Below are 54923 nucleotides of genomic sequence, written 5' to 3' on the forward strand. Positions count from 1 at the left end.
ACGCCGTTCTTCACCAACTACCGGCCGCAGTTCTACTTCCGCACCACCGACGTGACCGGCATCGTGACGCTGCCGGCAGGCACCGAGATGGTGATGCCCGGCGACAACATCACCGTCGATGTCGAGCTGATCGTGCCGATCGCGATGGAAGAGAAGCTGCGCTTCGCCATCCGTGAAGGCGGCCGCACCGTCGGTGCCGGCATCGTCGTCACCATCAAAGAATAATTGGACGAAACGGATCTGTCGCGGGCGCGGGGCTGCCCGCGCCGCGCCAGAACAAGGAATTGACGCATGAACGGACAGAATATCCGCATCCGCCTTAAGGCGTTTGACCACCGGGTGCTCGACGCCTCGACGCGCGAAATCGTGTCGACCGCCAAGCGCACCGGCGCCAACGTCCGCGGCCCCATTCCGCTGCCGACGCGGATCGAAAAGTTCACGGTCAACCGGTCGCCTCACGTCGACAAGAAGAGCCGCGAGCAGTTCGAGATGCGCACCCACAAGCGGCTGCTCGACATCGTCGATCCGACCCCGCAGACGGTCGATGCTCTGATGAAGCTCGATCTGGCCGCCGGTGTCGACGTCGAGATCAAGCTCTAAGGAACAAGAGGGCGGGGCGACCCGGAACTCTGAAGGAAGCAAGAGGCGTGGAGGGGCGTCAGCCCCGACAGGGAACTCTAAAGGAATTGAACCGATGCGTTCAGGTGTGATTGCAAAGAAGGTGGGAATGACCCGCATCTATAACGATGCAGGGGAACACGTTCCCGTCACCGTTCTCCAGATGGAGAACTGCCAGGTCGTGGCGCAGCGCACGCAGGAGAAGAACGGCTACACCGCCGTCCAGCTCGGCGTTGGCCTTGCCAAGGTGAAGAACACGTCGAAGGCGATGCGCGGCCATTTCGCTGCCGCCTCCGTCGAGCCAAAGGCGAAGCTCGCCGAGTTCCGCGTCTCCGCCGACAACATGATCGACGTCGGCGCCGAGCTCACCGTCGAGCACTTCGTCGCCGGCCAGAAGGTCGACGTGACGGGCACCTCGACCGGCAAGGGTTTTCAGGGCGTGATCAAGCGGCACAACATGGGTGGCGGCCGTGCCACGCACGGTAACTCGGTCTCGCACCGCACGCACGGCTCGACCGGACAGCGCCAGGACCCCGGCAAGGTGTTCAAGGGCAAGAAGATGGCCGGCCACATGGGCGACGTTCGCGTCACCGCCCAGAATGTCGAGGTCGTCTCGACCGATGCCGACCGCGGCCTGATCCTGATCCGCGGCGCCGTCCCGGGGGTGAAGGGCGCCTGGATCCTGGTCCGTGACGCGGCCAAGGTTGCGCTGCCGGCCAACGCGCCGAAGCCAGCCGCGATCCGTGCCGCTGCCGCCAAGAACGATGCCCCGGCCAATGAGGGAGCGGAATAATGGACCTCAAGATCACAACCCTCGGCGGCAAGGACGCCGGCAAGGTAAAGCTCTCCGAGGAGATCTTCGGCCTTGACCCGCGTGAGGACATCCTGCAGCGCGTCGTGCGCTGGCAGCTGGCCAAGAAGCAGCAAGGCACGCACAAGGCCAAGGGCCGCGCCGAGATCGCGCGCACCGGCGCCAAGATGTACAAGCAGAAGGGTACGGGCCGCGCCCGTCACCATTCGGCTCGCGCTCCGCAGTTCCGCGGCGGTGGCAAGGCGCACGGCCCGGTCGTGCGCAGCCACGAGCACGAGCTGCCGAAGAAGGTGCGCGCTCTGGGCTTGAAGCACGCTCTCTCGGCCAAGGCCAAGAGCGCTTCGCTGATCATCGTCGACGAGCTGAAGCTCGCCGAAGCCAAGACCAAGGCGCTGGTTGCGAGCCTCGAGACGCTCGGGCTCACCAATGCCCTGGTGATCGGCGGCGCCGAGCTTGACCAGAACTTCAAGCTGGCGGCGACCAACATCCCCAACATCGACGTGCTGCCGATCCAGGGCATCAACGTCTACGACATTCTGCGCCGCGGCACGCTGGTCCTTTCGAAGGCCGCCGTCGAGGCTCTCGAGGAGCGCTTCAAATGACCGACCTCCGTCACTACGACGTGATCGTCTCGCCGGCGATCACCGAAAAGTCGACCATGGCTTCCGAGCAGAACCAGGTCGTCTTCAATGTCGCCAAGAAGGCGTCGAAGCCGGAAATCAAGGCCGCCGTGGAAGCTCTCTTCGGGGTCAAGGTTACGGCCGTGAACACGCTCGTCCGTAAGGGCAAGATCAAGCGCTTCCGCGGCACGGTTGGCCGCCAGGGCGACGTCAAGAAGGCGGTTGTGACGCTGGCCGACGGCCAGTCGATCGACGTCGCGACGGGTCTCTGAGCAAGGCCGCGAGGACAGGACAATGGCACTCAAGAAATTCAACCCGGTAACGCCGAGCACCCGTCAGCTGGTCATCGTCGACCGCTCGGGCCTCTACAAGGGCAAGCCCGTCAAGGGCCTGACCGAAGGCCTGACCAAGTCGGGCGGCCGCAATAATTACGGCCGCATCACGGCCCGCTTCATCGGCGGCGGTCACAAGCGTTCGTACCGCATCATCGACTTCAAGCGTAAGAAGTACGACGTCGTCGGCACGGTCGAGCGCATCGAATACGATCCGAACCGCACCGCCTTCATCGCGCTGATCAAGTATGACGACGGCGAGCTGTCCTACATCCTGGCGCCGCAGCGTCTGGCCGCCGGCGACAAGATCGTGGCCGGCGAAGCGGTCGACGTGAAGCCGGGCAACGCGATGCCGCTGGCCTCGATGCCGGTCGGCACGATCGTCCACAACATCGAGCTGAAGCCGGGCAAGGGCGGCCAGGTCGCCCGTTCGGCGGGCGGCTACGCCCAGCTCGTCGGCCGCGACCAGGGCATGGCGATCCTGCGCCTCAACTCGGGCGAGCAGCGCGTCGTGCACGGCTCCTGCATGGCCACCGTCGGCGCCGTGTCGAACCCCGACCACGGCAACATCAACGACGGCAAGGCCGGCCGCACGGTGTGGCGCGGCAAGCGCCCGCACAATCGCGGCGTGGCCATGAACCCGGTCGATCATCCGCACGGTGGTGGCGAAGGCCGCACCTCGGGTGGCCGTCACCCGGTTTCGCCCTGGGGCAAGCCGACCAAGGGCAAGAAGACGCGGTCCAACAAGGCGACCGACAAGTTCATCGTGCGCTCGCGCCATCAGCGCAAGAGCTAAGAAGAGGTAACGCCAAGTGACTCGTTCGATTTGGAAAGGCCCCTTCATCGACGGCTACCTTCTCAAGAAGGTGGACAAGGTTCGTGAAGGCGGTCGCAATGAGGTGATCAAGATGTGGAGCCGTCGCTCCACCATCCTGCCGCAGTTCGTCGGCTTCACCTTCGGTGTCTACAACGGCCAGAAGCACGTTCCCGTCTCCGTGAACGAGGACATGGTCGGCCACAAGTTCGGTGAATTCGCTCCGACCCGGACCTACTACGGTCATGGCGCGGATAAGAAGGCGAAGAGGAAATAATCATGGGCAAGGCCAAAGCTCCGCGCAGGCTTGCTGACAACGAGGCGCGCGCCGTTCTGCGCACCATCCGTATCAGCCCGCAGAAGCTGAACCTGGTTGCCGCGCTGATCCGCGGCAAGAAGGTCGCGACAGCGCTTTCCGACCTCGAATTCTCGGCCAAGCGGATTTCCGGCACGGTCAAGAAGACCCTGGAGTCGGCGATCGCCAACGCGGAAAACAACCACGACCTCGATGTCGACGCACTGATCGTATCGGAAGCCTATGTCGGCAAGTCGATCGTCATGAAGCGTTTCCACGCGCGTGGCCGTGGTCGCGCCAGCCGTATCGAAAAGCCGTTCTCGCACCTCACGATCGTCGTTCGTGAAGTCGAGGAAAAAGGGGAGGCCGCATAATGGGCCAGAAAGTCAATCCGATCGGGCTGCGTCTCGGCATCAACCGCACCTGGGATTCGCGCTGGTTCGCGAACACCGGCGAATACGGTCAGCTGCTGCATGAGGACATCAAGATCCGTAAGTATCTTGAGAAGGAACTCAAGCAGGCCGCGATCTCCAAGGTCGTGATCGAGCGTCCGCACAAGAAGTGCCGCGTCACCATCCATGCCGCGCGTCCGGGCCTGATCATCGGCAAGAAGGGCGCCGACATCGAGAAGCTCCGCAGGAAGCTGATGGAGATGACGAAGTCCGAGACGCACCTCAACATCGTTGAAGTGCGCAAGCCGGAAATCGACGCCACGCTGATCGCCCAGTCGATCGCCCAGCAGCTCGAGCGCCGCATCGCGTTCCGTCGCGCCATGAAGCGCGCCGTTCAGTCGGCCATGCGTCTTGGTGCCGAAGGCATCCGCATCAACTGCTCCGGCCGTCTCGGCGGCGCCGAAATCGCGCGCATGGAGTGGTACCGCGAAGGCCGCGTGCCGCTGCATACGCTGCGCGCCGATGTCGACTACGGCACGGCCGAGGCGAACACGGCGTATGGCATCTGCGGCGTCAAGGTGTGGGTGTTCAAGGGCGAGATCCTCGAGCACGACCCGATGGCGTCGGAGCGTCGCGCCACGGAAGGCGATCACGGCGGTCAGACCGGCGAGCGTGAGCGCGGTCGCCGTCGCGAGAACGCCTGAGAAATTTGAGAATTTGGAGTTAGAACGATGCTGCAGCCAAAGCGCACAAAGTTCCGCAAGCAGTTCAAGGGCCGTATCCACGGTACCGCCAAGGGCGGCACCAATCTGGATTTCGGCGGTTTCGGGCTGAAGGCGCTTGAGCCGAACCGCGTCACCGCGCGCGAGATCGAGGCGGCCCGCCGCGCGATCACCCGCGAGATGAAGCGCGCCGGCCGCGTCTGGATCCGGGTGTTCCCGGATCTGCCGGTCACCTCGAAGCCGACCGAAGTGCGCATGGGTAAGGGCAAGGGCGCCGTCGACTACTGGGCGGCGCGCGTCAAGCCTGGCCGCATCATGTTCGAGATCGACGGCGTCAGCGAAGAAACTGCGCGTGAGGCGCTGCGTCTCGGCGCCGCCAAGCTCTCGGTCAAGACGCGCTTCGTGCAGCGCATCGCAGAATAAGGACAGGCGATCATGAAAGCCGAAGATATCCGGACCAAGACCCAGGATCAGCTGGCCGACGACCTGGCCGCCCTCAAGAAGGAGCAGTTCAATCTGCGCTTCCAGAAGGCCACCGGCCAGCTCGAGAAGACCGCACGCGTGAAGCAGGTCCGCAGGGACATCGCGCGCATCAAGACCATCGCCGCGGAAAAAGCCGCGGCCAAGAAGGCTTAAGGACGAGAACCATGCCAAAGCGCATCCTGCAGGGCACCGTGGTCAGCGACAAGAACGAGAAGACGGTCGTCGTCAAGGTCGAGCGGCGCTTCACGCATCCCGTGATGAAGAAGACCGTGCGCCTGACCAAGAAGTACAAGGCGCATGACGAGAACAACGCCCACAAGGTCGGCGACCAGGTGTTCATCCAGGAATCGAAGCCGATCTCCAAGGACAAGCGCTGGGTCGTCATCACCGCGGATCAGGCTTGATCCGGGCGAACGAAACGAATTTTGGACAGACCGGGGAGGGGTGAAAGCCCGTCCCGTTAGAAAAGAAGAAGGCGGCCAGTCATGATTCAGATGCAAACAAACCTCGACGTCGCGGACAATTCCGGCGCCCGTCGTGTCATGTGCATCAAGGTGCTGGGCGGTTCGAAGCGGAAGTATGCCTCCGTCGGCGACATCATCGTGGTGTCGATCAAGGAAGCCATCCCGCGCGGCCGCGTTAAGAAGGGCGACGTGATGAAGGCGGTCGTGGTTCGCACGGCCAAGGACATCCGCCGTCCGGACGGCAGCGTGATCCGTTTCGACAAGAACGCGGCCGTTCTCGTCGACAACAAGAAAGAGCCGATCGGCACACGTATCTTCGGGCCGGTTCCGCGCGAGCTTCGCGCCAAGAACCACATGAAGATCATCTCGCTCGCGCCTGAAGTGCTGTAAGGAGCCGGACCCATGCAAAAGATCAGAAAAGGCGACAAGGTCGTCGTGCTTGCCGGCAAGGACAAGGGCCGTTCGGGCGAAGTCCTGTCGGTGCAGCCGAAGGAAGACACCGCGCTGGTCCGCGGCGTGAACCTCATTCGCCGTCACCAGAAGCAGACCCAGTCCCAAGAGGGCGGGATCATCACCAAGGAAGCGCCGATCCACCTGTCGAACATCGCGCTGGCCGACCCCAAGGACGGCAAGCCGACCCGCGTCGGCTTCGCCATCCAGAAGGACGGCAAGAAGGTGCGCGTCGCCAAGCGTTCGGGAGAAGTCATCAATGGCTAAGGCTGAAACCAAGCAGGCAGCTGCCAAGAACGAGCCGCGCCTCAAGAAGGTCTATCAGGAGACCATCCGCAAGGCGCTGCAGGAGCAGTTCGGCTACGACAACGAGATGCAGGTTCCGCGCATCGACAAGATCGTGCTGAACATGGGTGTCGGCGAAGCGACCGGCGATTCCAAGAAGCCCTCGGTCGCGGCCGAGGACCTCGCGCTGATCGCCGGCCAGAAGGCTGTCGTCACCCGCGCCCGCAATTCGATCGCGGGCTTCAAGGTGCGCGAGAACATGCCGATCGGCGCCAAGGTCACGCTGCGCAAGGAACGCATGTACGAGTTCCTCGACCGCCTCGTGAACATCGCGCTGCCGCGCGTTCGCGACTTTCGCGGACTGAACCCGAAGAGCTTTGACGGCCGTGGCAACTACGCCATGGGCATCAAGGAGCACATCGTGTTCCCGGAGATCAACTACGACAAGGTTGATCAGGTCTGGGGCATGGACGTCATCGTTTGTACGACGGCGAAGACGGATGACGAGGCCAGGGCGCTGCTCAAGGCCTTCAACTTCCCCTTCCGCCAGTAACGGCAGCGAAAAAGGAAAAATCTGAAATGGCAAAGACCAGCTCAGTCGAGAAGAACAACCGGCGCCGCAAGCTTGCCGGTCAGTACGCCGCCAAGCGCAAGGCGCTCAAGGACATCGTCATGGACCAGTCCAAGCCGATGGAAGAGCGTTTCCGCGCCCAGTTGAAGCTTTCGGCGCTGCCGCGCAACTCGGCCAAGATCCGCATCCGCAACCGCTGCGAAGTGACGGGGCGTCCTCGCGCCTACTATCGCAAGCTCAAGCTTTCGCGTATCGCGCTTCGCGATCTGGGCAACAACGGCCAGATCCCGGGCCTGGTCAAGTCGAGCTGGTAAGGAGACACTGAGATGTCATTGAGCGATCCTCTCGGCGATATGCTGACCCGCATCCGCAACGCCTATGGCCGCAAGAAGTCGACCGTCTCGACTCCGGCCTCGCGTCTGCGCGCCCGCGTCCTCGAAGTGCTGAAGTCGGAAGGCTATATCCGCGACTACAGCCAGACCGACTTCGAGAACGGCAAGTCGGAAATCGAGATCGAGCTGAAGTATTTCGACGGCGCTCCGGTCGTGCGCGAAATCGAGCGCGTCTCGAAGCCCGGCCGCCGCGTCTATGTCTCGGCCAAGTCGATCCCGCATGTCGCCAACGGCCTCGGCATCGCCATCCTTTCGACGCCGAAGGGCGTCATGGCCGATCACGAAGCGCGCGAGCAGAATGTCGGCGGCGAGATCCTCTGCCAGATTTTCTAAGGGTGAATGGTCAATGGTGAATAGTGAATGGTGAGACTGCACGGGACTTTGACCGCGCCGTTCGCCATTCCACCATTCACCATTCACAGCAGTAAAGGAAAGAGGAGACAACAATGTCTCGTATCGGAAAGAAACCCGTTTCGCTGCCGCAGGGCGTCTCCGCGACCGTCAACGGCCAGACCGTGACGGCGAAGGGCCCCAAGGGCGAGCTGAAGTTCGTGGTCAACGACGAAGTGCTGGTCAAGATGGAAGGCGCCGAGATTTCGGTCGAGCCGCGCGACCAGACCAAGACCGCCCGCGCCAAGTGGGGCATGTCGCGCACGCAGATCGTCAACATCCTGCAGGGCGTCAAGGACGGCTTCGAGAAGAAGCTCGAGATCACCGGCGTCGGCTATCGCGCCGCCATGCAGGGCAAGAACCTGCAGCTGGCGCTCGGCTTCAGCCACGACGTGGTCTATGAGACGCCGCAGGGCATCACGATCTCCGTGCCGAAGCCGACCGAAATCACGGTCTCCGGCATCGACAAGCAGCAGGTCGGCCAGGTCGCGGCCGAGATCCGCGAGTATCGCGGTCCCGAACCCTACAAGGGCAAGGGCGTGCGCTATGCCGACGAGCGGATTGTCCGCAAGGAAGGCAAGAAGAAGTAAGACTTTTGATCGCCGCGGGGCGCGACCGCGGGAGGCTTGGCCTACCGCACACGGTTGCCCCCGTTTTCTGAAGGCAAGGAACAGAATCATGGCTAGCCCCAAAGAAACCACCCAGCGCCGCGCGCAGCGCGTGCGCCGCCAGCTCAAGAAGGTCGCCGGCGAGCGGCCGCGGCTTTCGGTGCACCGCACCTCGAAGCACATCTACGTCCAGGTCATCGACGACGCCAAGGGCCACACGCTCGCCGCCGCCTCGACCCTGGAGAAGGACCTGAAGGGCTCGCTCAAGACCGGCGCCGACAGCGCCGCCGCTGCCGCGGTCGGCAAGCTGATCGCCGAGCGCGCGTCGAAGGCCGGCGTCAAGGAAGTCGTCTTCGACCGCGGCCCGTACATCTATCACGGCCGCGTCAAGGCGCTGGCCGAGGCTGCCCGCGAAGGCGGTCTGAGCTTCTAATGCATGATCCCGAAAAGTTGCAGACTTTTCGGACAGGATCATGCAAAGGAGAAATTCACCGCCGGTGGTCGCTAGAGGCGCCGGCAAACAGCAACCCGTGCTTCCGGAAAAGAACAAGGACTAGGATATGGCACAGGAACGTAGGGAAGGCGGCCGCGGCCGCGAGCGTGAACGCGAAGAGCGCGACGACGGCATGGTGGACAAGCTTGTCCACATCAACCGCGTCGCCAAGGTGGTGAAGGGCGGCCGTCGCTTCGGCTTTGCCGCGCTTGTCGTCGTCGGCGACCAGAAGGGCCGCGTCGGCTTCGGCCACGGCAAGGCGCGCGAAGTGCCGGAGGCGATCCGCAAGGCGACCGAATCGGCCAAGCGCGACATGATCTTCGTGCCGCTGCGTTCGGGCCGCACGCTGCATCACGACGTCGAGGGCCGCTGGGGCGCCGGACGCGTTCTGCTGCGCGCCGCCAAGCAGGGTACCGGCATCATCGCGGGCGGCCCGATGCGCGCCGTCTTCGAGACGCTCGGCATGCACGACGTGGTCGCCAAGTCGATGGGTTCGTCGAACCCCTACAACATGGTTCGCGCCACCTTCGACGCGCTGAAGAGCCAGATGCATCCGAAGGATGTGGCAGCTGCGCGCGGCATCAAGTACTCGACCCTTCAGGCCCGCCGCGGCACCGCCGTCGCGACCGAAGAATAGTCGACGCTGACCAGGGATTTCGACCATGGCCAAGAAAGCTACCAAGACCATCACCGTCGAGCAGATCGGTTCGCCGATCCGCCGGCCGAAGGAGCAGCGCGCGACGCTGGTCGGCCTCGGCCTCAACAAGATGCACAAGCGGCGTACGCTGGAAGACACCCCTTCGGTGCGCGGCATGATCGCCGCCGTCCAGCACCTCGTCCGCGTTGTGGACGAGGCCTGAACGGAAGCGCAGGAGACAGAAACATGAAACTCAACGATCTGCGTGACAAGGACGGCGCCACGCACTCCAGGAAGCGCCTCGGTCGCGGCATCGGCTCCGGCTCTGGCAAGACCGCCGGTCGCGGCGTCAAGGGCCAGAAGGCACGCTCGGGCGTTGCCATCAACGGCTTCGAGGGCGGCCAGATGCCGCTTTACCGGCGCCTGCCAAAGCGCGGCTTCAACAACCTGTTCGCCAAGAGCTTCACCGTCGTGTCGCTTGCCCGCATCCAGGCTGCCGTCGATGCCAAGAAGCTCGACGCGAAGGAGACCGTGACGGCTGAGACCCTGATCGCTGCCGGCGTCATCCGCCGCGCCAAGGACGGCGTGCGCGTGCTCTCCGACGGCGAGCTCAAGGCCAAGCTCAGCTTCGACGTCGCCGGCGCCTCCAAAGCTGCGATCGAGAAGATCGAGAAGGCCGGCGGTTCGGTGAAGCTGCCGGAAGCGGCCGCCGCCGAGTAACGGCGATTTGAAGCGCGGCCGGCGGGTATGGTTTCATTTTTGCCGCCCGTCCGCGCTTTGATCTGATCAATTAGGCGGCCGCGTCAACGCGGCCGCTTGCATGTTGACGGTCCGGAGCTTATCTCGTGAGCTTCGGTGACACGCGCCGCCTGAGCTGCGGGCATCGAGCGCGACATAGAAATCAATGAAGTAGAGCATAATCAATGAAGTAGAGGATGATGTCTTCCGAAAACCGCTTCACACTTTTCGGCATCATGCTCTAGCGGAGAAAATCAGGCATGGCTTCGGCTGCTGAACAACTAGCCTCCAATCTGAATTTTGCGGCCTTCGCCAAGGCCGAGGATCTGAAGAAGCGCATCTGGTTCACCGTCGGCGCGCTGCTCGTCTACCGCCTCGGCACCTACATCCCGCTTCCCGGGATCAATCCCGACGCTTTCGCGCAGGCCTTCTCCTCGCAGAGCAAGGGCGTGCTCGGCATGTTCAACATGTTTGCCGGCGGCGCCGTGCAGCGCATGGCGATCTTCGCGCTCGGCATCATGCCCTACATCTCCGCTTCCATCATCATGCAGCTGATGACCTCGGTCATCCCGTCGCTGGAAGCGCTGAAGAAGGAAGGCGAGCAGGGCCGCAAGATCATCAACCAGTACACGCGCTACGGCACCGTGCTGCTGGCCTTGGTGCAGGCCTACGGCATTTCGGTCGGGCTGGAGGGCGGCAACGGTATCGTCACCGATCCCGGCATGTTCTTCCGCATCTCGACCGTCGTCACGCTTGTCGGCGGGACCATGTTCCTGATGTGGCTCGGCGAGCAGATCACCGCGCGCGGCATCGGCAACGGCATTTCGCTGATCATCTTCTCGGGCATCGTCGCCGGTCTGCCGCACGCCATTTCAGGCACGCTGGAACTCGGCCGCACCGGTGCGCTGTCCACGAGCCTGATTCTCGCGATCATCGTGCTCGCCGTCGTCGTCATCGGCGTCATCGTCTTCTTCGAGCGCGCCCAGCGCCGCCTGCTCATCCAGTATCCGAAGCGGCAGGTCGGCAACCGCATGTTCCAAGGCGACACCTCGCATCTGCCGCTGAAGCTCAACACCTCGGGCGTCATCCCGCCGATCTTCGCCTCCTCGCTGCTGCTTCTCCCGGCAACGGTTGCCGGCTTCTCGCAGACCACCAACCTGCCTGCCTGGGCGAGCACGGTTCTTGCGGCGCTGGGCCACGGCCAGCCGCTCTATATGGCGTTCTATGCGGCGATGATCATTTTCTTCGCCTTCTTCTATACGGCAATCGTCTTCAACCCGAAGGACACGGCCGACCAGCTCAAGAAGCATTCCGGCTTCATCCCGGGCTATCGTCCGGGCGAGCGCACCGCCGAATATATCGACTATGTTCTGACGCGTATCACCGTCATCGGCGCCATCTACCTGGTGCTGGTGTGTCTGCTGCCTGAGTTCCTGATTTCAGCGACTGGCGTACCTTTCTATCTCGGTGGCACATCGCTTCTGATCGTGGTCAGTGTCACGCTCGACACGGTGGCGCAGGTTCAGGGTCACCTGATCGCGCACCAGTATGAGGGCCTGATCAAGAAGTCGAAGTTGCGCGGGGGTAAGAGGAGCAGATGAGGCTGATATTGCTTGGGCCGCCAGGAGCGGGCAAGGGGACGCAAGCACAGAGACTGGTAGAAAAACACGGCATACCCCAGCTTTCGACGGGAGACATGCTGCGTGCCGCCGTCCAGGCCGGAACCGAAGTCGGCAAGCGGGCCAAGGCGGTTATGGATGCCGGCGAGCTGGTATCGGACGCGATCGTCAATGCGATCGTTGCCGAGCGGATCGACCAGCCCGACTGCGCCAGGGGCTTCATCCTCGACGGTTATCCGCGCACGCTGGTGCAGGCCGATGCCGTCGAAGCCATGCTCGCCGAGCGCAACATCGCGCTCGACAGCGTCATCGAGCTCGTCGTCGACGACAAGGCGCTGGTCGGGCGCATCGTCAAGCGGGCCGAGGATGCCAAGGCGGCCGGCCAGCCGGTGCGCAAGGACGACAACCCGGCGGTGTTCGAGGAGCGCCTGCGAGAATATTACAAGAAGACGGCGCCGCTGACCGGCTACTACTATGCCAAAGGCAGGCTGAAGAGCGTTGACGGCATGGCCAGCATCGACGCGGTGACCGCGGAGATCGAGAAGGTGCTCACGGCGGCGGTGAGCTAGGCCGCTCCGACAAGCAAAGATTGCGCTTGACTGGAAGAAGCCATTGGGGTATGGCGGCCCGTCTTCCTATCAGGCATGGACTTTGCTTGCCCGCAAGGGCAGGGCATCCGTTTTGAACCAGGAAACTCCCGCAAGGGCCGGCCTCCACCGGACGCGGGGCAACTTAGATAGCGCCGGGCCTGCCTTTTGAAGGATGGCCGGCCCAAATGGAGATGAAAGAACATGGCTCGTATAGCCGGCGTCAACATTCCGACCAACAAGCGCGTCGTCATTGCGCTTCAGTACATTCACGGCATCGGCAAGAAGTTTGCCCAGGAGATCGTCGACAAGGTCGGCATCCCGGCAGACCGCCGCGTCAACCAGCTGACCGACGCGGAAGTGCTGCAGATCCGCGAGACGATCGACCGCGACTACCAGGTCGAAGGCGACCTGCGCCGCGAGGTCTCGATGAACATCAAGCGGCTGATGGACCTCGGCTGCTACCGCGGCCTGCGTCACCGCCGCTCGCTGCCGGTCCGCGGCCAGCGCACGCATACCAATGCGCGCACCCGCAAGGGCCCGGCCAAGGCGATCGCCGGCAAGAAGAAGTAATTAGGGGAATAAGGGGGTAGGGGAGTAAGGCAGTAGGGAATAGTCCGAAATCGGATCGTTCATTTCCCCACTCCCTTACTGCCCTATTCCCCTACTCCCTTACGAAGGTGGAGCCGCTGGCGTTACGGCGGTGTAGAGATCAACTGAAAGGACTACCATGGCCAAGGAAGCCGCTCGTGTTCGCCGTCGCGAACGCAAGAACATCTCGTCGGGCGTTGCCCACGTCAATTCGACCTTCAACAACACGATGATCACCATCACCGACGCGCAGGGCAATTCGATCGCCTGGTCGTCCGCCGGCGCCCAGGGCTTCAAGGGTTCGCGCAAGTCGACCCCGTTCGCCGCCCAGATGGCCGCCGAGGACGTCGCCAAGAAGGCCCAGGAACACGGCATGCGCATGCTCGAGGTCGAGGTCTGCGGACCCGGCTCCGGCCGTGAATCGGCGCTGCGCGCCCTGCAGGCGGCCGGCTTCACCATCACCTCGATCCGCGATGTGACGCCGATCCCGCACAATGGCTGCCGTCCGCGCAAGAAGCGCCGCGTCTAATATTTTTGAACGCCGCGTGAGCGCCAAGGCGCTCCTCCGCGGCAATTCCAGGCTGCCCGCCACGATTGGATGGTGGCGGGTCAAAGGAAGGAAGACACCATGATCCAGAAAAACTGGCAGGAACTGATCAAGCCGAACAAGATCGAGTTCTCGTCGAAGAAGAAGACGCTGACCACGCTCGTGGCCGAGCCGCTCGAGCGCGGCTTCGGCCTCACGCTCGGCAACGCGCTGCGGCGCGTGCTTCTGTCTTCGCTGCGCGGCGCGGCCGTCACCGCCGTGCAGATCGACGGCGTGCTGCATGAGTTCTCGTCCATCGCCGGCGTGCGCGAGGACGTGACCGACATCGTGCTCAACATCAAGGAAATCGCCATCCGCATGGAAGGCGATGGTCCCAAGCGCATGGTCGTGCGCAAGCAGGGCCCGGGCGCCGTGCTTGCCGGTGACATCCAGACCGTCGGCGACGTCGAGATCCTCAACCCCGACCACGTGATCTGCACGCTGGACGAGGGCGCGGAGATCCGCATGGAATTCACCGTCGACACCGGCAAGGGTTATGTGCCGGCTGAGCGCAACCGCGCCGAGGACGCGCCGATCGGCTTGATCCCGGTCGACAGCCTCTACTCGCCGGTCAAGAAGGTCTCCTACAAGGTCGAGAACACCCGCGAAGGCCAGGTTCTCGACTATGACAAGCTGACCATGACCATCGAGACCGACGGTTCGATCTCGGGCGAGGACGCCGTGGCTTTCGCGGCCCGCATCCTGCAGGACCAGCTCAGCCTGTTCGTCAACTTCGACGAGCCGCAGAAGGAAGTCGCCACCGAGGCCGTCACCGAGCTGGCCTTCAACCCGGCGCTGCTCAAGAAGGTCGACGAGCTCGAGCTTTCGGTGCGTTCGGCCAACTGCCTGAAGAACGACAACATCGTCTATATCGGCGACCTGATCCAGAAGACCGAAGCCGAGATGCTGCGCACTCCGAATTTCGGCCGCAAGTCGCTGAACGAGATCAAGGAAGTGCTGGCGGCGATGGGTCTGCACCTCGGCATGGAAGTGCCGGACTGGCCGCCGGAAAACATCGAAGACCTCGCCAAGCGTTACGAGGATCAGTATTGAGCATGAATTCCAAGGATCGGCGGCGCGAGCCGCTCGATCCGACGGTCATGCGGAAAACCATCAGAGGCCGTGGCCTCTTGAACAACTAAAGAAGGAAAAGAGCCATGCGCCACGGTTTCAAAGGCCGTCGCTTCGCCCGCAGCGTAAGCCACCGCAAGTCGATGTTCGCCAACCTCGCCGTGTCGCTGATCGAGCACGAGCAGATCGTCACTACCCTGCCGAAGGCGAAGGACCTGCGTCCGATCGTCGAGAAGCTGGTGACGCTCGGCAAGCGCGGCGACCTGCACGCCCGCCGCCAGGTGATCGCGCAGATCGGCAATGAAGGCGTCGTCAAGCGCCTGTTCGAAACCATCGCACCGCGCTACGCCAGCCGCAACGGCGGCTACCTGCGCATCATGAAGGCGGGCTTCCGCCACGGCGACAATGCCGCCATGGCGGTCATCGAGTTCGTCGACCGCGACACCTCGGCCAAGGGCGCCGCCGACCGCGCGCGTCTCGAGGCCGAAGGCGGCGAAGAGGAAGCCGCGGCCGCATAAGGCCAGGTTTTCAGCGAATGAATTCAAGGGGCCTTCGGGGCCCCTTTTTCGTTCTGAAACCACCGAGCAGGGCGAGCGGATTTTCGTTCTCGTTCTCACGCTTTTGCGCGACAAGCATCGTATTTCCGTGCATTAGCCTTTCATTCTGCACAATCGTCGGGACAATGGCGCCCGATCTGGAGGATTCGGAATGCACCTCAAACGGCTGTTTCTTATTGCGGTTTGCACGCTTGCCGCTTTCGCCGCGGCTCCTAGCGTCAGACAGGCATTCGCAGAAGATGCCGCCAAGCCGGCCGACCCTGGCCTTTCCGACGTGCTGACCGATCTCTTGCATGGCGTCGAGGGCGAGAACTCCACTTCCGGGCCCGACAAGCGCGTGCCGTTCGGCCGCGAGGAGGTGCAGCTTTCGTTTGCGCCGCTAGTCAAGCAGACGGCGCCGGCCGTGGTCAACGTCTATGCCTCGCAGACCGCAAAGGTGACCTCGCCGTTCGAGGGCGATCCCTTCTTCGAGGAGTTCTTCGGCCGCGCGCAGCCGCGCGCGCAGTCTTCGCTCGGTTCCGGCGTGCTGGTCGATCCGAGCGGCGTGATCGTCACCAACTACCATGTCATCAAGGATGCCGACGAGGTGAAGGTCGCGACGGCCGACGGGCGCGAGTTCACATCCAAGGTGATGCTGAAGGACGAGACACTGGATCTTGCCGTGCTCAAAATCTCCGCCGACAAGCCGTTCCCGGTGATCGCCATCGGCGATTCCGACGCGCTCGAGGTCGGCGACCTGGTGCTCGCCATCGGCAATCCCTTCGGCGTCGGCCAGACGACCACCAGCGGGATCGTTTCGGCGCTTGCCCGCAGCCATATCGGCGTTTCCGACTCCGGCTATTTCATCCAGACCGACGCCGCCATCAATCCCGGCAATTCCGGCGGCGCGCTGATCAACATGGGCGGCCAGCTGGTCGGCATCAACACGGCTATCTATAGCCGCAGCGGCGGCTCGATCGGTATCGGTTTCGCCATTCCGTCGAACATGGTCAGGGCCTTCGCCGACGCCGCCAAAGCCGGCCTGGATTTCTTCGAGCGGCCCTATATCGGCGCCGAGTTTGAAGCCGTGACACCCCAGATCGCGGAATCGCTTGGCATGGAAAAGCCGACAGGCGCGCTGGTCTCGTCGGTCGATGGGGCCGGACCGGCCGGCAAGGCGGGGCTCAAGCCTGGCGACGTCATGCTGTCGCTCAACAACACCCCGGTCGAAAGCATCGAGGCGCTGGATTACCGCATGGCGACGCTGTCGATCGGTACCAAGGCGACCTTCGCAGTGCTGAGCAAGGGCCAGCAGGCAACGCTTGAGATTGCGCTGGAGCGCGCCCCCGAAGGTGCGAAGCCGAGCGAGGTCACGCTGCATGGCCGCAGCCCCTTCGCCGGCGCCAAGGTGGCAGAGCTTTCGCCGCGCCTTGCCCAGCGTCTCGGGCTGCGCACCGACATGAAGGGGGTCACCGTGGTCGACATCAACCGCGATTCACCGGCCGCCGATTTCGGCTTCCAACCGGGCGACATCGTGCGCGAAGTGAACGGCACCAGCATCGATAAGGCGGCGACGCTGGCACAGATTGCGCAGCAGGACACGCGGTGGTGGCGGTTTACCGTCGAGCGCGGTGGGCAGATACTGCGCCAGGTGTTGCGTTACTGAGCAGGCTCTGGAAAAGGGGCCGCGTTCCAACCAAATAAAAGTGCATGGCCGATCTGTTCAGCGTCGATGAACCAGAGAAGGCGCCGCCTGGCCGGCCGCTGGCTGACCGGTTGCGCCCGAAGACCCTTGGCGAGGTTGTCGGCCAGGAGCACTTGACCGGCCCGGATGGCGCGCTGACGCGGCTGATCAATTCCGGCACGCTCGGCTCGATGATCTTCTGGGGCCCGCCCGGCACCGGCAAGACGACGGTGGCGCGGTTGCTCGCCGGCGAAACCCACCTTGCCTTCGAGCAGATATCGGCGGTGTTTTCCGGCGTCGCCGACCTGAAGAAAGTGTTCGAGGCAGCAAAACTGCGCCGGACCAATGGCCGCCAGACGCTGCTCTTCGTCGACGAGATCCATCGCTTCAATCGTGCCCAGCAGGATGGTTTTTTGCCGGTCATGGAAGACGGCACGGTGGTGCTGGTCGGCGCCACGACGGAGAACCCATCCTTCGAGCTGAACGCGGCGCTTCTGTCCCGCGCGCGGGTGCTCGTCTTCCGCTCGCTGGACGAGGACAGCATCGCCAAGCTGCTGGAGCGGGCCGAGGCGACCGAGGGCAGGGCGCTGCCGCTCGACGACGAGGCGCGGGCCATGCTGATCCGCATGAGCGATGGCGACGGTCGTGCCTCGCTGACGCTCGCCGAGGAGGTCTGGCGCGCCGCCAAGCCGGGCGAGGTGTTTGGGCCCGAAGGCCTGCAGCGCGTCATCCAGCGTCGCGCGCCGATCTACGACAAGGGCCAGGACGGCCATTACAACCTGATCTCGGCGCTGCATAAATCGGTGCGCGGCTCGGATCCGGACGCTGCGCTGTATTACCTCGCCCGCATGTTCGATGCCGGTGAGGATCCGCTCTATCTCGGCCGCCGGCTGGTGCGCATGGCGGTGGAAGATATCGGGGTTGCCGATCCGCAGGCCCTGGTCGTCGCCAATGCCGCAAAGGACGCCTACGATTATCTCGGCTCGCCCGAGGGCGAACTCGCCTTCGCCGAGGCCACCGTCTATCTCGCCACCGCGCCCAAGTCGAATGCCGTCTACACCGCCTTCAAGGCGGCGACACAAGCGGCCAAGGAATTCGGCTCGCTGCTGCCGCCCAAGCACATCCTCAACGCGCCGACCAAGCTGATGAAGGAAGAGGATTACGGCGCCGGCTACCGCTACGACCACGACGAGCCGGATGCCTTTTCCGGCCAGGACTATTTCCCGGAAAAGATGGGCCGCCGCACTTTCTACGATCCGCCCGAGCGCGGTTTCGAGCGCGAGGTCAAGAAGCGGCTGGAATACTGGGCAAAGCTGCGCAAAGAGAGGGAATAGCCGCTTCCGCGGCTCGGCGAGCCCTTGGCGGCGAAGCTTCGTCGGCATGACAGCAAAGTCGAGATGCTGGCGCGATCGTGAGCGGGCAAACCTGTTCCAGATTGTGCCGCGTCATGAAAAATCCTATGAAGGCGCACGGCTGGCGGGGGTCGCCGTGATTTGGCTCATGCAAACAGGATCGCGCTCCCAAGCGAAAGACTATGACAAAGCAAACCCGTAAGACTCTTCGTCAGGCTGCTATCGCAGTCCCGCTTCTCGCGCTTGGCTTTTATTTTATCCCGATCCTGACCACGATCTGGATCGTCTGCGGTCTGATCGACGTGATGCGCAATGCAAACAAGGATCTGTCGTTGTTCCGCGGCTATTTCCTCGGCAACGGCATCTTCACCTGGCTGCTGTCGCCGTTCAACCTTTTGGTCGACCTGCTTTGCTATCGGAACCCGGGCGTATGGAAGCTGGAGCAGTTCCCCGCAGACTATCAGCGCGAGGTCAACGAGGTTCTCGACGTCTTCAAGGCTCGCAAGGACGAGATCGTCGCCGATATCGACGCCAATTTCGGCACCGGTCGGCGCGGCATGTATGTCTATCAGTGGTATGGCAAGCACAAGATCGACAACGTCGCGGAATTCAACAAGGACTTCAAATACATCAAGACCATCGCGGTCTCAGTCTTCAGAGGCAAGGAATCGACTTCCTGGCATTTCGGGCCGCTGCGGCTCAGCCTGCGCATCCTCTACAACCTGTTGCCGGTCAAGGCTGAGATTTTCGTCGAGTGCAACGGCGCCAGGAACTACTGGCACGACAACCCGCTTTACATTTTCGACGACACGCTGCTGCACCGTTCGGTGAACGAATATGACGGACGCCGCTACTGCGTGTTCATGGATATCATCCGTCCATCGCCATTCCCCGGCCTGATCGCCAACCTTCTCGCCATCGTTTCGGTCAGCGTCGAGCGCATCAATTCCATGTTCTACAAGAACTGGAACATGATCGGCTCGTCCAAGGCCAAGAAGGCCGCCGCAAACTGAAGCGTCCGCGCCTGCGGCTCCGCAAAGCTCTTTGGCGCGATCTTTGTCCGTTGTTGGGTCTTTGGCTCGCAACCTCTCTGCCTTAGTGCTATGGCGCCGCTTTCAACCGGAAAAGCGTAACCATGGCAGGTGTCGAACAAATCACGGTGGAGGCCGGCGAAGCGGGCATGCGGCTCGACCGCTGGTTCAAGGTTCATTATCCGGGCCTCGGCTTCGGTCACCTGCAAAAGCTCTTGCGCTCGGGCCAGGTCCGCGTTGATGGCGGCCGCGTGAAGGCCGACACGCGCGTCGAGCCCGGGCAGACCGTGCGCATTCCGCCGCTCGAAGTCGACAAGAAGGGCGACGCCGCGCTCACCGGCCATTCGATCCGCAACCAGGGCGATGCCGATGTGCTGGCCAAGATGCTGCAGCACGAGGACCCGAAGGTCTTCGTCTTCAACAAGCCTGCCGGGCTTGCCGTGCAGGGCGGCTCCGGCGTCACGCGCAATGTCGACGACATGCTGGAGGCCTGGCGCAACCAGAAGGGCGAGAAGCCGCGCCTCGTCCATCGCCTCGACCGCGACACTTCCGGCGTGCTGGTCGTTGCCCGCACCCGCCTTGCCGCGATGAAGCTGTCTGAAGCGTTCCGGGCGCGCGAGACGAAGAAAACCTATTGGGCCTTGGTCAAGGGCGTGCCGCCGAAGCGCGAGGACAAGATCTCGACCTGGCTTGTCAAGGAGGCGACGCCGGACGGCGACCGCGTGCGCATCGCCAAGCATGGCGAGAAGGGCGCCGACCATGCCGTTTCCTATTACCGCGTCGTCGAGCAGGCGGCGCAGTCGCTGTCCTGGCTGGAAATGGAACCTTATACCGGCCGCACCCACCAGCTTCGCGTCCATGCCGCCCATATCGGCTGCCCGATCATCGGCGATCCCAAATATTTCGAGGCCGACACCAATTGGGAGTTTCCCGGCGGCATCCAGAACCGCCTTCATCTTCACGCGCGCCGCATCGTTATCCCGCATCCAGACCAGGGCGTCATCGATGTTACCGCGCCGATGCCGCCGCATATGCGCCAAAGCTGGAACCTGCTCGGCTTCGATGAGCAGAGCGCGGAGGACGACAATTGAGCGGTGCTGCCGATACATTCGGCCGACGCGACGCGGTCGACATGAGCGCGGCCGCCATGATGGTCGGGCTGACATTGTCCTGGGGCCTGAACTACGTCGCCGCCAAGGTCTCCTATGCCGGCTACGATCCGGTCTTCGTATCGATCGCGCGCTCGATCATCGGCGGGCTGTGCGTTCTCGGCTGGTGCCGGTTGCGCGGCATCAAGCTGTTTGAAGCGGATGGGACGCTCAGCGCCGGTATTGTCGTCGGCGTGCTCTTCGGCGTCGAGTTCCTGTTTCTCTATATCGGGCTGGAATACACGACCGTCGCTCGCAACACGCTCCTGGTCAACACCATGCCGTTCTGGGTCCTGATCGGCGGCCATTTTTTACTCGGCGAGCGCATCAACGCGCGCAAGCTTGGGGGCCTCGTGCTTGCCTTCTGCGGCCTTCTGGCCGTGTTCTCAGACGGCATCTTCGCCGGCAATGACGCGACGCTGACGGGCGATCTGCTCAGTCTTGGCTCGGGCATCCTGTGGGCGTTGACCAGCATCGTCATCAAGCGATCGAAGCTGGTCGAAACCAGCGCCGAGAAGCTTCTGCTCTATCAACTCGCGGGCGCCGCCGTCGTCGGTGCCCTTGTGATGCCGTTCGCCGGCCCGCCGATCCGCGAAATCGCTGCATTGCCGACACTGGCATTGATGTTCCAGTCTTTCTATATCGTCGCTTTCACCTATGTTTTGTGGTTCTGGCTGCTCACGCGCTATCCGGCGGCAGGCCTGTCCAGCTTCGCCTTCCTGTCGCCGGTGTTCGGTGTTCTGTGCGGCGCCGTGCTTTTGGGCGAGCCGCTGACGATCAGGATCTTCCTGGCACTGGGCCTGATCGCGGCCGGGCTGATCATCGTCAATCGGCCGTCGCGCAAGCAGGTCCCAGCGTAAGGAGTTCGAGATGCGCGACATCCTCAACGACCTCGAAGCGGGAAAGCAGCTTTCAGATCCCGATCCGGTGCGCCGCGCCCAGATCCAGATGAAGACGCCGCTGCCGAAGCGCTTCTACAAGGCGGTTTCGGTAGTGCCGGTCGAAGGCGGTTTTGCCGTCCATCTGGACGGCAGGCCGGTCCGCACGCCGGGAAAGGCGCTGCTGGTGTTGCCGACTGAAGGAGCCGCGACGCTGGTTGCTGACGAATTTTCCGCCCAGCGCGAGATCATCGACCCTGTGACCATGCCGGTGATGCGCCTTGCCAACACGGCACTCGACGGTGTGGCCAGCGACCCGCAAGCGGTGCTGGAGGATGTCCTGCGCTTCGCTTCGTCGGACCTGCTTTGCTACCGAGCCGATGGCCCGCAGGGGCTGTTAGACCGTCAGAACAGGCTCTGGGATCCGGTTCTCGATTGGGCAAGAAGCAACCTCGGCGTGCGCTTCAACCTCGCCGAAGGTGTCATCCATGTCGAGCAGCCGCGCGAGACGATCGCCGTCCTTGGCGCTCATCTTGCCCAGCGCGCCGAGCCGCTGCGTCTGGCCGCGATCCACGTCATGACCTCGCTGACCGGCTCAGCGCTGCTGGCGCTTGCCGTCGACTTCGGCGAGCTCGACGGCGAGGAGGCCTGGGCCGCCGGCCATGTCGACGAAGACTGGCAGATCGAGCACTGGGGGCAGGATGCCGAAGCCGTCGCGCGCCGCTCCGCCCGCAAGCGCGACATGATGGCGGCAGTCAGCCTGCTTGAGGCGCTCAAAGCCTGAGCTCCGCTTCGCGTTGCATCTAATACCAAAGTCATAATCCCATCGTCGCGGTGCCTTTCCGGGGCGCTTTCTGCCATTTTTTCCTTCGTTGGCCGCGTTTTTGAGTCCGCGTTCGGAGGAATTGCGGACGGTGGCGCGCAGCCACCGAGGACAGACGGGATCCACGGGAGGATATATCAATGGCAATGGCATCGACCGCCGGCGGAAAAAGCCGCGGCATGACGCGGGAGGAAAAGAAGGTCATCTTCGCCTCCTCGCTCGGTACCGTTTTCGAATGGTACGATTTCTATCTTTACGGTTCGCTGGCCGCCTTCATCGGCGCGACTTTCTTCAGCCCGACCATCCCCGAGGCGACGCGCAACATCTTCGCGCTGCTGGCTTTCGCCGCCGGCTTCCTCGTCCGTCCCTTCGGCGCGCTTGTGTTCGGCCGCATCGGCGACCTCGTCGGCCGCAAATACACCTTCCTCGTCACCATGACGATCATGGGCCTGTCGACCTTCCTGGTCGGCCTGCTGCCCGGCTATGCCAGCTGGGGCATCGCGGCGCCGGTGATCCTGATCGGGCTGCGCATGCTACAGGGGCTGGCGCTTGGCGGCGAATATGGCGGTGCCGCAACCTATGTCGCCGAGCACGCGCCGGACGATCGCCGCGGCTTCTACACCTCCTGGATCCAGACGACGGCAACGCTCGGCCTATTCCTGTCGCTGATCGTCATCCTCATCGTCCAGGGTTCGCTCAGCAAGGAAACCTACGCTGCCTGGGGCTGGCGCATTCCCTTCATCGTCTCCTTCCTGCTGCTTGCCATCTCGATCTGGATCCGGCTGTCGCTTTCGGAGTCGCCGACCTTCCAGCGCATGAAAGAGGAGGGCAAGGGCTCCAAGGCGCCGCTGTCAGAAGCCTTCGGCCAGTGGAAGAACGCCAAGATCGCGCTTCTGGCGCTGCTCGGCCTCACCGCAGGCCAGGCCGTGATCTGGTACAACGGCCAGTTCTACGCGCTGTTCTTCCTGCAGAACGTGCTGAAGGTCGACGCGTGGTCGGTCAACGTCATGATCGCGATCGCGCTTGCCGTCGGCTCGATCTTCTTCGTCGTGTTCGGCTGGCTGTCCGACAAGATCGGCCGCAAGCCGATCATCATGGCCGGCCTTGCGTTGGGAATCGTCTGCACCTTCCCGCTGTTCAAGGCGCTGACCTGGGCCGCCAATCCGGCGCTGGCCACCGCACAGCAGAACACGCGCGCAACGGTGACCGCGGCACCCGGCGACTGCAGGTTCCAGTTCAATCCGGTCGGCACGGCGAAGTTCACGACATCCTGCGATATCGCGACCTCGTTCCTGACCAAGAACTCGGTGCCTTACGACGTCGTTTCGACGGCGGCACCCGGCACGGCCGCCACGGTCAAGATCGGCAACGAGACGGTGCAGTCCTATGACGCCGTCGCCGCCGGCGATCAGGCCAAGGCCAAGGAGGCCGCCTTCCAAAAGGCCGTCAACATGTCCCTGCAGGATGGCGGCTATCCGCTGAAGCGGGCCGCGGCTAAGGTGCCGGACCAGAAGCTCGACGCCTTCGTCGCAGCCAATCCGGAATTGAAGCTCGATGCGGCGGCGATCCGCGGCGGCGAGAAGACGACCGTTCCGACCGACAAGGCGGTCGCCGACAAGCTGCTGACCAAGGAGGAAGCGGCCGGCGCCCCCGAGGTCATTGTCTACAACATCCCGGGCGGTGGTGCCTTTGCCATGGTCGCCGATCCGGAGGCGGTGAATTGGCCGGTGACGATCGGCATCCTGTTCATCCTGGTCGTGTTCGTGACCATGGTCTACGGGCCGATCGCCGCGATCCTGGTCGAGATGTTCCCGACCCGCATCCGCTATACCGGCATGTCGCTGCCTTACCATATCGGCAATGGCTGGTTCGGCGGCCTGCTGCCGGCAACGGTGTTCGCACTCAGCGCCTACAAGGGCGACATCTATTACGGCCTCTGGTACCCAGTGGTGATCGCCGCGATGTCGCTGATCATCGGCATGATCTTCGTCAGGGATACGCTGGGCACCGATCTGGACGCCAAGCAGTAGCCGATACTCGGCAAATGAAGAGCCCGGCGCGAGCGATAGCGCCGGGCTTTTTCTCGTCTCGAGCTGGAAAGAATTGGTCAGCTCTTGAGCTGCTTGTGTTCTTCCTCGATTGCCGCCTGATGGTACCAGCCGTCGAAATCTGCGTGCGTATTGCGCAACGAGGCAAGCTCTGCCGCGAATTTCGCCTTTGCGCCTAACTTTGAGGCAGACGCCCGGCCTGCAAGCGGGAACATCAGGATCTTTGCCGACGGACGGGACGTGGTGACTTCCATTGGCGGCCTCCTACCTCTTCAGGAGCAAGTCGATTCAAATCTGTTCCCAAGATAGGTTCTGCGATTCATTTAGGCAATATGCTCACAAAAAGATCAGTCATTGCACAATATTTATGCAGAAAGCGCGCCTGAACGATCGCCGCGCATTGCTGCGCAGGCTCAGCAAAATCAACGCTTTGCGATGACCACTTTGCCGCACCCTGGACAGGCAGAGTGGCATACGAATTGCATTTTAGCGCACGGCAGGCCGGCTCGGTCCGGCCATGCGTTGATGCCGCCCCGGCGTCCAAGCAACGAGAGGCACTGGAATGACCAAATACAAACTCGAGTATATCTGGCTCGACGGCTACACCCCGACCCCCAATCTGCGCGGCAAGACCCAGATCAAGGAGTTTGCCGAGTTCCCGACGCTCGAGCAGCTGCCACTGTGGGGCTTCGACGGCTCTTCCACGAACCAGGCCGAAGGCCGCAGCTCCGACTGCGTGCTGAAGCCGGTCGCGCTCTATCCGGATCCGGCGCGCACCAACGGCGTTCTCGTCATGTGCGAAGTCATGATGCCCGATGGCGTCACCCCGCATGCTTCGAACAGCCGCGCGACCATCCTGGACGACGAGGACGCCTGGTTCGGCTTTGAGCAGGAATATTTCTTCTACAAGGATGGCCGCCCGCTCGGCTTCCCCGAGAGCGGCTATCCGGCGCCGCAGGGACCTTATTACACCGGCGTCGGCTACAAGAATGTCGGCGATGTCGCGCGCCAGATCGTCGAGGAGCATCTCGACCTCTGTCTCGCCGCCGGCATCAATCATGAAGGCATCAACGCCGAAGTGGCCAAGGGCCAGTGGGAGTTCCAGATCTTCGGCAAGGGCTCGAAGAAGGCCGCCGACCAGATCTGGATGGCGCGCTACCTGCTGCTGCGCCTTACCGAAAAGTACGGCATCGACATCGAGTTCCACTGCAAGCCGCTTGGCGATACCGATTGGAACGGCTCGGGCATGCACTGCAACTTCTCGACCAAGTACATGCGCGAAGTCGGCGGCAAGGCCTATTTCGAGGCGCTGATGGCCCAGTTCGAAAAGAACCTGATGGATCACATCGCCGTCTATGGTCCGGACAACGACAAGCGCCTGACCGGCAAGCATGAGACCGCGCCTTGGAACAAGTTCTCCTATGGCGTTGCCGACCGCGGTGCCTCGATCCGCGTGCCGCACTCCTTCATCAAGAACGACTACAAGGGCTATCTGGAAGACCGCCGCCCGAACTCCCAGGGCGACCCCTACCAGATCGCCTCGCAGGTCTTGAAGACGATCTCGGAGGTCGCGACCGACGCGAAGGTCTCGGCTGCGGCGTGATGCCTTAACTGCGTGGGCGGCATTCCCCACCATCGAAGATTAAAAAGCCCTGGCGAAAATGCCGGGGCTTTTTTTAGGCCTGGCTTGCTTGGCGGCGATGAGATCCGCGCTCTCGCGACAGTGCTGGCCTGCTGTTCTGACGAGGCCCGTCCTGCGGCCTTTCCGCCCTCTGGCGAGCTGTTCACGAAAAAACCCCGGCTTTCGCCGGGGTTGTTTTCTGTCGGGAATGCAGTCGCTTACACCGAATAGTACATGTCGTACTCGACCGGGTGCGGGGTCATTTCGAAGCGCATCACCTCGGCCATCTTGAGCTCGATATAAGAGTCGATCTGGTCGTCGTCGAAGACGCCGCCTGCCTTCAGGAAGCCGCGGTCCTTGTCGAGGTTCTGCAACGCTTCGCGCAGGGAGCCGCAGACCGTCGGGATCTTCTTCAATTCCTTCGGCGGCAGGTCGTAGAGATCCTTATCCATTGGCTGTCCGGGATGAATCTTGTTCTTGATGCCGTCGAGACCCGCCATCAGCATGGCGGCAAAGCCGAGATAGGGGTTCGCGCCCGGATCGGGGAAGCGGACCTCGACGCGCTTCGACTTCGGCGAGGAGCCGAACGGAATGCGGCAGGAGGCCGAACGGTTGCGCGCCGAATAGGCGAGCAGCACCGGCGCTTCGTAACCCGGCACCAGACGCTTATAGGAGTTGGTGAGCGGGTTAGTGAAGGCGTTGATCGCCTTGGCGTGCCTGATGATGCCGCCGATGTAGAAGAGGCAGGTTTCCGACAAGCCGGCGTATTCGTTGCCGGCGAAGGTCGGCTTGCCGCCCTTCCAGATCGACTGGTGCACGTGCATGCCCGAGCCGTTGTCGCCGAACACCGGCTTCGGCATGAAAGTGGCCGTCTTGCCATAGGCATTGGCGACCTGGTGCACGACATACTTATAGATCAGCATCTTGTCGGCGTTGCGCACCAGCGTGTCGAACTTGATGCCGAGTTCGTGCTGGGCGGCCGCGACCTCGTGGTGATGCTTTTCGACGCGCACGCCCATTTCAGCGAGCACTGTCAGCATCTCGGAACGCATGTCCTGGCAGGAGTCGATCGGCGGCACAGGGAAGTAGCCGCCCTTGATGCGCGGCCGATGGCCGAGATTGCCGGTCTCATAGTCGGTGTCGTCGTTGGACGGCAGCTCGGTCGAGTCCAGGCGGAACCCGGTGTTATAGGGATCGGCCTTGTACTTGACGTCATCGAACACGAAGAACTCAGCTTCCGGGCCGACATAGATGGTGTCGCCGATGCCTTCCGACTTCATGTAGGCTTCGGCTTTCTTGGCAGTGCCGCGCGGGTCGCGATTATAGGCCTCGCCCGAGATCGGATCGAGGATGTCGCACAGGATCACCATGGTCGACTGGGCGAAGAACGGATCCATGTGGACCGTATCCGTGTCCGGCATCAGCACCATGTCGGACTCGTTGATCGCCTTCCAGCCCGCGATCGAGGAGCCGTCGAACATGACGCCGTCGGCGAACATGTCTTCCTCGACCTCGACGACGTCCATCGTCACATGCTGCAGCTTGCCCCTCGGATCGGTGAAGCGCAGGTCGACGAATTTTACATCGTTGTCCTTGATCTGCTTCATGATGTCTTTGGCTGTCGTCATGTCATGTATCCCTGTGTGCTGACGTTTTTTGATGATGACGGTTCAGGAAGACGGGTGGAGTCAGACCGCGTCCATGCCGGTCTCGCCGGTGCGGATGCGGACGACTTCCTCGATGTTGGAGACGAAGATCTTGCCGTCGCCGATGCGGCCGGTCTGCGCCGCCTTGCGTATGGCTTCGATGGCGCCTTCGACGGCGTCGTCGCCGAGCACGACCTCGATCTTCACCTTGGGCAGGAAGTCGACGACATACTCGGCGCCCCGATAAAGCTCGGTATGGCCCTTCTGCCGACCGAAACCCTTGGCTTCGGTGACGGTGATGCCTTGCAGCCCGGCTTCCTGAAGCGCTTCCTTCACTTCGTCCAGCTTGAATGGCTTGATGATCGCTTCGATCTTTTTCATGTAGAAAGTGGCCTCCACTGCCAAAGAGACGGGTTGCGCGCCCCGCTTGCGCCTTCATCAAGCACGAAGCGTGCCAATTACCAGAGGTTGAGGGCGGTATCGGGCGATTTCCATGCCTTGCTGCACCCGAATGCAAATCCGCGTCATCCGCTGCATCGGATGCGTCATCGACGCCCAAAGCCTATACATCGCTCCTCCATCCGTCTGCGCAAAACTTGAGCAGATAGCGCAATTTGCAGGCAGATTCCCCTCCGGGCGCCCACCGCTCTGGGATGCATACGCCCGCCGCTGATTGCTTCGAGCCGCAAATCGGACAATGCTTGATCGGATGGAGATCGGCAATCCCATGCGCAATGAACTTCTTTCCCCGTCCGAAATGGCCGAAGCCGACCGGCTGGCGATCGCACAAGGTCCGCTCGACGGCTACGGATTGATGCGCCGGGCCGGCGAGGCCGTGGCGGCCGTGCTCATGGCGCGCTATCCGGCGGCGGCACGGGTGCACGTGCTTTGCGGACCCGGCAACAATGGCGGCGACGGCTATGTCGTGGCGAGCCTGCTCCGGAAGAGCGGTGTCGACGTTGCGTTGTGGAGATCGGGCGAACCGCGCGCGGGCAGCGATGCCGCGCTGGCTGCAGCCGATTGCCCGTTGGAGCCACGACCGCTATCTGCCTTCGCGGCCGAACCGGGATCGCTGGTGGTCGACGCGCTGTACGGAGCGGGGCTCTCGAAGGCACTGTCGGGCGATGCCGGCCGGGCCGTCCAGGTCGTTACGGATCTCGGCTTGCCGGTCGTCGCCGTGGACCTGCCCTCGGGCGTTTCCGGCGAAAGCGGCGCCATCCTCGGCGGCGCATTTCGGGCGGCGGTTACCGTGACGTTCGCGCGGAAGAAGCCGGGGCATCTGCTGCTGCCGGGGCGGGAAATGTGTGGCGAGATCGTGCTCGCCGACATCGGCATCGGTGACGACATCATCGCTCGAGTCGCGCCGCGCAGTTTCGAGAATGCGCCGGCGCCCTGGCTGCCTGTCTTTCCGGTTCCGGCCGTCGATGCGCACAAATACAAGCGCGGTCATGTCAGTGTCTTTTCGGGCGGTCCTGCGGCCACCGGTGCCGCGCGCCTGTCGGCGCTCGCAGCCGCAAGAAGCGGGGCAGGGGCGGTGACGGTGCTGTCGCCGGCGAACGCCATGCAGGTCAATGCCGCTCATCTGACATCGATCATGCTGCGCAAGGTCGACGCAGTTGCCGATCTCGGTGCGTTCCTTGCCGACAGCCGCCCCTCGTCCTTTGTGCTCGGCCCGGGGTTTGGCGTCGGCGAAAAGGCGCGCGATTTTGTCCTGGCGCTGCTCGGCGCCGGGCACGCGCAGGAGACCGGCGTTGAAGGGCTGGTGCTCGACGCCGACGGCATCACCTCGTTTCGCGACGTGGCTGAGACGCTTTTCCAGGCTGCCCGAAAGTCCGGCGCCCCGGCGCTGGTGATGACGCCGCATGAAGGCGAGTTCGGCAGGCTGTTCCCCGAGGTCGCGGGCGACAAGGCTCTTTCCAAACTCAGCAAGACCCGCGCGGCGGCGGCGCGAGCCAACGCCGTCATCGTCTACAAAGGCGCCGACACGGTGATCGCAGCACCTGACGGCCGCGCCGCGATCAACGGCAATGGCGCGCCATGGCTTGCCACCGCGGGTTCGGGCGACGTGCTGGCGGGCATCATCGCCGGGCTCCTGGCACAAGGCATGCCGGCGTTCGAAGCGGCCTGCGCGGCTGTCTGGATACACGCCGAAGCCGGCAGCCGGTTCGGACCCGGCCTGATCGCCGAGGATTTGCCTTTGGCCATGGTGCCTGTGCTGCACGCGTTGGTCGAGAATGGGATGGCTGCCCGATGATGAGGCTGGCGATCCTTGTCGCGGTCGCTGCCATCGCTGTTCTTGGCGTGCGGGCGGCTGATGCTGCCGGTCGGTCACGGTCGTGGACGATCCGCAGGTGCTCGCCAAGCTCGACGCCGATGGCTTCGGATTCGCCGGTATTTTTGGCATCAGCGGCAAGGACGATCTGAAAACGCTCTATGACGCGGCGCCGGCCTACCACGCCATCGTCGAAACCGTAGCGGCCGATGTCGCAGCACTGCGCGCCGACATGAAAGCAGGCGGCCGGCCGCTCTATGAGGCGACCGACGGCAATGTCGGCCGCATCATGGACATGCGCTGGCTGAAGACCGACGCGGCGCGTTTCCGGCTGGTCGGCGTCGTCAACCGGCTCGACCGGCGTGACTTCGCAAAGCTCGGTGGGGAAGCGGGCTGCGGCGAGGTGCGCTTCATCTACCGCCTTGCCTATAGTTTCAGGAAGAACGGCAAGGTGTTGGCCTCGAGGCTGCCGTTCAATTTCAGTGCCATCTACCGCGCAGCTCCCGACGCCGACGGCGGCTGTACCGGCGTCGCCGGGCGCTGGACGCCGCAGATCGACGAAGCGGCGGATGCCGGGTGGCTGTCCGGCGGACCGCTGGATAAAGCGAGCCTCTCCTTCAAGCAGCTCGAACTCAACGCTCAGGTGGTGCGCTTTCCTTCCGGCCAGGAGACCGAATTTGGCGGTCAGGCCGCCTATCTCATGCGCATCTTCGGTATCGACGGCACCACAATCAGCCAGAAACCGCTCGAAAATACGCCGGACACCATCCGCCTTGCGCAAGACGCGCGGTTGAAGGCGAGGCTTACGGACTATGTCCGCGCCAATGCCGGTGCAATCGATCTCGGCGTTTACGAAATCCCGGATGAATTCCTAGCGAAGAAGGTCATCTCCTGGTCGACCTTCGGCAGTGCCAGGCAGGCCAATCATCCATTCACGCCACTGTTCGAACCGGAGGCGCTTGCCGGGGTCGACTATTCGAAACTGACATTGGCGCGCACGGCTGAAGCCCTGATCGAGCGGCTCGACAACGGCGCCTGCCATGGCTGCCATCAGGCGGGCTCGACCGCAGGATTCCATTTCATCGGCCTCGACGATAGCACGACTTCGCCGCTCAACCGCATCGAAGTCGGCATCTCGCCGCATCTCCATGCCGAGATTCCGCGCCGCGAGGCGTGGCTGCAGGAGACTGTGGAAGGCAGAGAAGCGAACGGGTTTCGCCCGTTATCCTTCGCACCACCCGCCGCGTGGAAAGACACCGGCGAGATCGCCAATACGCCGGCCGAGACGACCATGCCGTGCCTGGTGCCGGAAGACGCCGCCCGCTTCGGCAGCAGCTGGCAATGCGGAGCCGGCACGGTCTGCACACCGATCGCGACCGCTACAGGGGTTAGGACGAAACTGGCGCAATGCCTGCTGCCGAAGGAGAGCCGGAACATCTTTTCCGGCCATCCCTGCTTGACCGGAACGATTGCCAGCGACACCGCGCAGCCCTTCAACGACCGTTACAACGTCACCGGCCAGTTCGCGGCGTTCGCGCCCGCCATTTCACGCACCGCCTATACCTGCCGGCCGCCCAAGATCGGTGTGCCAGGCGGCTTCGCCTATCGCGGCTGCGACGCGAAGGATCTGGCCTTCTCCGCTTTCAAGGCTGGCAAGCCGATGCCGAGCGAAATCTGCGGCTTGGTCGGCGGCAAGAAGTTCGATATTTGCGTGGCGACCAACAATTTCGACCAATGCCTCGGCGGCGCCGTTAATCGCGGTAACCGTCCGGCCTGCTCGGCCGATCGTTTCTGCCGCGAGGATTATATGTGCCAGTCGCTGCCGTCCGACACGCCGGGTGCTGGCAGGGTCAAGGGCATCGGCTTCTGCTCGCCGACCTATTTCCTGTTCCAGATGCGCATCGACAATCATGCGACGCCGTGGACGAACACCGCCCGCGCGAGCATGAGCGCGGGCTTTGGCGCCACCGAGGAGTAAGCGGTCATACCGGTTGGGGTGCGTATTTCCCGACGCTTGCCGCCAGCGCTTCGAGCACACGCTGCTCACTGATACCGCGCGTGTTCAGGACCCAGCTCGGTATCGAGATCGGAGGCTCGATGAAGGTTACCTGCTCGTTCAAGGGTCCATGCACGTAGGATCGGTTCGAGCCGAAGATGAGCACGCTTGGAATGCCTAAGGCGCCGGCTGCATGGGACACACCGCCATCGACACCGAGAAAGACGGTGGAGGCCGCGATCTGGTGCATGGCCTCCGCAATGTCGGGCGTCGAGGTGAAGTCGATCGCCTCAGGCAACAAGGCGCGAATCTGGGCGGCAGCCTGGCGTTCGCGCGGACCGCCGACAAGCCAGACGGACCAGCCCCGTTCGATATGCTTTCGCGCGACCGAGACGAAGCGCTCGGGCGGCCAGGAGCGCATGTTCTCGAAATCGGAAGTATAGAGGGAAAGCACCGGCCTTGCCGGATCGACGCCGTTGCGCCGGCGCCACTTGGCAACGTCTTCGGACGAAATCGCCAGCCGCGGGGCCGGCAGCTGTTTTTCTTCGGCGGGCTGCTTGCCGAGGAGCGCGATCGCACAGACCTGTTCGACGAGCCTTGTCTTGCGCGGGCCGAAGGCCACGAAGGTTCTCAGCCATCCCGACGGCAGTCGGTTGACGATGCCGAACTGGAGCTCGCGCGGATATCCAATGCGCTCGGGAATGCCCGCCAGCCACGGCACCAGGGCCGCCTTGGTGCTGCTGGTGAGCAGATAGGCTGCGTTATAATTCTCCTGGCGGAGTTCGCGCGCCAGCCGCGCCCGCTCCTTGAGACCGGGGTTCCAATGCCTTTCAACGGTCCAGGCCTTCCGGACATGCGGCATCAAGCGCGCCAGGGGCGCGGCCAGCGGCGAGGTGATGACGTCGATCGGCTGTCCAGGAAACGTCGCTGCTATGATTTGAATTGCCGAATGGCAGCGGATGAAGTCGCCGATTGCCGGCAAGCAGAACACGAGAATGGGGCGCAACGCGCGATACCTTTTCGATCCGACACAGTCGCCGCGAACGGCGAGCATGCCGGTTCCTTGTCACGGAAGCGCTTCGCCATCAAGGATGCGGGCATAGAGTTCCAGATAGGCCTTCGCGGTTTTCGCGATCGGAAATCTGTCGGCGGCAGATTCACGGCATTTGCGCATGCACAGGTCTGCGACCTCGGCAAGACCTTCGGCGAACTCCTCGTCGCTCTCGAAGAATCGGCCCGTATCCGTGTCCACCGTCTCCGGCAGGGCGCCGCGCGCTGTGGTCAAAACGGGCGTGCCGCACAGCATCGCCTCGACCGGCGCATTGCCGAAAGGCTCTTCCCAGGCGATCGGATTGAGGAAGGCCTTCGATGCGCCCAGCAGGCGCAGCTTGTCGTCGCCGTCGACGACGCCGTTGAAGCGATAGCGGCGGGAAAGACTCTTGAAAAAGACCCCCTCGCGGCGGGTCCGACTTCGGCCGAGCAATTTCCACCGCGAGCCGCCGGCGATATCGAGGGGAAAGTCGAATTTCCTGGCGAGCTCGACTGCCCGGTTCAAGCCCTTTCCGGCGCGTGCGATGGCCGCCATGAAGAGGAGGCGATCACTCTTCGATTCGGCCAGCCGATAGTCATCCACCGGAAAGCCGTTGTAGACGAAGGTCTTGCGGCCGTGCAGCTGGGCGTGCCGTGCGCTGATGAAGCTCCAGTTCGGTTGCGGCCGCGGATAATCCGGTAAATGGCCCCGCTCGGTGTTGAGGGTCGGGAAGTCAACCTCGACCTTCCACGCATGAAGGTGGACGATTTGGGTGTCCTTGGGGATCGCCGCGCGGCACTCGGCATCGCTCACAGCATGCCGGACTTCGCACAGTGGATGTGACGATCCAGGGCCCGCCACGAGGACGACATGGTGGCCCTGCCTGACCAGTTCAGTGGCCAGCCAGTCGACCTGACGTTCTATCCCGCCGTAGCCTTTGCACGGAACGACGCCCTTTGTTGCAAGGGTTATTAGCATTCAGCACCGTCATCACATTGATGTGATTTCAATGTGATTAGAGGTTGCCAGTTGTCAACCTCCGACGACGGATTGCGTAAGCCAGAGTTCCAGCCGCCGGCCGGCTTTCGAGGTTCCACCGATTGAGATGGTCGGCGACTCCCCGTCGCGAGGCCAAGCGGAAGGAGAGGGGCTAATCAACGAGAATAACGGCGGACCTGCCGAAATGCTTGCCAGCTACAAGGACCAGTCGCGACACCACCGCCTCACAGCGGAATGTTGTCGTGCTTCTTCCAGGGGTTCTGCATATCCTTGTTGCGCAGCATGCGCAGCGCCCGCGCGATCCGGCGGCGCGTCGAATGCGGCATGATCACCTCGTCGATATAGCCGCGTTCGGCCGCTACGAAGGGCGACAGGAACCGATCCTCGTATGCTTTGGTGTGGGCGGCGATCTTCTCCGCGTTGCCGATGTCCTTGCGGTAGATGATCTCGACCGCGCCCCTTGCGCCCATCACCGCGATCTGCGCCGTCGGCCAGGCATAGTTCATGTCGCCGCGCAGGTGCTTCGACGCCATCACGTCATAGGCGCCGCCATAGGCCTTACGGGTGATCACGGTGATCTTCGGCACGGTGGCTTCGGCATAGGCGAACAGCAGTTTTGCGCCATGCTTGATCAGCCCGCCATATTCCTGCGCGGTGCCGGGCAGAAAGCCTGGAACGTCGACCAAGGTAACGATCGGGATCGAGAAGCAGTCGCAGAAGCGCACGAAGCGCGCCGCCTTGCGGCTGGCGTCGGAGTCGAGCACGCCGGCCAGAACCATCGGCTGGTTGGCGACGAAGCCGACGGTTCGCCCCTCCACACGGCCGAAGCCGGTGACAATGTTCCTGGCGAAGCTCGCCTGGATCTCGAAGAAGTCGCCTTCGTCGGCAACCTTCAGGATCAGTTCCTTGATGTCGTAGGGCTTGTTGGCGTTGTCCGGAATCAGCCGGTCGAGCGACATGTCATGGTCCGTCACCGACTGGTAGCATTCGATCTCGGGAATCTCTGCGGTATTGGACGCCGGCAACAGGTCAATCAGCCGGCGCATCTGCAGCAGCGCCTCGACATCGTTGTCATAGGCGCCGTCGGCGATGGAGGATCGGGTCGTGTGTACCGTGGCGCCGCCGAGGCTTTCGGCCGTCACCGTCTCATTGGTCACCGTCTTCACCACGTCCGGCCCGGTGACGAACATGTAGGAGGTGTCGCGCACCATGAAGATGAAGTCGGTCATGGCCGGCGAATAGACATCGCCGCCGGCGCACGGGCCCATGATCAGCGAAATCTGCGGGATGACACCGGAGGCGAGCACGTTGCGCTGAAAAATCTCGGCATAGCCGCCGAGCGCGGCCACGCCTTCCTGGATGCGTGCGCCGCCCGCGTCGTAGAGGCCGATGATCGGCGCGCGATTGCGCAGCGCCATCTCCTGCACCTTGACCACCTTCTCGGCATGCGCCTCAGACAGCGAGCCGCCGAAGACGGTGAAATCCTTGGCAAAAAGGTAGACTGGACGGCCGTTGACGGTGCCCCAGCCTGTGACGACGCCGTCGCCCGCGATCTTGGTTTTCTCCATGCCGAAGTCGGTTGAGCGGTGCTCGACATACATGTCGAACTCCTCGAACGAACCCTCGTCGAGGAAGACGTCGATGCGCTCGCGGGCGGTGAGCTTGCCCTTCTTGTGCTGGGCCTCGATCCGTTGCTTGCCGCCGCCCATCCGGGCGATCTCGCGGCGGCGCTCGAGTTCCTTCAGCACGTCCTTCATCGCTGCCCCCACCATAGAAAGGTGGTTTGTGGTAATCGTGAGGGCAGCGCAGCGCAAGCGTCGCTTTTCGCACGCCGTTTTGTTGCGCTGCAACATCCACCCTTGCATTTTGCGGCGGACTCGGCCATATGCGGTCGCATAGGCGCTTGGGCCGAACTTCGGCTTTCTCTACTAATTGAGACTGGTTGCGTCTGTTTTCCCTCTTTCCGGTGGGCCCTCCCGTCGATCGGCAAGCTGGCGAAAGAGCCCCGGGGCATGACGCCTGCGGGCACGACAGCGCAGCCGCGCGGACGCTCCCCGTCCGCCGCCTTGTCGTTTCCTGACAATTTTTCGACGGCAGGTTGCGCCCTGCCGCCATGATGTTTGCGGCTACAGGGCCGCGTGAAAGAAGACTATTTTGACCAATGAAAATCAGGCGGACCAGAACGGTTTCGCTACCCTTGGAATCACCGGCGCGCTGCTCAAGGCCGCCAATGCCGCGGGCTTCATGGATCCGAAGCCGATCCAGGTGCAGGCGATCCCGCCGCAGCTCGAAGGCCGTGACATATTCGGCATTGCTCAGACCGGTTCGGGCAAGACGGCGGCTTTCGCGCTGCCGATCCTGTCGAAGATCATCGGGCTCGGCACGAAGCGCCGGCCAAAGACGGCGCGCGCGCTGATCCTGGCGCCGACACGCGAGCTAGCGGTACAGATCGAGGACACCATCAAGCTGCTCGCCAAGGGCGCGCACATCTCGACCGCGCTCGTGCTCGGCGGCGTCTCCCGCTACAGCCAGGTGAAGAAGATCGCACCCGGCGTCGATATCCTGATCGCCACGCCCGGCCGGCTGACCGACCTGGTGCGGGAAGGCGACCTCATCCTTGCCGATACCAAATGGCTGGTGCTCGACGAGGGCGACCGCATGCTCGACATGGGCTTCATCAACGACGTCAAGCGCATCGCCAAGGCGACCGCGCCGAACCGCCAGACCGCGCTGTTCTCGGCCACCATGCCGAACGAGATCGCGGAACTCGCCAAGGGCTTGCTGAAGGACGCCGTCCGCATCGAAGTCTCCCCGCAGAGCACGACGGCGGCCGAGATCGTGCAAAGCGTGGTGCTTGCCCGCACCAAGCAGAAGCGCCAAGTGCTGTCCAAGATGCTGGCCGACGAGGCGATGCGCTCGGTCATCGTGTTCTCGCGCACCAAGCATGGCGCCGACCGCGTCACCAAGGACCTTGCCCGCGACGGCTTCGACGCCGCAGTGATCCACGGCAACAAGTCGCAGAACGCGCGTCAGAAGGCGCTCAACGATTTCCGCGACGGCTCGGTGCGTATTTTGGTGGCGACCGATATCGCCGCGCGCGGCATCGACGTCCCAGGCATCAGCCATGTCGTGAATTTCGACCTGCCGGACGAAGCGGAGAGCTATGTCCACCGTATCGGCCGTACCGGCCGCAACGGCAGGGACGGCATCGCGATCACGCTTTGCGATCCATCGGAGAACGGCAAGCTGCGGCAGGTCGAGCGCATCATCCGCATGAAGCTTCCCGTCATTGCCGATCATCTCGGCAGCCCCGACCCGCAGCGCGATCCGAAGGAAAGGACCGAGCGTCATTTCGAGCCGGCCAATGACCGCGAGCACCATGGCGGCCGTCGTGACGGCCGCCGTCCCGGCAGCGGCAACAACGGCAAGAAGCGCTTCGGCGGCAAGCCCGGTGGCGAGCGCCAATTCGCGCCCAAGCCGCAAGGCGAACGTCCTGCGGGCGCCAAGCCGAATGGCGAGCACAAGCCTGATGGCTTCAAGCGCTTCAAGGGCAACAACAAGCGCCGCTTCGGCGGCAAGCGTCCTGCGAACCGGGCCGCTTAAAGTCGCACCGAGGTTTGATTGAAATCGCATAACGGCCGGAAGCAACGCTCCGGCCGTTGGTCGTCTCACGGACTTGATTGCTGCTGCATCAGCGCCTTCACCCACACCACGATCCGCTCTGTCAGAAAGCCCGTGGTCTGCGGCGATAGCGCATCGCCTGCAATGACGTGGTTGTCCGGATCGCCCGTATCGTCGACCGGCACCAGTTCGTGCGGACCGCCCCAGCGGCCGGCGACCTCGCGCGTGCGGTCCGGCCGGACCACCTTGTCGGCATCCGAGAAGATGAACAGGGCAGGGATGGTCGCCTTCTCGACCGGCGCGCGATAGGCGAGCTCGGTGAGCGCAGCCATCGGCAAGGCCGCCGCGATCGGATATTTGGTGGTCCAGAATTTTTCGTGCAGCGCATTGCGCGCCGGAAAACTGCGCTCCCTGCCGCCGACGAGCTCGGCAATCTCTCTGCCCCAAGGCAGTGTAAGGACCTCGGCGCCCGACGCCTTGACGCCGAAATTAGGCGAGATGAATGCGATTGCCGCGACGCCGTCGGAAGCACCAGGCTGGGCTGCAGCCCATGTCGCCAGTGAGGCGCCAGTCGAGGTGGCGATAACGATCACCTTCTCGCCGACCGCGCGCCCGATCGCCAGTGCCTCCTCATAGTCGTTGATCCAGGCATTCACGCTGCCTTCGGCAATGGCCGCGCCGTCCTGCCCGTGGCCGGTCAGGCGGGTGTAGAAGAGATTGGCCTCGATCTCCCCGGCGACGTCGTCCGGCAGCGGCCGGATCTCGCCCTTGGATGCCGAAAACCCGTGGATGTAGACGATCGCAAGCTTGGTCTTGGCGTGAACCAACGGATTCGCCCAGATGATCTCCTTGTCCAACCCGTCACGGATATTGGGCACGGCCGCTTCTTCGCGCGCCAGATAGGCCTGCGGATCGTCGCCGATCGCCGAAGGATCGAAACGGATCGTCGTATCGACCGCCACGCGTGGGCCGAGGTAAAAGCCTGAGAGGAGGATAACGACGAGACCCAGTACCGCAAGCAAGATCCGTCGCCCCATGACCAACTCCAAGCAACAATTCTCAACCTATGGCGGTGCCCACCGAGAGGCAATCTCTCCCGGATCAGCGGATGTCGTGCAAAGCCTGCGACGGTTTTGCGAAACGACTTGCATAGAAAGGCATAAAGCGCGTTGCCTGAATGCGTTTCAGCGCGAGGCGCTTTACGCCGCTTTGTCCGTTGGACTTTTTTAGCCCAGCGTCTTGCGGTCGAAATACAACGGCCGTCCCCGCCAGCTGGTGGTCAGCCCGATCACCAGTCGGCCTACGGGTCGCGGCAGCAGGCCCAGCAGCTTCAGCGGCCAGCTTATGTGATAGGGGAAAGTGACTTCGAAGCCTCCCCTCCGGATGCCGCGCGCCATGCGGCGCGATGCCCGGTGAACAGGCATCAGGCCCGGCATCGGCAGCATGTTCTTCTCGGTCAGCGGCGTGTCGACGAAGCCCGGATTCATCACCTGGATGCGGATGTTCATCTTGTCGAAGTCGTATTTTAGCGATTCCGCCAGGATGTTGATTGCCGCTTTGGTGCCGCCATAGGCGGCGGTGGTCGGCCAGCCGGAATAGGCCGTGACCGACCCGACCAGGACGACATGCCCGCGTCCTCGCGTGCGCATATAGTCGACCGCAGGCACCAGTCCGTTGACGATGCCGAAATAATTGACGGCGAAGGAACGATGAAAATCGCGCACCACGAGATGCTCACCGGGGGTGGCGATGTAGTTGCCGGCGTTGAAGACGGCGAGCACGATCGGCCCCATGTCCTTCTCGATCGCCGCGACAGTGCGTGCCATCCCTTCTTCGTCGGTCACATCGCAGGGAAAGGATTTCACGTGGCCGGCCATCTGCGCGGTCTCAACCAGCAGCGTATCGGCTGGATCGCTGGCCAGCGCCGTCACCGCGACGGCATAGCCTTGCCTCGCCAGGTCCTTGGCCAGCGCCCGGCCGAGGCCGCTGCTGCCGCCCGTGATCCAGGCGACACCGTCTTTCGGGTTGGCCCGGTAGAGTGTCATTGGAAGTCCTGCGAATTATCTGGGCTAGTGCTCTAGCGGCGAAGAATTGGGATGAAAAGAGCGCTTTTGGATGACATCGTTGAAATGCTCGGGAGCATTGCAGCGTCCCGAATGCGACTGGACCAGGCAAAATCTTGCCTTGAAACCGCGGCTTCCGGTTTTTAGGGTCTCGCCGCACGCATAAAGGAATCCCCATGCCCCGTAATGTGATCGAAGCGATCGGCAACACCCCCCTGATCCGGCTCAACAAGGCTTCGGACGCAACCGGCTGCGAGATCCTGGGCAAGGCCGAATTCATGAATCCGGGACAATCGGTCAAGGACCGTGCAGGCCTCTTCATCATCAGGGACGCCGAACATCGCGGATTGCTGAGGCCCGGTGGTGTCATCGTCGAAGGGACCGCCGGCAACACCGGCATTGGCCTCACGCTGGTCGCCAAGGCGCTCGGCTACCGGACAGTCATTGTCATCCCCGACACGCAAAGCCAGGAGAAGAAGGACACGATCAAGATCCTGGGAGCCGAGCTGATCGAAGTGCCGGCCGTGCCGTACAAGAACCCGAACAACTATGTGAAGCTTTCGGGGCGGCTCGCCGAGCAGATGGCACGGTCGGAGCCGAACGGCGCGATCTGGGCGAACCAGTTCGACAATGTCGCGAACCGGGACGGCCACATCCGCACGACTGCCGAGGAGATCTGGACCCAAACCGGCGGCAAGGTCGACGGCTTCGTGTCAGCCGTCGGCTCCGGCGGCACACTCGCCGGTGTTGCGCTCGGACTCAAGGCCAAGAGCAGGCAAGTCAAGATCGGACTTGCCGATCCGTTGGGTGCTGCGCTCTACAGCTTCTATACCAGCGGTGAGCTGAAAGCCGACGGCAGCTCGATCACCGAAGGCATAGGCCAGGGTCGCATCACCGCCAATCTCGACGGCTTCACGCCGGACTTCTCCTACCAGATACCGGACGAGGAGGCATTGCCGATCATCTTCGATCTGATCCAGGAAGAGGGACTGTGCGTCGGCGGCTCGACGGGCATTAACATCGCCGGCGCCATTCGGCTGGCGCGCGAGCTTGGCCCCGGCCATACCATCGTGACGATCCTCGCCGACTACGGCACGCGCTACCAGTCGAAGCTGTTCAATCCCGAGTTCCTGCGAAGCAAGAACCTGCCGGTCCCAGGCTGGATGGACGAAAAAACCAGCATCCCGGTGCCGTTCGAAAAGGTGGCCTGATGGCGCAGAGAACCGAAGCGCTGTTTCGCGACGACGCCTATCTGAGCACGGCGGAGGCGCAAGTCGTCGCCATCAATGACCGCGGCGGCATCCTTCTCGACCGCACGATCTTCTATGCCACGTCGGGCGGACAGCCAGGCGATACGGGCATGTTGGAGCGCGCCGACGGCAGCCGCATCGCGATCGCCGCCACCATGACCGGCGAGACCAAGGACGAGATCATCCATGTGCCGGCGCCTGAACAGGCCCTACCGGCCGTCGGTGAAAAGCTGAAGCTCGACATCGACTGGCGGCGGCGGCATCTTCTGATGCGTATGCACTCCGCGTGTCATCTGCTCACCGTCGTCTGCCCGTTTCCGATCACCGGGGCAGCGGTCGCCGAGGACGACAGCCGCGTCGATTTCGACATTCCCGATGCCGGCTTCAGCAAGGAGGACGTGACAGCGAGGTTGATGGAGCTTGTGCGGGCCAACCATCCCGTCTTCACGCGGCTGATCACCGACGAGGAACTTTCGGCCAATCCCGGGCTTGTCAAATCGAAGAACGTGCGGCCGCCCGTCGGCACCGGCCGCATTCGCTTGGTCTGCATCGGCGAGAATGCCTCAATCGACAGTCAGCCTTGCGGCGGCACCCATGTGAAGAGCACCGGCGAAATCGGCGAGATCCATATCGGCAAGATCGAAAAGAAGGGCCGCGAGAACAGGCGCTTCCGCATCCGCTTCGGGCCGATGCCGACGAATTGACGAGCAACACCTACCAAAGTCGCGAGGAGCGGGCAGGAGAGGAAAAATGGCCGAAGACAGCCCATTCATCGTCGACGCGGATTGGCTCGAGAAGCGGTTGGGAACGCCAGGACTGACCATCATTGACGCGTCCTGGTACCTGCCGGCGCAGAAACGCGACGCCCGCGCCGAGTATGACGACGCCCATATTCCAGCTGCGCGCTTCCTCGATCAGGACGCCGTCTCGGACCCGGATTCCAAGCTGCCGCACACATTGGCGTCGCCCCAATATTTCGCGCAATATGTCGGCTCGATGGGCGTTTCGGCCGACGACACGATCGTGATCTATGACGGTCCAGGCTATTTCTCGGCGCCGCGCGCCTGGTGGATGTTCCGCGTCATGGGCGTCTTCCAGGTCTATATCCTGAATGGCGGCTTCGACCGCTGGAAGGCGGAAGGGCGGCCGGTAACGGCGGAGCAGACCCGGATCGCACCTTGCGTCTTTTATGCCGATTTCGATGCAAGCCGGGTTGTCAGCCTCGACGAAATGCGCCGGATCGTTGGAAGCGGAGAAAGCCAGATCGCCGATGCGCGCTCACCCGGGCGTTTCGCCGGCACCGATCCCGAACCGCGTCCCGGCGTCCGTTCCGGCCATATGCCGGGCGCTCGCAATGTTCCGGTTGCCGCGCTTGCCGAGAATGGCGAACTGCTACCCAAGGACCGCTTGCGCATGGTCATTGAGGAGGCCGGCATCGATCTTACAAAGCCGGTCGTCACCTCGTGCGGATCTGGCATCACCGCGGCGGCGATCACGTTGGCGCTGGAGACGCTTGGCCATACCGACAACAGGCTGTACGACGGCTCATGGACCGAATGGGGTGGGCTGAGCGACACGCCCGTGGTGACGGGCAAGGAATGACGGCGATGGAAAACGGTGGACCGAAGGATATCGATGTCACGGTCACATTCCTCGAAATGCACGCACCGCCGGCTTCATCTCCCCCGCTGCCCTACAACCGGCAGATCGCCTTGCTGAGGACCAAGGACATTCCGCTGCATTTCTACCGCTACCTGATGGATCGCGTCGGGCGCAAATGGCACTGGGTCAACGTGCTTAGACTGAGCGACGAGGAACTGGCCGCCGGCCTGCATCGTGAGGACCGCGACATCAGCGTGCTCTACCTCGACGGCTCTCCCGCCGGCTTCTTCGACCTCAAGCCGCATCTGCCCGAGGAAGTGGAACTCGCCTATTTCGGGATGATGGAACATGCTCACGGCCAGGGTATCGGCCGCTGGTTCCTGGGAGCGGCCATCTCGGCTGCATGGTCGTATGGGCCGAAGCGCATCACCGTGCAGACCTGCACGCTCGACCACCCGGCGGCGCTGCCGCTTTACCAGAAGCTTGGCTTTACGCCGGTTGCGCAGAAGAAAGAGGTCGTGCATCCGCTGACCTTCGCCGAGCGCTCCGCAAGCGTCATGCGGCCGTAGCTAAGGGGAAGCGCGGCGCAGTCGGCTGCCTCGACGCCGCTTACGCAACCGGCGGCTGGCCCTCGAAGGTCGGCAGCGACGTGTCGATGCAAGCCCAGCGGGGCGCCTTGGTCGTCCGGATCGTCGCTGCGGGCCGTATCATGCTCGGATCATCGCCCGACCTCAGCCGGCCGCGCGCCGCACCCTTCTTCTGCGATCATCATGGCGCGGAGCGCGGTCCATGGCGAGTCCGATAAGTCTAGTATCGTGATTTCGGGTTCGTAATTCGATACTGCGCTTCGAGCGACGCACGAAGCGCTTGGCAGGAATCGGGTGGGAGACGCTGTCGGCTCGGCATAGTTTCCGGCCAAGGACACCGGAGAATTTTGCCATGAGCATCCAGTTCAAAGCCCTGCCGACCGAAGCCGTGCGCGCCTTACAGCGGGGAGGGCCCGACGCTTACGGCCACACGCCAGAGCGAAGTATTTCGGACGGCGATGGCGTGCCGTGCCGGCATTGTATGAAGAACGTCGCAACCGGCGATAGCTATCTCATCCTCGCCTACCGGCCGTTCCCGGAGCTTCAGCCTTACGCGGAGACCGGACCGATCTTCCTGCATGCGGACGAATGCCAACGCCCCGCGGAGGCGGATGCACTGCCCGAGATGCTCCAAAGCAGCGACTACATAGTGCGCGGTTATGGCAAGGACGACCGCATCGTCTACGGCAGCGGCGCCGTCGTCCCGACTGGCGATATCGCGGCCCGCGCCGAGACTTTGTTCGAGCGCGACGACATAGCCTACATTCACGTCCGCTCGGCACGGAACAATTGCTACCAGTGCCGCATCGAACGAGCTTGATCGCCGGCAAAAAAATGCCCGCCGGTGGCCTGGCGGGCCGTTGGAAGTCTGTGACAGAAGCCTTCGGCCCGAGCCGCCGGCGGGGCCGGTTTTCACCGGAACCGAGGGCGACCGTAGCCATCAGGTAGCGAAACCTCTCTAGGCAGGTTTCTCGGGTCCCGAATGTGAAGCATTTCACACAAGAGGCACCGGATTCGCTCGCATGGCTAAGCGGCGGCCCGCATGCCCCCGCAAACTGTCGTACTCCCGTCGCATAACCGCGCTAGAAGGGCAGTCGTTGATCGATGGCCGACCGCGGATGAACCGGCGGCACATCGCAACATCGAGGAAGCGGGGCTCTGGCTCCGCTTTTTTGTTGCCCGGACTCTTCGCGCAAAGGACCGGTTGGAAACACGATAAAAAAACGCCCGCCGGAAGAACCGGCGGGCGACAGAAGGAAGCTTTTATCGAGGGCAATTCCAGGAAAGGTCTGTAGCAGCGGTACCGTCCGGAATTGCGTGACAAATAGTTTCAGGCGGCCAGCACCGCCTTCGGTTCGACCATCTCGTAACCCAGCGCTTCGGCGACGGCACGATTGGTGATCTTGCCCTTGTGGACATTGAGGCCGTTGCGCAGGTGATGGTCGTCGACCAGCGCCTTCAGGCCCTTGTCGGCGAGCTGCAGGCCGTGATGCAGGGTGGCGTTGTTCAGCGCGTGTGCCGAGGTAACCGGAACCGCGCCCGGCATGTTGGCGACGCAGTAGTGGATCACGCCGTCGACCTCATAGGTCGGGTCGGCATGGGTCGTGGCGTGCGAGGTCTCGAAGCAGCCGCCCTGGTCGATGGCGACGTCGACGAGCACCGAGCCCTTCTTCATGCCGGAGAGCATTTCGCGGGTGACCAGCTTGGGTGCGGCAGCGCCCGGGATCAGCACGGCGCCGACGACGATGTCAGCCGAGAAGCACTCGTCTTCGAGCGCCTCGACGGTCGAGTAGCGGGTATGGACACGGCCGCCAAAAATGTCGTCGAGCTGGCGCAGGCGCGGGATCGAGCGGTCGATGATGGTGACGTCGGCGCCGAGGCCGGCAGCCATCTTGGCAGCGTGCAGGCCGACGACGCCGCCGCCGAGCACGGTGACCTTGCCTGGCAAAACGCCGGGAACGCCGCCGAGCAGCACGCCGCGGCCGCCATTGGCCTTCTGCAGCGCGGTCGCGCCGGCCTGGATCGACAGGCGGCCGGCGACTTCCGACATCGGTGCGAGCAGGGGAAGACCGCCACGGTCGTCGGTGACCGTCTCATAGGCGATCGCCGTGACGCCCGAAGCGAGCAGGCCCTTGGTCTGCTCCGGATCCGGGGCGAGGTGGAGGTAGGTGTAGAGGATCTGGCCGTCGCGCAGCTGCACCCATTCGTTGGGCTGCGGCTCCTTGACCTTGACGATCATGTCCGACTTGGCGAACACGTCGGCGGCCGTCTTGGCGATCGTGGCGCCGGCGGCGCGATAGGCGTTATCGTCGGCGCCTATTCCGGCGCCGGCGCCAGCCTCGACAAGCACTTCGTGACCGTGCGCGACATATTCGCGGACAGAGCCGGGCGTCAGACCGACACGGTATTCATGGTTCTTGATTTCCTTGGGGCAGCCGACGCGCATCTTCTTCTCCTGTCCGGCCCTTGAAAGGGCGCTCTCCCTGACATTTCCGGGCATGCCGCCAATCCCAAACCGCCGCGCAGTTTTAGGGCGACATGCATGAGGCGCAGTGAAGCATGAATCGTTCCGCATGTGTTTGCGAATGCACTTGCGGCAGCGTCCGGTCTTCGATAATCGTTGCGCAAAAAGCCGGAATATTCGCAGGAATCTCGAAAAATGCCGCTCGACAGGATCGATATCGCCATTCTGGAGACTTTACAGAAGGATGGCCGGATCCCCAATGCAGCGCTTGCCGAAAAGGTTGGGCTGTCGCAGTCGGCCTGCTCCAGGCGCCTAGACAATCTGGAGAAATCCGGAACCATCCGCGGCTATCACGCGCGACTGTCGAATGCAGCGCTCGGCCATCAGATGACGGCGATCGTGCATATATCGCTGTCGGGGCAGTTCGAGAAGACGCTGTCCGATTTCGAAGCGGCGATCAAACGCTGCCCGAACGTGCTTTCCTGCCATCTGATGTCGGGCGAATACGACTATATCCTGCGTATAGCGGCCAAGGACCTTGCCGACTATGAGCGTATCCACAAGGAATGGCTGTCGGCGATGCCGCATGTGACGAAGATCAACTCATCCTTCGCCCTGCGCGAGATCGTCGACAGGACAGCGGTGGGGTTGAGGCCGGAAATGGCCTAGCTGAGGTCAGAGCGTTTCAGCGTTCCACCGGAACCCGAACCGCTCAATGTCTTTGCTTTGCGCAATTGCGGACGGAAACCGCTACACTCTTTTCGTGGAACTGCCTTAGGCTCCGGCCGCCTCGGTGACCACCTTGGTCATCGGGATGTCGTGCGGTTGCGGATAGATGGTGGGAATGCGCTGCAATTCGTAGCCGACGCCGATCACCAGCGGCCTGAACGGCATGGCAGCAAGTGTACGATCGTAGAAACCGCCGCCATAGCCCAGCCGGTAGTTGCTGGGATCGATGCCGACCACAGGCGAGATCACGATATCGGGCAGGACAGGATCACCCTCGGCCGGGATCGGGATGTTCCAGACGCCTTTCTCCAGCCGGTCGCCCGGCGCGTAGGCGCGGAACACCAAAGGCTGGCCCTTCTCGATGACGACGGGCAGCGCGGTGCGGCCGCCGCGCGCATTGATCGACGCCATAAAGCCGCGCAGGTCCGGCTCGCCGCGGAACGGCCAGTAGAGGCTGACCAAAAGGCCGGCAACGTTGCCGACCAGCGTATCGAGGCCCTCGGCAATCCGCTGTGACATTGCCGCGCGTGCATCGGCGGAAACCGCAAGCCGCGCCCCGATCAGCCGCTCACGCTCCGCCTTGCGCCAGCGCCGGACATCGGTCCAGTCGGACAGCGGCATCTGATAGGCCGGGTCGAGCTCATGCATGAAACAAGGCGGTGAAGCGTATTGGGCCGGGCCGTCGTCATCGCGATTGTCAGACATGCTTCACTCCTATCGTTCTGCTCCACGCTATACCGGGCGTTCCGGGGCGACATGCGCGTACACGACACCGGACGACGACTCCCAGGCAATGACATGGCCAGCGGCGGCGTTGTTGCGGTGCACAAAAATGCTTACATCTAGGCAATCGGGTTGCTTTGGGCGAGGTGGCTGAAAATGGACGAAGCCAAGCATCATGTCGTGATCGTCGGCGCCGGGTTCGGCGGTCTCGAACTTACCCGCGCGCTGGCCGGCGCACCGGTGCGCATCACCATGATCGACAAGCGCAATCACCACTTGTTCCAGCCGCTGCTCTACCAGGTGGCGACCACCGCGCTGGCGACCTCCGAGATCGCCTGGCCGATCCGTCATCTGTTACGCAAGCGCAAGGACGTGACGACGCTTCTGGGTACGGTCATCGGTGTTGACCGCGCAGGCAACCGCGTGCTGCTCGATGACGGGAGCGCAGTCGGCTACGACACGCTAGTGCTCGCCACCGGCGCGCGCCACGCCTATTTCGGCCATGACGAATGGGAGCCATTCGCGCCCGGGCTGAAGACGCTGGAAGATGCCACCACCATCCGGCGCCGCATCCTGCTCGCCTTCGAGCAAGCCGAGCGCGAGACCGATCCCGCCAGGCGCCAGGCATTGCTGACGCTGGTCATCGTTGGCGGCGGACCGACCGGCGTGGAGCTTGCCGGCACCATTGCAGAGCTTGCGCAGGACACGCTGCGCGGCGAATTCCGCAATATCGACACGCGGCAGGCGCGCGTTGTGCTGATCGAAGCCGGTGACCGTGTGCTCGCCAATTTCGCACCGGAGCTCTCGGCCTATGCTCAAAAAGCGCTGGAGCGGCTTGGCGTGACGGTCGAGCTTGGCCGTGCCGTCACGCAGTTGGATGCCGAGGGCGTCGTCTTTGGCGATACCTACCTGCCGGCAAAGACGATTTTATGGGCAGCCGGCGTCGCCGCTTCGCCTGCGGCGGAATGGCTGGGAGCGCCCGCCGACCGGGCGGGCAGGGTGCTGGTCGAGCCCGATCTCACCGTGCCGGGCAGCCCGGAGATATTTGTTATCGGCGATACGGCACATCTGCTGCGACCGGACGGCAAGCCGGTACCGGGCGTGGCGCCGTCCGCCAAGCAGGAGGGCAGGCATGTTGCTGCAACGATCAAAGCGAGGCTCGATGGCGACGCAACGCCACGCCCTTTCCGCTACAAGCATGCCGGCGACCTGGCGACGATCGGCAAACGCGCGGCCGCCATCGATTTCGGCTGGATCAAGCTCACCGGCTGGCTCGCATGGTGGCTCTGGGGGATAGCGCACATTTATTTCCTGATCGATTTCCGCAATCGGCTCGCAGTGTCGCTCAGCTGGCTATGGATATATTTTACCGGACAGCGCAGCGCGCGCCTGATCACTCAGGGTGACGACGACAAGAGCTGATTGCTTTTCATCGACGCGTCACCGTGTCGTGATCAACAGACATCCAACAGACATGGACTCGAAATGCCTTCGGCGGCATGTTCCGATTGAGGGGCAGGGCATGTCGCGTTGTCTAAGAGGAGGAAAACAATGTCACTTTTGCCCGTCTCTCGCCGCGAATTCCTGGCCGGAGCCGCCGCCAGCGGAGCGCTGATCATGCTGCATCCGTTCTCCGCCCGGGCCGCAGCCAATCAGGCGCATCTGAGGATCATGGAGACGACCGACATCCATGTGAATTTGCTGCCCTATGACTATTACGCCGACAAAGCGAACGACACGATGGGCCTGTCGCGCACGGCCTCGCTGATCGACGGGGTGCGCAAGCAGGCCACCAATGCGATGCTGATCGACAATGGCGACCTGTTACAGGGCAATCCGATGGGCGACTACATCGCCTATGAAAAAGGGCATGAAGGACGGCGACCTGCATCCGATCATGAAGGGCATGAACCTGCTCGGCTATGAATGCTCGACGCCCGGCAACCACGAATTCAACTACGGCCTGTCCTTCATGGACAAGGTGTTGGCCGGCGCCAATTTCCCCTTCGTGTGCGCCAACCTGATCCGGGGCACGACGCTCGCCACGAACCCGCGCGACGACAAGCTCTACCTCAAGCCCTATGTCATCCTCGACAAGAAGATCAAGGACAGTTCCGGCGCCGAGCAGCCGATCAAGATCGGGGTGATCGGTTTCGTGCCGCCGCAGATCATGGTCTGGGACCTGAAAAACCTGGAAGGCAACGTCCAGACCCGCGACATTGTCCAGGCGGCCAAGGCCTGGGTACCGCAAATCCGCGAGGAGGGCGCCGACATCGTCATTGCGCTTTCGCATTCCGGCATCGATATCAAGCAGGGCGAAATGATGGAGAACGCCTCCTTCTTCGTCGCCGGCGTCGAAGGCATCGACGCGGTCTTCACCGGGCACCAGCATCTCGTCTTCCCCGGCAAGAAGGATTTCCAGGCGCTGGAAGGCGTCGACACCGAAAAAGGCACTCTGCAGGGCAAGCCGGCGGTGATGGGCGGCTTCTGGGGCTCGCATATGGGCCTGATCGACCTGCTTCTTGAGCGCGACGGCTCGAAATGGCGCGTCGTCTCGGCCACCTCCGAGGCGCGGCCGATCTATGAGCGGGTCGACAGCAAGAACAAGGCTACGGTCGGCGACGACAAGCGCATCATCGCGGCGCTCGAGCAGGATCACGAGGCGACGCTCGCCTATGTCCGCCGCCCCGTCGGCAAGACGTCCGCGCCGCTCTATTCCTATTTCGCTTTGGTCGCCGACGATCCATCGGTGCAGATCGTCAATCAGGCGCAGAGCTGGTATCTCAAGGATATTCTGAAGAGCACAGAGTGGAAGGACGTGCCACTCCTCTCTGCGGCGGCACCGTTCAAGGCAGGCGGCCGCAACGGCGCCGACTACTTTACCGACGTCCCTGTCGGCGATATCGCCATCAAGAACGTCGCCGATCTCTATCTTTATCCGAACACCGTGCGCGCGGTCGAAATCACCGGCTCGCAAGTCAAGGAATGGCTGGAGATGTCGGCCGGCATCTTCAACAGGATCGAGCCCGGGAAGGCGGATCAGCCGCTGATCAACACCGAGTTCCCCTCCTACAATTTCGACGTCATCGATGGCATCACCTACAAGATCGACCTGTCGCAGCCACCGAAATACGATACGAAGGGCGCCGTCGCCAATGCCGGCTCCAGCCGCATCGTCGATCTTAAATTCGGCGGCAAGCCGCTCGATCCGGCAGCGAAATTCGTGGTTGCCACCAACAACTACCGCGCTGGCGGCGGCGGCAATTTCCCCGATATCAATGCTTCGAAGATCATCTATGAGGCGCCGGACACCAACCGCGACGTGATCGTGCGCTACGTCATCAGCGAGGGCACGATCAATCCGTCGGCGGACGACAACTGGTCGTTCGCGCCGCTGCCTGGAACCAGCGTTGTCTTCGAGACCGGACCCAGGGCCAAGGATTTCATCGGTCAGGTGAAGTCGCTGAAGATCGAGCCGGCGGGCGAGGGTGAGGCGGGGTTTGCCAAATACCGCATTACCCTTTGATGTTGCGCGGCCGGGCCGGCCTGATTTGGCTAAGGCGAAGGGGTGGTCGCGGGCGTGGTGAGCGGCCCGGGGAAGGCCGGCTGGATCGACGTGCCGAGCGGATCGCTGGGCACGGTCAGCGGCGCCATTCCTCTCGGGTGGCGAATCTCCTGGATGGTCGATGTCGGCGTGTTGTTGACAAGGTCGCTGGCCCCCGGTGTCAGCGTCGGGGCAGTCAGCGCGCCCAGCGGGTCATTGGTGACTGTGGGCAAGGATACTTTTGCTTCAGCGGCACTTGCCGAGATCACGGCAAGCAGCAGCACGGCGACGGCTACGGTGCGGTTCAAGGAAGCCTCCTGTTGCGAACGACGCTCGGCGCTCGCCCGAGGATGCAGTGACGGCGCCGGACAGCCGGAAAAATGCCGGATGTCCGATCGCGGTTGCATCATGTTCGCATGAGACATTTGTGCTCGCACCGCAGCTCTCCAGGTAGCCGGCGCTGGGTCCCATGACGCCGGAAAGGTGCGTCGATTACAAAGCAGTGAATTGGAACGATTGCCGTGAAGGCGCTCTGGTTCGGTTTGGGGACATACGCTAGCTTTAGCCATGCGTTATGTGATCGTTATCGTCGCCATCACGTTCTTCCTGATCTGGGACGGCCTCTACAACCAGGGCCAATATCTCGACGCGACCGTCAGGGAGATGTCGCGCATCGTGCGTTACGTCACCGGCGCTGCCTGAGGCCCCGACGCTGCCGCTCAAATAGCGGGCGCGACATCGTTGCCGGTTGACGCGACGGCCTTGCTCCCACAAAACGCGTTCATCCGTCGATCAAGGAGGCTGGGTTTGATCCGGCACATCGTTTTCTTCAGCGTGCGGCGCAAGGAGGATGTGGAGGCCGTCCGGTCAGGGCTGCAGGAACTGGGCAAGATTCCCCATTCGAAACACTTCGAGGTGACGCTCAATACCAAGGTCGATCTGTTCTCAAACGCGATCGACGTGGTCGTCTATGCCGAATTCGAGGACGAGGCAGCGCTCGCAGCATACAGGGCGCATCCGATCTATGCGGAGACGACAGGCAGGGTTAAACCGTTGCGCGAGCTGCGTTATTCGGCCGACGTCGTGGCCGCCGCCTGAGCCGCGCCGTCCGCTCGCCTTGGACGCCAGGCCTTGAACCGATTTCCGCAATGGTGCACACCGCGCCGGCATGACGAAAACTCCGCCCCATCCGCTCGACCATCTCGTTCTGCCCACGCGGAGCCTCCACATTGCAAGGCAGCGCCTCTCGTCGCTCGGCTTCGTCGTCGCCCCGACCGGCGTCCATCCTTTCGGGACCGAGAACGCTTGTGTCTTCTTCACCGACGGCACCTATCTGGAACCGCTGGCCGTCGGCGATGACAAAACGGCCGATCGGGCGATGGGCGAAGGCAACGTCTTCGTCGCGCGCGACCGCCTTTACCGCAGCAGGCTTGACGACGAGGGCTTCTCCGCGGTCGTCTTCGGGACCGCCGATGCAGATGCCGACCACGCGCGCTATGTCGAAGCGGGGCTGTCGGCTGGCAACATGTTGAGCTTTTCGCGCGCCTTCACCGACACCACGGGCAAAAGCGACACGGCATCGTTCAAACTGGCATTCGCGGCCGATAGAAAAGCACCGGACGCCTTCCTGTTCGCCTGCCAGCGCATCAACGCGCCGCAGATCGACCGCACCGCACTGCAGGCACATGCCAATGGCGTGACCGGCATCGTTGAGATCGTGGCGGTGAGCGACGAGCCTTCGAGCCAGAGGGGACTGATATCGATCGCTGCCGGCCAGGACGCGAGCGACGGCGACAGGACTGACCTGCCAAACGCGACCCTGGCCGTTCTGACGCCCGACGCTTTTGCCGCACGGTTCGGTGCTTCGGCAAGGCAGCCTTCGGACCTGCGATTTGCGGCCGTCATCTTTGCGGTTCGCAGCGTCGCCGCAGCTACCCAGCTACTTGCGGCAAACGCGATAGAGCACAACATGAGCGACGACGATGTCGTCGTGCCGCCGGCACCCGGTCAGGGCGCGGCCTTCATCTTTCGGGAGATCCCATGAGCGAGCCCCTTGCGCCCAATGCCGCGGTAAGCGTCGGCAAGGTGGTTTTCGCCAACAATGCGCCCTTGTCGCTGATCGCAGGCCCCTGTCAACTCGAGTCGCGCCAGCACGCCTTCGACATGGCCGGCGCACTGAAGGAACTAACCACAAGGCTCGGTATCGGGCTGGTGTACAAGACGAGCTACGATAAGGCCAACCGCAGCTCGCTCGGCGGCGCGCGCGGTGCCGGGATCGAGGCGGCGATGCCGATCTTCGACGACCTGCGCAAGGAGTTCGGACTGCCGGTGCTGACCGACGTCCACACCGAGGAGCAATGCGCATTGGTCGCGCCGCATGTGGATGTGCTGCAGATACCGGCCTTTCTCAGCCGGCAGACGGATCTGCTGATTGCGGCGGCGCGCACCGGCAAGGTGGTGAACGTCAAGAAGGGTCAGTTCCTGGCGCCATGGGACATGAAGAATGTCGTCGCCAAGGTCACCGGTTCCGGCAACGCCAACGTGCTGGTCACCGAGCGCGGCGCCTCCTTCGGCTACAACACACTGGTGTCGGACATGCGAGCGCTGCCGATCATGGCCGAGATCGGCGCGCCGGTGATCTTCGACGCCACCCATTCCGTGCAGCAGCCGGGCGGGCAGGGCGGCTCGACCGGTGGCGAACGACGCTTTGTCGAGACCCTCGCGCGCGCCGCCGTGGCGATCGGCGTTGCCGGCGTGTTCATCGAAACCCACCAGGATCCGGACAACGCCCCCTCGGACGGCCCCAACATGGTGCCCTTGAAGAATCTTCCCGCATTGCTGGAAAGGCTGATGGCGTTCGATCGGATCGCCAAGAGGCCGTAGCAGGGCAGCCGAAAATCTGGAACCTTCGCCCGCTCCCCTCATTGTCCACAACGGACAATCAAATGAGAGGAGCACAACAATGACCACTCCGTCTGGCCACACCGAAGCCATCGCCGCCTCACGCGTCATCGGCACCTCGGTCTACAACACCGCCGGCGACAGCATCGGCAGCATTGAGGACGTGATGCTCGACAAGATGTCGAACGGGATCATGTTCGCGGTTATCGGCTTCGGCGGCTTCCTCGGCATGGGCGAGAAGTATCACGCCATTCCGTGGGCAAGCCTCGACTATGATGAAAACATGGGCGGCTACGTCGTGCCTTTCACGAAGGAACAGCTCAAGGCGGCACCGGCCTACTCGATCGAGGAATTGACCGGCGCCGATGGTGAAGCGGCCCGCGACGCATCCTTCGAATACTACCACGTGAAGCCTTACTGGCACTGATCGGCCTGAGCGGCTGCTTCCAGAATCGAGAAGGCCCCCGGGTCCGGGGGCCTTCGAGCGTTGAGGGACCTATTCAGCGGTCCGAAGGGTGGATAGCTCCGTGGAGTTCTGCTGAGGCTTCTGGGTGTCGCAGGACGTTAGGAACGCCGCCGCGATCAGGAACAAACTCACGATACCGCTCAACTGAGACATGGCGAAACTCCTCGTGTTTCGCCCCGCGCAAACACGACCATAAATCAGAAGGGCGAGTCGCGCGCATGACTAATGATGACAAAGATTTGCGCTTCGTGAATCTTGTCGCCTGCAATTATTGCGGACCGCCCAATTGCCTTTTGCCGGGCTTTGGCTAAGAGGGGCGCGACGCTTCAATCGATCAATCGGGGACATCGCAATGACCGCCATCATCGACATTGTCGGGCGTGAAATCCTGGACAGCCGTGGAAATCCGACCGTCGAGGTCGACGTGGTGCTGGAAGACGGCTCGATGGGCCGCGCCGCCGTTCCGTCGGGCGCCTCGACCGGCGCGCATGAGGCGGTCGAGCTGCGCGACGGCGGGCCGCGCTATCTCGGCAAGGGAGTCCAGGGCGCCGTCGAGGCCGTGAACGGCGAGTTGTTCGAGGCGATCGGCGGCATGGAAGCCGAGAACCAGATCCATATCGACCAGACGATGATCGAGCTCGACGGCACTCCGAACAAGAGCCGGCTCGGCGCCAACGCCATCCTCGGCGTGTCGCTGGCGGTGGCCAAGGCCGCCGCCGAGGCCGCCGGGCTGCCGCTCTACCGCTATGTCGGCGGCGCCAAGGCGCACATCCTGCCGGTGCCGATGATGAACATCATCAATGGCGGCGCTCATGCCGACAACCCGATCGACTTTCAGGAATTCATGATCCTGCCGGTCGGCGCGCCGACGCTGCGCGACGGCGTGCGTTGGGGCTCTGAAATCTTCCATACGCTGAGGAAGAAGCTGAAGGATGCCGGCCACAACACCAATGTCGGCGACGAGGGCGGTTTCGCCTCCAACCTGAAGAGCGCGCCGTCGGCCCTCGATTTCATCATGGAATCGATCGAGAAGGCCGGCTTCAAGCCGGGCGAGGACGTGGCGCTCGGCCTCGACTGCGCGGCGACCGAGTTCTTCAAGGACGGCAACTACGTCTATGAGGGCGAGAAGAAGACCCGCGATCCGAAGGCGCAGGCCAAATACCTCGCCAAGCTCGCTTCCGATTATCCGATCGTCACCATCGAGGACGGCCTTGCCGAGGACGATTGGGAGGGCTGGAAATACCTGACCGATCTGATCGGCAAGAAGACCCAATTGGTCGGCGACGATCTGTTCGTCACCAACACGGCGCGACTGCGCGACGGTATCCGCATGGGCGTCG

62 protein-coding genes and 2 pseudogenes (1 of these 64 running past the window's edge) are annotated in these 54923 nt (G+C 63.0%); 53 read left to right on the top strand and 11 right to left on the bottom strand.

Features of this window, described 5'->3' with window-relative positions; genetic code table 11:
• The 35 genes and pseudogenes from tuf to EOD29_RS24710 form a co-directional block, all read left to right on the top strand.
• Positions 1-225 (top strand): annotated as a pseudogene (gene tuf, locus EOD29_RS24540) (elongation factor Tu); the annotation flags it as partial.
• 66 nt (positions 226-291) lie between these two features.
• Positions 292-600: a 30S ribosomal protein S10 gene (rpsJ, locus tag EOD29_RS24545; RefSeq protein WP_006205468.1), complete on the top strand. Its 309-nt coding sequence runs from the start codon at positions 292-294 to the stop codon at positions 598-600.
• Positions 601-694: 94 nt separating this feature from the next.
• Positions 695-1411: a 50S ribosomal protein L3 gene (rplC, locus tag EOD29_RS24550; protein ID WP_127248174.1), complete on the top strand. Its 717-nt coding sequence runs from the start codon at positions 695-697 to the stop codon at positions 1409-1411.
• A complete protein-coding gene (gene rplD, locus EOD29_RS24555; protein ID WP_066989592.1) occupies positions 1411-2031 on the top strand; it encodes a 50S ribosomal protein L4 in 621 nt (206 codons plus the stop codon). The genes rplC and rplD overlap by 1 nt, the downstream gene beginning before the upstream one ends.
• Positions 2028-2321 carry a 50S ribosomal protein L23 gene (locus EOD29_RS24560; protein ID WP_040983033.1) on the top strand — a complete coding sequence of 98 codons (294 nt, stop codon included), beginning with the start codon at positions 2028-2030 and terminating at the stop codon, positions 2319-2321. The genes rplD and EOD29_RS24560 overlap by 4 nt, the downstream gene beginning before the upstream one ends.
• A gap of 22 nt (positions 2322-2343) precedes the next feature.
• Entirely contained in the window at positions 2344-3177 is an 834-nt protein-coding gene (gene rplB / locus EOD29_RS24565; RefSeq protein WP_040970375.1) for a 50S ribosomal protein L2, read from the top strand.
• Positions 3178-3193: 16 nt separating this feature from the next.
• Complete coding sequence (gene rpsS / locus EOD29_RS24570; protein ID WP_006205463.1) at positions 3194-3472, top strand: 30S ribosomal protein S19; 279 nt, start codon at positions 3194-3196, stop codon at positions 3470-3472.
• A 2-nt stretch (positions 3473-3474) separates the two neighbouring features.
• Positions 3475-3864 (top strand): 50S ribosomal protein L22, encoded by a 390-nt coding sequence (gene rplV / locus EOD29_RS24575; protein WP_066989594.1) that lies wholly within the window; start codon positions 3475-3477, stop codon positions 3862-3864.
• The gene (rpsC, locus tag EOD29_RS24580; protein WP_066989596.1) at positions 3864-4586 is read left to right on the top strand and encodes a 30S ribosomal protein S3; all 723 of its coding nucleotides are present in this window, start codon (positions 3864-3866) and stop codon (positions 4584-4586) included. Before rplV ends, rpsC begins: the two co-directional genes overlap by 1 nt.
• Positions 4587-4613: 27 nt before the next feature.
• Complete coding sequence (gene rplP / locus EOD29_RS24585; RefSeq protein WP_027170364.1) at positions 4614-5027, top strand: 50S ribosomal protein L16; 414 nt, start codon at positions 4614-4616, stop codon at positions 5025-5027.
• Positions 5028-5039: 12 nt separating this feature from the next.
• Complete coding sequence (gene rpmC / locus EOD29_RS24590) at positions 5040-5240, top strand: 50S ribosomal protein L29 (protein WP_040970379.1); 201 nt, start codon at positions 5040-5042, stop codon at positions 5238-5240.
• A gap of 11 nt (positions 5241-5251) precedes the next feature.
• Positions 5252-5491 (top strand): 30S ribosomal protein S17, encoded by a 240-nt coding sequence (gene rpsQ, locus EOD29_RS24595; RefSeq protein ID WP_040970380.1) that lies wholly within the window; start codon positions 5252-5254, stop codon positions 5489-5491.
• 81 nt (positions 5492-5572) lie between these two features.
• Positions 5573-5941, top strand: a complete 369-nt coding sequence (gene rplN / locus EOD29_RS24600; protein ID WP_006205457.1) for a 50S ribosomal protein L14 — start codon at positions 5573-5575, stop codon at positions 5939-5941.
• A 12-nt stretch (positions 5942-5953) separates the two neighbouring features.
• A complete protein-coding gene (gene rplX / locus EOD29_RS24605) occupies positions 5954-6268 on the top strand; it encodes a 50S ribosomal protein L24 (RefSeq protein WP_059188493.1) in 315 nt (104 codons plus the stop codon).
• Positions 6261-6839: a 50S ribosomal protein L5 gene (gene rplE, locus EOD29_RS24610; protein WP_095777622.1), complete on the top strand. Its 579-nt coding sequence runs from the start codon at positions 6261-6263 to the stop codon at positions 6837-6839. The genes rplX and rplE overlap by 8 nt, the downstream gene beginning before the upstream one ends.
• Before the next feature lie 26 nt (positions 6840-6865).
• Positions 6866-7171, top strand: coding sequence for a 30S ribosomal protein S14 (gene rpsN, locus EOD29_RS24615; RefSeq protein WP_059188495.1), 306 nt, complete (start codon positions 6866-6868; stop codon positions 7169-7171).
• A 12-nt stretch (positions 7172-7183) separates the two neighbouring features.
• Entirely contained in the window at positions 7184-7582 is a 399-nt protein-coding gene (gene rpsH, locus EOD29_RS24620; protein ID WP_095800670.1) for a 30S ribosomal protein S8, read from the top strand.
• Between the two features lie 113 nt (positions 7583-7695).
• Positions 7696-8229 carry a 50S ribosomal protein L6 gene (gene rplF, locus EOD29_RS24625; RefSeq protein WP_067321468.1) on the top strand — a complete coding sequence of 178 codons (534 nt, stop codon included), beginning with the start codon at positions 7696-7698 and terminating at the stop codon, positions 8227-8229.
• 88 nt (positions 8230-8317) lie between these two features.
• Positions 8318-8680: a 50S ribosomal protein L18 gene (rplR, locus tag EOD29_RS24630; RefSeq protein ID WP_127248175.1), complete on the top strand. Its 363-nt coding sequence runs from the start codon at positions 8318-8320 to the stop codon at positions 8678-8680.
• A gap of 127 nt (positions 8681-8807) precedes the next feature.
• Positions 8808-9377 carry a 30S ribosomal protein S5 gene (rpsE, locus tag EOD29_RS24635; protein ID WP_095807478.1) on the top strand — a complete coding sequence of 190 codons (570 nt, stop codon included), beginning with the start codon at positions 8808-8810 and terminating at the stop codon, positions 9375-9377.
• 25 nt (positions 9378-9402) lie between these two features.
• Positions 9403-9600 carry a 50S ribosomal protein L30 gene (rpmD, locus tag EOD29_RS24640; protein ID WP_027170355.1) on the top strand — a complete coding sequence of 66 codons (198 nt, stop codon included), beginning with the start codon at positions 9403-9405 and terminating at the stop codon, positions 9598-9600.
• A 23-nt stretch (positions 9601-9623) separates the two neighbouring features.
• On the top strand, positions 9624-10097 hold the full coding sequence (rplO, locus tag EOD29_RS24645) for a 50S ribosomal protein L15 (protein ID WP_066989606.1): 474 nt from the start codon (positions 9624-9626) through the stop codon (positions 10095-10097).
• 278 nt (positions 10098-10375) lie between these two features.
• Positions 10376-11716 (top strand): preprotein translocase subunit SecY, encoded by a 1341-nt coding sequence (gene secY / locus EOD29_RS24650; protein WP_127248176.1) that lies wholly within the window; start codon positions 10376-10378, stop codon positions 11714-11716.
• Positions 11713-12303, top strand: coding sequence for an adenylate kinase (locus EOD29_RS24655; RefSeq protein ID WP_095780445.1), 591 nt, complete (start codon positions 11713-11715; stop codon positions 12301-12303). The genes secY and EOD29_RS24655 overlap by 4 nt, the downstream gene beginning before the upstream one ends.
• A gap of 222 nt (positions 12304-12525) precedes the next feature.
• Positions 12526-12894 (top strand): 30S ribosomal protein S13, encoded by a 369-nt coding sequence (gene rpsM, locus EOD29_RS24660; protein WP_027170351.1) that lies wholly within the window; start codon positions 12526-12528, stop codon positions 12892-12894.
• A gap of 157 nt (positions 12895-13051) precedes the next feature.
• The gene (gene rpsK / locus EOD29_RS24665) at positions 13052-13441 is read left to right on the top strand and encodes a 30S ribosomal protein S11 (RefSeq protein WP_006205444.1); all 390 of its coding nucleotides are present in this window, start codon (positions 13052-13054) and stop codon (positions 13439-13441) included.
• 99 nt (positions 13442-13540) lie between these two features.
• Positions 13541-14551 carry a DNA-directed RNA polymerase subunit alpha gene (locus EOD29_RS24670; protein ID WP_059188661.1) on the top strand — a complete coding sequence of 337 codons (1011 nt, stop codon included), beginning with the start codon at positions 13541-13543 and terminating at the stop codon, positions 14549-14551.
• A 104-nt stretch (positions 14552-14655) separates the two neighbouring features.
• Positions 14656-15087 carry a 50S ribosomal protein L17 gene (rplQ, locus tag EOD29_RS24675; protein WP_066989613.1) on the top strand — a complete coding sequence of 144 codons (432 nt, stop codon included), beginning with the start codon at positions 14656-14658 and terminating at the stop codon, positions 15085-15087.
• A gap of 190 nt (positions 15088-15277) precedes the next feature.
• Positions 15278-16771: a DegQ family serine endoprotease gene (locus EOD29_RS24680; RefSeq protein WP_127248177.1), complete on the top strand. Its 1494-nt coding sequence runs from the start codon at positions 15278-15280 to the stop codon at positions 16769-16771.
• Positions 16772-16815: 44 nt separating this feature from the next.
• Complete coding sequence (locus tag EOD29_RS24685) at positions 16816-18123, top strand: replication-associated recombination protein A (RefSeq protein ID WP_127248178.1); 1308 nt, start codon at positions 16816-16818, stop codon at positions 18121-18123.
• 200 nt (positions 18124-18323) lie between these two features.
• Positions 18324-19154: an aspartyl/asparaginyl beta-hydroxylase domain-containing protein gene (locus EOD29_RS24690; protein ID WP_127248179.1), complete on the top strand. Its 831-nt coding sequence runs from the start codon at positions 18324-18326 to the stop codon at positions 19152-19154.
• 122 nt (positions 19155-19276) lie between these two features.
• A complete protein-coding gene (locus EOD29_RS24695; RefSeq protein WP_127248180.1) occupies positions 19277-20263 on the top strand; it encodes an RluA family pseudouridine synthase in 987 nt (328 codons plus the stop codon).
• Positions 20264-20304: 41 nt separating this feature from the next.
• Positions 20305-21180 (top strand): DMT family transporter, encoded by an 876-nt coding sequence (locus tag EOD29_RS24700; RefSeq protein ID WP_164763835.1) that lies wholly within the window; start codon positions 20305-20307, stop codon positions 21178-21180.
• Between the two features lie 10 nt (positions 21181-21190).
• Entirely contained in the window at positions 21191-21982 is a 792-nt protein-coding gene (locus EOD29_RS24705) for an ATP12 family chaperone protein (RefSeq protein WP_127248182.1), read from the top strand.
• Positions 21983-22161: 179 nt separating this feature from the next.
• Positions 22162-24051 (top strand): MFS transporter, encoded by a 1890-nt coding sequence (locus tag EOD29_RS24710; protein WP_095780452.1) that lies wholly within the window; start codon positions 22162-22164, stop codon positions 24049-24051.
• Positions 24052-24128: 77 nt separating this feature from the next.
• Here the strand turns inward: EOD29_RS24710 and EOD29_RS24715 are convergent, their stop codons facing one another.
• Positions 24129-24323, bottom strand: a complete 195-nt coding sequence (locus tag EOD29_RS24715; RefSeq protein ID WP_127248183.1) for a DUF2735 domain-containing protein — start codon at positions 24321-24323, stop codon at positions 24129-24131.
• 308 nt (positions 24324-24631) lie between these two features.
• On the opposite strand from EOD29_RS24715, the gene EOD29_RS24720 reads away from it, so the two are divergent.
• The gene (locus EOD29_RS24720; protein ID WP_066989630.1) at positions 24632-25672 is read left to right on the top strand and encodes a glutamine synthetase beta-grasp domain-containing protein; all 1041 of its coding nucleotides are present in this window, start codon (positions 24632-24634) and stop codon (positions 25670-25672) included.
• A 236-nt stretch (positions 25673-25908) separates the two neighbouring features.
• Here EOD29_RS24720 and glnA read toward each other — a convergent pair whose 3' ends face one another.
• Positions 25909-27318, bottom strand: a complete 1410-nt coding sequence (gene glnA, locus EOD29_RS24725) for a type I glutamate--ammonia ligase (RefSeq protein WP_066989632.1) — start codon at positions 27316-27318, stop codon at positions 25909-25911.
• Positions 27319-27378: 60 nt separating this feature from the next.
• Entirely contained in the window at positions 27379-27717 is a 339-nt protein-coding gene (locus EOD29_RS24730) for a P-II family nitrogen regulator (protein WP_006205430.1), read from the bottom strand.
• Between the two features lie 346 nt (positions 27718-28063).
• Between EOD29_RS24730 and EOD29_RS24735 the strand changes: the two genes are divergently transcribed.
• Positions 28064-29590, top strand: coding sequence for an NAD(P)H-hydrate dehydratase (locus EOD29_RS24735; protein ID WP_127248184.1), 1527 nt, complete (start codon positions 28064-28066; stop codon positions 29588-29590).
• An 82-nt stretch (positions 29591-29672) separates the two neighbouring features.
• Entirely contained in the window at positions 29673-31586 is a 1914-nt protein-coding gene (locus EOD29_RS24740) for a hypothetical protein (RefSeq protein ID WP_245475416.1), read from the top strand.
• A 4-nt stretch (positions 31587-31590) separates the two neighbouring features.
• Here EOD29_RS24740 and waaF read toward each other — a convergent pair whose 3' ends face one another.
• From waaF to EOD29_RS24755, 3 genes are all read right to left on the bottom strand, one after another.
• Entirely contained in the window at positions 31591-32658 is a 1068-nt protein-coding gene (gene waaF, locus EOD29_RS24745; protein ID WP_245475417.1) for a lipopolysaccharide heptosyltransferase II, read from the bottom strand.
• 12 nt (positions 32659-32670) lie between these two features.
• Positions 32671-33447: a glycosyltransferase gene (locus EOD29_RS24750; RefSeq protein ID WP_245322435.1), complete on the bottom strand. Its 777-nt coding sequence runs from the start codon at positions 33445-33447 to the stop codon at positions 32671-32673.
• Between the two features lie 410 nt (positions 33448-33857).
• Positions 33858-35390, bottom strand: coding sequence for an acyl-CoA carboxylase subunit beta (locus EOD29_RS24755; RefSeq protein ID WP_067321426.1), 1533 nt, complete (start codon positions 35388-35390; stop codon positions 33858-33860).
• A gap of 397 nt (positions 35391-35787) precedes the next feature.
• On the opposite strand from EOD29_RS24755, the gene EOD29_RS24760 reads away from it, so the two are divergent.
• Positions 35788-37236: a DEAD/DEAH box helicase gene (locus tag EOD29_RS24760; RefSeq protein ID WP_164763830.1), complete on the top strand. Its 1449-nt coding sequence runs from the start codon at positions 35788-35790 to the stop codon at positions 37234-37236.
• A 65-nt stretch (positions 37237-37301) separates the two neighbouring features.
• Here EOD29_RS24760 and EOD29_RS24765 read toward each other — a convergent pair whose 3' ends face one another.
• Together EOD29_RS24765 and EOD29_RS24770 are read right to left on the bottom strand one after the other, a co-directional pair.
• Positions 37302-38291, bottom strand: coding sequence for an alpha/beta fold hydrolase (locus EOD29_RS24765; RefSeq protein WP_127248185.1), 990 nt, complete (start codon positions 38289-38291; stop codon positions 37302-37304).
• Positions 38292-38480: 189 nt separating this feature from the next.
• Positions 38481-39299, bottom strand: coding sequence for an SDR family oxidoreductase (locus EOD29_RS24770; protein WP_127248186.1), 819 nt, complete (start codon positions 39297-39299; stop codon positions 38481-38483).
• 194 nt (positions 39300-39493) lie between these two features.
• On the opposite strand from EOD29_RS24770, the gene EOD29_RS24775 reads away from it, so the two are divergent.
• From EOD29_RS24775 to EOD29_RS24795, 5 genes are all read left to right on the top strand, one after another.
• A complete protein-coding gene (locus tag EOD29_RS24775; protein WP_127248187.1) occupies positions 39494-40528 on the top strand; it encodes a cysteine synthase A in 1035 nt (344 codons plus the stop codon).
• A complete protein-coding gene (locus tag EOD29_RS24780; RefSeq protein ID WP_127239786.1) occupies positions 40528-41271 on the top strand; it encodes an alanyl-tRNA editing protein in 744 nt (247 codons plus the stop codon). The genes EOD29_RS24775 and EOD29_RS24780 overlap by 1 nt, the downstream gene beginning before the upstream one ends.
• A gap of 46 nt (positions 41272-41317) precedes the next feature.
• Complete coding sequence (sseA, locus tag EOD29_RS24785) at positions 41318-42169, top strand: 3-mercaptopyruvate sulfurtransferase (protein ID WP_127239787.1); 852 nt, start codon at positions 41318-41320, stop codon at positions 42167-42169.
• Positions 42170-42174: 5 nt separating this feature from the next.
• The gene (locus EOD29_RS24790) at positions 42175-42738 is read left to right on the top strand and encodes a GNAT family N-acetyltransferase (RefSeq protein ID WP_067321624.1); all 564 of its coding nucleotides are present in this window, start codon (positions 42175-42177) and stop codon (positions 42736-42738) included.
• 370 nt (positions 42739-43108) lie between these two features.
• Complete coding sequence (locus tag EOD29_RS24795) at positions 43109-43576, top strand: DUF1203 domain-containing protein (RefSeq protein WP_127248188.1); 468 nt, start codon at positions 43109-43111, stop codon at positions 43574-43576.
• Between the two features lie 510 nt (positions 43577-44086).
• Here EOD29_RS24795 and ald read toward each other — a convergent pair.
• A complete protein-coding gene (gene ald / locus EOD29_RS24800; protein ID WP_067321621.1) occupies positions 44087-45202 on the bottom strand; it encodes an alanine dehydrogenase in 1116 nt (371 codons plus the stop codon).
• Positions 45203-45415: 213 nt separating this feature from the next.
• Between ald and EOD29_RS24805 the strand changes: the two genes are divergently transcribed.
• Positions 45416-45889: an Lrp/AsnC family transcriptional regulator gene (locus tag EOD29_RS24805; protein WP_059188527.1), complete on the top strand. Its 474-nt coding sequence runs from the start codon at positions 45416-45418 to the stop codon at positions 45887-45889.
• Between the two features lie 105 nt (positions 45890-45994).
• On the opposite strand, the gene EOD29_RS24810 is transcribed toward EOD29_RS24805, so the two are convergent.
• On the bottom strand, positions 45995-46654 hold the full coding sequence (locus EOD29_RS24810; protein ID WP_127248189.1) for a 5-formyltetrahydrofolate cyclo-ligase: 660 nt from the start codon (positions 46652-46654) through the stop codon (positions 45995-45997).
• 174 nt (positions 46655-46828) lie between these two features.
• On the opposite strand from EOD29_RS24810, the gene EOD29_RS24815 reads away from it, so the two are divergent.
• Positions 46829-48094, top strand: coding sequence for an NAD(P)/FAD-dependent oxidoreductase (locus EOD29_RS24815; RefSeq protein WP_127248190.1), 1266 nt, complete (start codon positions 46829-46831; stop codon positions 48092-48094).
• Between the two features lie 129 nt (positions 48095-48223).
• Positions 48224-50198, top strand: a pseudogene (locus tag EOD29_RS24820) (bifunctional 2',3'-cyclic-nucleotide 2'-phosphodiesterase/3'-nucleotidase).
• Positions 50199-50227: 29 nt separating this feature from the next.
• On the opposite strand, the gene EOD29_RS24825 reads toward EOD29_RS24820, so the two are convergent.
• Positions 50228-50524: a hypothetical protein gene (locus EOD29_RS24825; protein ID WP_095825439.1), complete on the bottom strand. Its 297-nt coding sequence runs from the start codon at positions 50522-50524 to the stop codon at positions 50228-50230.
• Between the two features lie 259 nt (positions 50525-50783).
• On the opposite strand from EOD29_RS24825, the gene EOD29_RS37920 reads away from it, so the two are divergent.
• From EOD29_RS37920 to eno, 6 genes are all read left to right on the top strand, one after another.
• A complete protein-coding gene (locus EOD29_RS37920; protein ID WP_259979787.1) occupies positions 50784-50918 on the top strand; it encodes a hypothetical protein in 135 nt (44 codons plus the stop codon).
• A 105-nt stretch (positions 50919-51023) separates the two neighbouring features.
• Entirely contained in the window at positions 51024-51314 is a 291-nt protein-coding gene (locus EOD29_RS24830; protein ID WP_066989660.1) for a Dabb family protein, read from the top strand.
• Positions 51315-51384: 70 nt separating this feature from the next.
• Positions 51385-52260, top strand: a complete 876-nt coding sequence (locus EOD29_RS24835) for a VOC family protein (RefSeq protein ID WP_067321395.1) — start codon at positions 51385-51387, stop codon at positions 52258-52260.
• Positions 52257-53099 (top strand): 3-deoxy-8-phosphooctulonate synthase, encoded by an 843-nt coding sequence (gene kdsA, locus EOD29_RS24840; protein WP_127248191.1) that lies wholly within the window; start codon positions 52257-52259, stop codon positions 53097-53099. The genes EOD29_RS24835 and kdsA overlap by 4 nt, the downstream gene beginning before the upstream one ends.
• Positions 53100-53178: 79 nt before the next feature.
• Positions 53179-53544 (top strand): PRC-barrel domain-containing protein, encoded by a 366-nt coding sequence (locus tag EOD29_RS24845; RefSeq protein WP_066989666.1) that lies wholly within the window; start codon positions 53179-53181, stop codon positions 53542-53544.
• Between the two features lie 391 nt (positions 53545-53935).
• Positions 53936-54923: the 5' portion of a phosphopyruvate hydratase gene (gene eno, locus EOD29_RS24850; protein ID WP_127248192.1), read on the top strand. 287 nt of this gene lie beyond the right edge of the window; 988 of the gene's 1275 nt are visible here — the first part of the coding sequence; it begins with the start codon at positions 53936-53938; the stop codon falls past the right edge of the window.

This window comes from Mesorhizobium sp. M1A.T.Ca.IN.004.03.1.1, assembly GCF_003997555.1.
Taxonomy (GTDB): Bacteria; Pseudomonadota; Alphaproteobacteria; order Rhizobiales; family Rhizobiaceae; genus Mesorhizobium.

Bases quoted from the DNA above. Each gene is read 5' to 3' on its own strand.
- EOD29_RS24720 (WP_066989630.1), top strand. From the start codon at position 24,632: ATGACCAAATACAAACTCGAGTATATCTGGCTCGACGGCTACACCCCG.
- EOD29_RS24685 (WP_127248178.1), top strand. From the start codon at position 16,816: ATGGCCGATCTGTTCAGCGTCGATGAACCAGAGAAGGCGCCGCCTGGC.
- EOD29_RS24770 (WP_127248186.1), bottom strand. From the start codon at position 39,299: ATGACACTCTACCGGGCCAACCCGAAAGACGGTGTCGCCTGGATCACG.
- EOD29_RS24735 (WP_127248184.1), top strand. From the start codon at position 28,064: ATGCGCAATGAACTTCTTTCCCCGTCCGAAATGGCCGAAGCCGACCGG.
- rplD (WP_066989592.1), top strand. From the start codon at position 1,411: ATGGACCTCAAGATCACAACCCTCGGCGGCAAGGACGCCGGCAAGGTA.
- EOD29_RS24695 (WP_127248180.1), top strand. From the start codon at position 19,277: ATGGCAGGTGTCGAACAAATCACGGTGGAGGCCGGCGAAGCGGGCATG.
- rplC (WP_127248174.1), top strand. From the start codon at position 695: ATGCGTTCAGGTGTGATTGCAAAGAAGGTGGGAATGACCCGCATCTAT.
- rplP (WP_027170364.1), top strand. From the start codon at position 4,614: ATGCTGCAGCCAAAGCGCACAAAGTTCCGCAAGCAGTTCAAGGGCCGT.
- rplR (WP_127248175.1), top strand. From the start codon at position 8,318: ATGGCTAGCCCCAAAGAAACCACCCAGCGCCGCGCGCAGCGCGTGCGC.
- EOD29_RS24775 (WP_127248187.1), top strand. From the start codon at position 39,494: ATGCCCCGTAATGTGATCGAAGCGATCGGCAACACCCCCCTGATCCGG.
- EOD29_RS24690 (WP_127248179.1), top strand. From the start codon at position 18,324: ATGACAAAGCAAACCCGTAAGACTCTTCGTCAGGCTGCTATCGCAGTC.
- rplF (WP_067321468.1), top strand. From the start codon at position 7,696: ATGTCTCGTATCGGAAAGAAACCCGTTTCGCTGCCGCAGGGCGTCTCC.
- sseA (WP_127239787.1), top strand. From the start codon at position 41,318: ATGGCCGAAGACAGCCCATTCATCGTCGACGCGGATTGGCTCGAGAAG.
- EOD29_RS24680 (WP_127248177.1), top strand. From the start codon at position 15,278: ATGCACCTCAAACGGCTGTTTCTTATTGCGGTTTGCACGCTTGCCGCT.
- rpmC (WP_040970379.1), top strand. From the start codon at position 5,040: ATGAAAGCCGAAGATATCCGGACCAAGACCCAGGATCAGCTGGCCGAC.
- EOD29_RS24715 (WP_127248183.1), bottom strand. From the start codon at position 24,323: ATGGAAGTCACCACGTCCCGTCCGTCGGCAAAGATCCTGATGTTCCCG.
- EOD29_RS24805 (WP_059188527.1), top strand. From the start codon at position 45,416: ATGCCGCTCGACAGGATCGATATCGCCATTCTGGAGACTTTACAGAAG.
- EOD29_RS24835 (WP_067321395.1), top strand. From the start codon at position 51,385: ATGACGAAAACTCCGCCCCATCCGCTCGACCATCTCGTTCTGCCCACG.
- rpsM (WP_027170351.1), top strand. From the start codon at position 12,526: ATGGCTCGTATAGCCGGCGTCAACATTCCGACCAACAAGCGCGTCGTC.
- rplQ (WP_066989613.1), top strand. From the start codon at position 14,656: ATGCGCCACGGTTTCAAAGGCCGTCGCTTCGCCCGCAGCGTAAGCCAC.
- rplV (WP_066989594.1), top strand. From the start codon at position 3,475: ATGGGCAAGGCCAAAGCTCCGCGCAGGCTTGCTGACAACGAGGCGCGC.
- EOD29_RS24670 (WP_059188661.1), top strand. From the start codon at position 13,541: ATGATCCAGAAAAACTGGCAGGAACTGATCAAGCCGAACAAGATCGAG.
- ald (WP_067321621.1), bottom strand. From the start codon at position 45,202: ATGCGCGTCGGCTGCCCCAAGGAAATCAAGAACCATGAATACCGTGTC.
- rplN (WP_006205457.1), top strand. From the start codon at position 5,573: ATGATTCAGATGCAAACAAACCTCGACGTCGCGGACAATTCCGGCGCC.
- kdsA (WP_127248191.1), top strand. From the start codon at position 52,257: ATGAGCGAGCCCCTTGCGCCCAATGCCGCGGTAAGCGTCGGCAAGGTG.
- EOD29_RS24705 (WP_127248182.1), top strand. From the start codon at position 21,191: ATGCGCGACATCCTCAACGACCTCGAAGCGGGAAAGCAGCTTTCAGAT.
- EOD29_RS24655 (WP_095780445.1), top strand. From the start codon at position 11,713: ATGAGGCTGATATTGCTTGGGCCGCCAGGAGCGGGCAAGGGGACGCAA.
- EOD29_RS24790 (WP_067321624.1), top strand. From the start codon at position 42,175: ATGGAAAACGGTGGACCGAAGGATATCGATGTCACGGTCACATTCCTC.
- rplB (WP_040970375.1), top strand. From the start codon at position 2,344: ATGGCACTCAAGAAATTCAACCCGGTAACGCCGAGCACCCGTCAGCTG.
- EOD29_RS24815 (WP_127248190.1), top strand. From the start codon at position 46,829: ATGGACGAAGCCAAGCATCATGTCGTGATCGTCGGCGCCGGGTTCGGC.
- rpsH (WP_095800670.1), top strand. From the start codon at position 7,184: ATGTCATTGAGCGATCCTCTCGGCGATATGCTGACCCGCATCCGCAAC.
- rplX (WP_059188493.1), top strand. From the start codon at position 5,954: ATGCAAAAGATCAGAAAAGGCGACAAGGTCGTCGTGCTTGCCGGCAAG.
- waaF (WP_245475417.1), bottom strand. From the start codon at position 32,658: ATGCTCGCCGTTCGCGGCGACTGTGTCGGATCGAAAAGGTATCGCGCG.
- rplO (WP_066989606.1), top strand. From the start codon at position 9,624: ATGAAACTCAACGATCTGCGTGACAAGGACGGCGCCACGCACTCCAGG.
- rplE (WP_095777622.1), top strand. From the start codon at position 6,261: ATGGCTAAGGCTGAAACCAAGCAGGCAGCTGCCAAGAACGAGCCGCGC.
- EOD29_RS24700 (WP_164763835.1), top strand. From the start codon at position 20,305: ATGAGCGCGGCCGCCATGATGGTCGGGCTGACATTGTCCTGGGGCCTG.
- EOD29_RS24810 (WP_127248189.1), bottom strand. From the start codon at position 46,654: ATGTCTGACAATCGCGATGACGACGGCCCGGCCCAATACGCTTCACCG.
- rpmD (WP_027170355.1), top strand. From the start codon at position 9,403: ATGGCCAAGAAAGCTACCAAGACCATCACCGTCGAGCAGATCGGTTCG.
- EOD29_RS24560 (WP_040983033.1), top strand. From the start codon at position 2,028: ATGACCGACCTCCGTCACTACGACGTGATCGTCTCGCCGGCGATCACC.
- rpsE (WP_095807478.1), top strand. From the start codon at position 8,808: ATGGCACAGGAACGTAGGGAAGGCGGCCGCGGCCGCGAGCGTGAACGC.
- rpsJ (WP_006205468.1), top strand. From the start codon at position 292: ATGAACGGACAGAATATCCGCATCCGCCTTAAGGCGTTTGACCACCGG.
- EOD29_RS37920 (WP_259979787.1), top strand. From the start codon at position 50,784: ATGCGTTATGTGATCGTTATCGTCGCCATCACGTTCTTCCTGATCTGG.
- rpsN (WP_059188495.1), top strand. From the start codon at position 6,866: ATGGCAAAGACCAGCTCAGTCGAGAAGAACAACCGGCGCCGCAAGCTT.
- EOD29_RS24795 (WP_127248188.1), top strand. From the start codon at position 43,109: ATGAGCATCCAGTTCAAAGCCCTGCCGACCGAAGCCGTGCGCGCCTTA.
- EOD29_RS24780 (WP_127239786.1), top strand. From the start codon at position 40,528: ATGGCGCAGAGAACCGAAGCGCTGTTTCGCGACGACGCCTATCTGAGC.
- EOD29_RS24755 (WP_067321426.1), bottom strand. From the start codon at position 35,390: ATGAAGGACGTGCTGAAGGAACTCGAGCGCCGCCGCGAGATCGCCCGG.
- EOD29_RS24730 (WP_006205430.1), bottom strand. From the start codon at position 27,717: ATGAAAAAGATCGAAGCGATCATCAAGCCATTCAAGCTGGACGAAGTG.
- EOD29_RS24845 (WP_066989666.1), top strand. From the start codon at position 53,179: ATGACCACTCCGTCTGGCCACACCGAAGCCATCGCCGCCTCACGCGTC.
- EOD29_RS24710 (WP_095780452.1), top strand. From the start codon at position 22,162: ATGGCAATGGCATCGACCGCCGGCGGAAAAAGCCGCGGCATGACGCGG.
- EOD29_RS24765 (WP_127248185.1), bottom strand. From the start codon at position 38,291: ATGGGGCGACGGATCTTGCTTGCGGTACTGGGTCTCGTCGTTATCCTC.
- rpsC (WP_066989596.1), top strand. From the start codon at position 3,864: ATGGGCCAGAAAGTCAATCCGATCGGGCTGCGTCTCGGCATCAACCGC.
- rpsQ (WP_040970380.1), top strand. From the start codon at position 5,252: ATGCCAAAGCGCATCCTGCAGGGCACCGTGGTCAGCGACAAGAACGAG.
- glnA (WP_066989632.1), bottom strand. From the start codon at position 27,318: ATGACGACAGCCAAAGACATCATGAAGCAGATCAAGGACAACGATGTA.
- secY (WP_127248176.1), top strand. From the start codon at position 10,376: ATGGCTTCGGCTGCTGAACAACTAGCCTCCAATCTGAATTTTGCGGCC.
- rpsK (WP_006205444.1), top strand. From the start codon at position 13,052: ATGGCCAAGGAAGCCGCTCGTGTTCGCCGTCGCGAACGCAAGAACATC.